This is a genomic window from Tenacibaculum litopenaei (assembly GCF_964514025.1).
In the GTDB taxonomy this organism is placed as follows: domain Bacteria; phylum Bacteroidota; class Bacteroidia; order Flavobacteriales; family Flavobacteriaceae; genus Polaribacter; species Polaribacter litopenaei.
In genome coordinates, this window is sequence record NZ_CAZEQT010000008.1 from 39377 (window position 1) to 86709 (window position 47333).

Below are 47333 nucleotides of genomic sequence, written 5' to 3' on the forward strand. Positions count from 1 at the left end.
CATTTATCAGCTTATCAACAAAAATCAGTGATCAAATCACCTCGAAAAGCTCGAAAGGCTGTTGATAACTGTCCATTAGCAGTGAATTTCACCAAAATAACTACTATTCCCCTACTTTTCAACAATAATCAACCATCAAATCACTCTGAAAAGACTCGAATGACTGTTAATAACGGTATACCATCCAAAAAAATTTAAGAAAATACAGGCTTTTCAGCTGCTCATTAACAATGAGAAGCCGTCCGATGTCCTCAAAAAGCCAATGCTGCTGTTCATAAGCACGCAGATTATGGGAATTCCACACTAAATCCCCCATTTATCAGCTTATCAACAAAGTCAGTGATCAAATCACCTCGAAAAGTCCGAAAGTCTGTTGATAACTGTCCATTAGCAGTGAATTTTACCAAAACAACTACTATTCCTCTACTTTTCAACAATAATCAACTATCAAATCGCTTTAAAAAGGCTCGAATGACTGTTGATAACGGTATACCATCCAGAAAATTTAAGAAAATGCAGGCTTTTGGACAGCTTATTAACAATGGTCAGCAATCCATTACCCTCAAAAAGCCAATGCTCCTGTTCATAAACACGCAGATTATGGGAATTTCACACTAAATACCCCATTTATCAGCTTATCAACAAGAATAACCATCAAATCATTCTAAAAAGACTCCAATGACTGTTGATAACGGTATACCATCCGGAAAAATTTTAAAAAATGTGGGCTTTTCAGCTGCTTATTAACAACGGTAAGCAATCTAATACCCTCAAAAAGCCAATGCTCCTGTTCATAAGTTCCCAAATCATGGAAATTTCAAGGAGAACTCCCTCTTTTATCAGCTTATCAACAAGAATAAACCATCAAATCACTCTGAAAAAACTCGAATGACTGTTGATAACTGTATACCATCCGGAAAAATACTAAAAAATGTGGGCTTTTCAGCTGCTTATTAACAATCGTAAGCCGTCCGATGCCTTCAAAAAGCCAATGCTCCTGCTCATAAGTTCGCAAAACATGGAAATTTCAAGGAGAACTCCCTCTTTTATCAGCTTATCAACAAGGCTAAACGATCAAATAACCCTGAAAAGGCTCGAATGACTGTTGATAACGGTGTGGAATCCAGAAAAATTTAAGAAAATGTAGGCTGTTCAGCTGCTTATTAACAAATATTAGTAATCCAATACCCTCAAAAAGCCAATGCTCCTGTTCATAAGTACGCAGATTATGGAATTTTCACGTTGAAGTCCCCTTTTTATCAGCTTATCAACAAGAGTGGGCTATCAAATTCCCAAAAATAGAATCTAGGCCTGTACATAACTCTATATACTGGGAAATTTTACCAAATGTAGACTTTCCGCCTTCTCATTCATTGGAGCAATGCATCTAGTTAAAAGCATTTAGCCCCATTCTTATTTGAAATAAAGGAATTCATGAATCTGAGCAATTAGTTGCTTCCTAACGAAAATAATCGACAGCTATAGAGGAAATAGTGACTAGGAAAAGGATTATCAAATAGATGTAACGTATTTTTGACAAGACTACTGCCAGATGCAATAACGTAAGAAAGGAGCGCAGGCATAACGAACAATCAGCGCTGTTCACGAATAAATTAATAAATGTCCAGCCAATTCAGTTCGACCGATAAAAAGTATGCAAACACAAAAAAGACGCTTCTGATGAAACGTCTTTTTTAACTATTAACTAACCTTAAAACTTTTTATAAAGCTGCTACGTGCTTAGCCAACTTTGACTTTAAATTAGCCGCTTTATTTTTATGAATAATGTTGTTTTTTGCTAATTTATCTAGCATAGAAACAACTGACGAAAACATTCCTTCTGCTTCCTTCTTATCTGTCGCAGCTCTTAATTTTCTAACAGCATTACGTGTAGTTTTATGCTGATACTTGTTTCTTAAGCGCTTAGTCTCGTTACTTCTTATTCTCTTTAATGCTGACTTATGATTTGCCATTTTCCTAAATTCTTATATGTTTATAAAAAACTTTGTAGTCCGTACGGGAATCGAACCCGTGTTACCAGGATGAAAACCTGGCGTCCTAACCCCTAGACGAACGGACCAAAACAATCTTTGTGATTGCGGGTGCAAATATACAACTTAATTTTATACTTGCAAGGTTTTTTTTATTTTTTTTACCAGTCCGTTGTTCTGATAAAAAAAGCTCCGATAAAGTTCGAAGCTAAAACTTTGTAGTCCGTACGGGAATCGAACCCGTGTTACCAGGATGAAAACCTGGCGTCCTAACCCCTAGACGAACGGACCAAAACAACCATTTGTGATTGCGGGTGCAAATATAGAAACTCTTTTTAATTACACCAAAACTTTTATCACATTTTTTTGTTTTTTTTTTAATATGCTTTTGCAAATAGCACTCTTCTACCTGAAGGCTTGCCAGTTAGCACACAATTACCATTTTCCTCTTTTACATCATTAGGAATACAACGAATCGTTGCTTTTGTCAATTCTTTGATTTTATCTTCTGTTTCGATACTACCATCCCAGTGTGCAGATACAAATCCACCTTTGTTTTCAATGGCGTCTTTAAACTCTTCAAAAGTATTTACCTCGGTAATGTGATCGTTTCTGTAGGTAAGTGCTTTATTATACAAACTTTCTTGAATCTCGTCTAACAAGGCTGCTACAGCTTCCACAACACCTGACTGATTCATCGTTTGTTTTTCAAATGTATCTCTTCGCGCTACCTCAACAGTACCGTTTTCAAGATCGCGTTTACCAAGTGCAATACGTACAGGAACTCCTTTCATCTCGTACTCTGCAAATTTTGCTCCAGGACGCAAAGTATCTCGATGATCAAATTTTACTGAGATTCCCTTCTCCTTAAATGCGGCAATCATAGGTTGTACTTTATCACTAATAGCATCTAATTGCTCTTCTCCTTTATATATAGGAACAATAACAACTTGAATTGGCGCCAATTTCGGTGGTAATACCAACCCTGCATCGTCTGAGTGCGTCATAATCAATCCTCCTATCAAACGCGTTGATACTCCCCATGACGTAGCCCAAACGTACTCTTGCTTTCCTTCTCTTGAAGTATACTTTACATCAAAGGCTTTCGCAAAATTCTGCCCTAAGAAATGTGAGGTTCCCGCTTGTAAGGCTTTACCATCTTGCATTAAAGCTTCAATAGTATAGGTTTCATCAGCTCCAGCAAAGCGTTCACTTTCCGATTTAGCCCCGCGAACTACTGGCATTGCCATAAAGTTCTCTGCAAACGTGGCGTATACTTCTTGCATTTGTTTTGCTTCTACTAACGCTTCCGCTTTGGTGGCATGGGCTGTATGCCCTTCTTGCCATAAAAATTCAGCCGTTCTCAAAAACAAACGCGTTCTCATTTCCCAACGCACTACATTGGCCCATTGGTTAATTAACAATGGTAAATCTCTGTGCGATTGTATCCATCCTTTATAGGTATTCCAAATAATCGCTTCCGAAGTAGGACGCACGACTAGCTCTTCCTCCAATTTTGCTTCAGGATCCACGCGTAACTTCCCTTCCCTGTCAGGATCTGTTTGTAAACGGTAGTGCGTAACAACGGCACATTCCTTAGCAAAACCTTCCGCATTCTTTTCTTCAGCCTCGAACAAACTCTTGGGCACAAAAAGAGGGAAATAAGCGTTTTGATGTCCTGTTTCTTTAAACATTCTATCTAATTCAGCCTGCATGTTTTCCCAGATCGCAAAACCATAAGGTTTGATCACCATGCACCCTCTAACTGCCGAGGTCTCAGCTAAATCCGCTTTAACGATTAACTCGTTATACCATTTAGAATAATCTTCTGCTCTTTTTGTTAAATGTTTGCTCATAATTAAAAGTTTGGCACAAAAATTGTTATCTTTTATGCGTAAATTATCTGTGCAAAGCTACATTAAAAAGCCTATAAGCCCAACAAAAAATAGCATTTTGCCAAAGCAGGTAAAAATAAACCGTTCTAACTTAAATTTGTCAGAGATGAAAATAGATTACACCAAAACCAAGCTCCCGTTTTTATTAGTACTAGGATTCATGATTAGCACCTTAGCTTCCTGCGGATCGGCGCAAACAATTGCGGGTAATGATGATGGCATCTACGACGACGAACCCGTAGTTTACGAGGAAGTAGAGCGCAATGCACCTCGCGAAGTTATTGAAGAAGAGGAAGAAGAAAATTACTTTACCAAAGAGGTAGAACGCTTAGGTACCTTAAACGGAACAGACGTATTTACCGACATCGAAAACTACCGCTCTGACGATACAGATTTCGATCCTGAAGAAGATATAGTTGACGAACAACAACCGAGAACGAGAATTACTTACAATGCCAATGAGCCTTGGGGTTACCAATCGAGTAGTGACGTAGTTGTCAATATCAATACAGCACCCTCTTGGGGATGGTATAATGATTGGGGATGGAACTCGTGGAGCTATCGTCCTTGGTGGCGCAGAGGTTATACCGTTTGGGGATTCAACTCGTGGGGCTACGATCCTTACTGGGACTTCTACCAACCGTATTACGGTTACAGTTACTGGGGATGGAATAATTTCAATTGCCCTCCTTACTACAGAAATGCACGTCCTTACTATTACAGAAATTACCGTCGCGGTGCCAATCCATACCGTGCCGTAACTTCTAGAAGAGCTTACAATACACACCGATACACCAACCGTTCAATTGCATCAAGACGCTCAAACGGTTATAGAACAAGTACCAGAACTCGTAGATCAAGAGGATATAGTAACAATGTGCGCAGCACGAGAAATGTTCGCAGTACACGCTCAGTACGTTCAACAAGAAACTATACCACCGGAGGTCACAAACCTACACGAGGAGGTACTAAAAAATCAAGAGTACGCAACAACAATACTCGTTATTCAACTGGAGGGTACAAACCCTCGAATACGAGACGATATACACCAAGCCGTTCGAATTCTACTAGAAGCTATACCCCTAGCAGAACGCGACGCTCTACCAGAAGCTATACACCGAGTAGAAGTTCATCTACTAGAAGCTATAGCCCTTCAAGATCGAGAAGCACGAGAAGCTACAGCCCTAGCCGTAGTTCTAGCTCAAGCAGCAGAAGTTACTCAAGAGGAAGCTCAAGAAGCTCGAGTTCAAGAAGTAGAAGGTAGAGAACCATAACCAATTAAGCTGAAACAACATGAAACGATTATTACTTATTGCAACTGCGGTTGCCTCATCTTTTAGTGCCTATTCGCAATCATTAGATTACAATGATTTAGGCCTTATATTCTCAAGAGACGATAACTTTGGTACAGCTCGTTACGAAGCTATGAGTGGAGCCTTTGGAGCTCTTGGAGGAGATATCTCGGCATTTAGTATCAACCCCGCAGGTAGTGCGGTAGCAAAAATTAGCAGTGTTGGCGCTACTTTAGGAAATCGCAATTTATCATATCAATCAAATTTTTACGGAAATGCTGCCACCGCTGAAAACGATTACTTTAACCTGAACCAGGCGGGAGCTACCCTTACGTTTGACAATACAGGTTCTTCTGAATGGAACCGTTTTGCGCTTACCGTAAACTATAAAATAAAATCGGACTACGACTCTTTTTACTTGACCAATGGAAAAAGTGGATTTTTAAAATTCACCGAACATTTTAACGATACTCGCAGTCCGAAAATTCAATTCGACCGTTCGCTTGACCAAAGTTACTCCGTGCAACAACGCGGTCAGTTGAGTGTTTTCAATATCGGAATTTCAGCTGTGCACCAAAATAAACTGTACTTAGGAGCTTCGGTAAACTTTCACGACTTGAGTTTTAACAGAGTAGCATTGCTTAAAGAAACCAATGATGATGTTAACGGAAATGTACTAAATGCCTCTAATATCGTAGATTCATATATTCAAGGAAACGGACTCTCATTTACCATCGGATTCATTTATAAGCCTCAAAAATTCATTCGCTTAGGATTGGCCTATGAAACTCCTACATGGTACGAAGAAATCACGGAAGATTACAGAAATGACCTGAGCCTTTCGTCGGTATCTGCACTAAATATTAATGGTGGTATTGACCGCATCCGCAATGGATTTGCATATCGATTTAAAACCCACAGTAGAGTAACAGCAAGTGGAGCTTTAGTTTTTGGGAAACACGGATTGTTAAGTGTTGACTATACCTATAAAGATTTTAGAAACATTAAATTTAGAGAAAACGACACCAATTTCATCGAAGCAAATCAAAACTTTACCACGCAATTTCGCGGTAGTCACGCCTTGAGTGTCGGTACCGAATGGCGCATGGATCGCATGAGTATTCGCGGTGGGTACCACTACGAAAAGAACCCCAACCTCAACGTTGCCCTCGGTGGTAATGACAATAAAGACAATATCAGAGGTTTTTCTGCTGGTGTAGGTTATAATTTTGGAAACATGAAGATTGATTTGTCCTACAGAAAATACGAAAACCAGGAATATCAAACCTTGTATAACCTCGGTGATATCAACCTAAACAACACCACCTCTCGAATTACAGGAACTGTAACCATTAACCTGTAAGCTTCGCTGTACAATATCAAAAGCCTCATTTAAAAATGAGGCTTTTTTTTATGACAAATAATCTCAGTTTTTTACCGTAATTTTGCAATTCATTAAATGATTATGGATTCAATTAAGATAAACATACAAGAAACTAATAATGAAACCATTATTAAATTTGTAAGCAATTCAATTTTAATTAATGGCGGAAGCTACGAGTACAACAATATAGATGAGGCCAAGAACTCACCACTGGCACAGCAATTATTTTACCTTCCTTTTGTTAAAAAAGTATTTGTTACCGCAAACTTTATCGCAATTCAACGTTTTGACATCGTTAGTTGGGATGATGTAGCAGACCAAGTAAAAGAACAGATAGAAACGTTTTTACAAGAAGGAAAATCAGTAGTTAAAGAAAGTACTGCTCCCAAAGAGGCTGTAGAAGTATATGCAGAGGTAACTCCTAATCCAGGAGTGATGAAATTCGGAACGAACAAGGCACTTACCCAAACGGATGTAGAATACAAAAACATCGAAGAAGCAAGTAAATCATCTCCACTAGCACAGGCCTTATTCAACTTTCCATTTGTAAAGGAAATTTTCATTTCTGAAAATTACATTTCTATTACCAAATACGACATGATTGAATGGAATGAGGTATACCAAGAAGTGCGCGTATTTATCAGGACCTATTTGCAAGAAGGAAAAACGATTATTGCTGAACTTCCAAAAGCAGAAGAAGCTCCTCAAAGCGTAGAAGTTCCTAAAGAAAACTTGACAGATATAGAATCAAAAATTGTGGACATCTTAGATGAATACATCAAACCGGCAGTAGCTTCAGATGGTGGAAACATCGCTTTCCGCGCCTACGATGAAAATACTAAAAAGGTAAGTGTACTACTCCAAGGTGCTTGTAGTGGTTGTCCTTCATCGACGGTAACCTTAAAGAACGGAATCGAAACCATGTTAAAAGAAATGTTACCTAACCAAGTAAACGAGGTGGTAGCCATAAACGGATAATCCTGAAAGAAACAGATCTATGTCGGAACAAATCAAACCTTATAAAGATTCAGAGCTCGGAAAAAAAGAGCAAGTAGCTCAAATGTTTAACAACATTTCAAAAGACTACGACGGACTTAACCGTGTCATTTCTTTGGGCATTGATATCAGCTGGAGAAAAAAGGTTGTTAAATTGGTAGGCGAAAACCAACCGAAACAAATATTAGACATTGCCACAGGTACAGGAGATCTGGCCTTGATGATGTCAAATTTACAACCAGAACGTATCGTAGGACTCGATATCTCTGAGGGGATGTTGGAAGTAGGAAAGCAAAAGGTACGCCACGCAAAACTCGATAAGACCATTGAAATGGTTGTTGGAGACAGCGAGAACATTCCTTTTGATGACAATACCTTTGATGCGATTACCGTATCTTTCGGTGTTCGAAATTTTGAAAATTTAGACAAAGGTCTAACAGAAATATTACGCGTATTAAAACCGGGAGGAAAATTTGTAGTATTAGAAACTTCAAACCCAACAAAGTTTCCTTTTAAACAAGGATATAAATTATATACGAATATTTTCCTCCCTTTAGTAGGTAAATTGTTTTCAAAAGACAAGGTTGCGTATTCGTATTTATCAGAAAGTGCAAATTCTTTCCCTTTTGGGACTGCGTTCAACAATATTTTAGAAAAAAATGGGTTTAAGAATGCAAAGAATTTACCCGTAACTTTCGGAGTTGCGTCAATTTATACCGCTACTAAGTAATATGTTGAAGAAATTTTTAGTTTTCGTTTTCCTTTTAGGAAGTATAGGTTCTAGTATAGGACAAGTAGAGAAAGTTTTGAACTTACCCAATTTTGATAAACCTACTTTTCACTACGGTTTTTACTTAGGGCTGAATTCAAACGGCTATAAAGTCGCTTACAAACCCAGTACTATCAGTACTCCTGAAATCGAAGTACAATCTTCTGTAGGTTTTAATGTAGGGCTTATTGGTGACCTGCGATTGCACAATAATTTAAATTTGCGCTTTGAACCAGGACTGATGTCTAACACCAAAACCCTAACCTTTAAACACATTGGTGGTACCAACGAAAATATTAGAACTCGTGAAGTCAGTGCAACCTTTTTACATTTGCCTGTAGTACTCAAAGTAAGTACCAATCGTATTAATAATTTCCGTCCTTATGTGTTGGGAGGAGTTTCTTACGATTACAATTTTTCTAGTAATGAAAATAATAGCGATGACAACTTTGCCGGTAAATTCCGTACTACGACGCACAATTTCATGTACGAAATTGGAATTGGAGTAGATTTTTACCTAAACTACTTTAAGTTTTCTCCTTCTATTCGCGGTGTATTTGCTATCAACAACGAAGTGCGTTACGACAATACGAGCCCTAGTCAATGGACAGACCCCATCGATTTTATGGGAACTCGAGGTGTATTTTTACACTTAGCATTTGAATAAGTTATTACAACTATCCTAATAAAAAAGGCTTCCTGCAGGAAGCCTTTTTCTTTTTAACCTTATTAGATAGAAGTCCCCCGAAATCTATCTCTCTATAGAATGGGACACCGTTATTAGTATCAAGTCACAAATAATTTAAAAAAAAATAAAGACTGCCAAAGATGACAGCCTTTACAATGTAAAGATAAACTTCACTATTAGATAGAAGTCCCCCGAAATCTATCATTAATCGTTATCTAAAACAATAGTTCATTCACAAATATATACATTTTTTTAAAAGTCCTTAATCTTTTTTACAAACTATTTTACTGTTAACCACATCTTTAATCGGTAAAATCACCTTCTCATTTGGGGTCTGAACAGTTAGACATATATTGTCAATGGCAATGACGATTCCTTCAACATCCCCAATAACTACGCGCTGTCCGATACCTATGTTCTTTCGTGAATAGTATCCGAATAGCAAACGTCCTACCGCATCTCTTGCTCCCAAACCAAAGGCTATGGTAAAGGCTAATAAAACTGATCCGATTAATAAGGTAAGGTTATTTTTTATAACTGAGGTATCGACATTGGCCTTATCTAAAGCTGTGATTGACAAAAACACCACAATGAGGTAAAAAGCGATGTTCCCTACAACATTTCCTCCAGAAATCTCCAAGGATTTGAACATGGATTGAATGGCTTTTTTTACTACGGTACCTAAATAGGCACCGGCAACAAAAATTCCAAGAGCGGTCAATAAATTCGGAAGGACTTTGAAAAAGCTTCTAATTAAATCAGAAACCATAGTCATCCCAAACATCTCTGCTCCTACCATCACAAATACAAAAATCAGAAACCATTTCAATACGGTCAAGATAACATTGGTCAATACTATATTGATTGTCATATCGCCAAAAATCTTGGTCTTGCTCAGCTTACTTGACCATTCGTCAATCTTGGTTTTAGCTAGTGCTTTTCTAACGATATAAAGAAACAGTTTTATAGAAATCCACGAAGCCAATACGAAGGCAATAAACCCCACAACTGTTGGCAATGAATCTATAATATCGTTAAACGTTCTTTGGAAGGGCTTTAAAATATTAATTTGGGCTCCCGTTTTTTCAACTTCTTGAGGGGCCTCTGCTAATTGCTCTTGTAAAATCATGATAGTACTAGTTTTGTTGTATGCTTATTATTCTATTTCGTCTTCCGTATCCTCTTCCTTAGCATCGCTCTTTTTAGAATCTGCAGGTGTCCCTCCTCCCGCTATCAAGTCGGCAACTGTATTCGGGTATTTCACCACGAATAAGTCAGCCATATCAATGGAAAGCTTAATCATTGCCACGTCATCGAGAACTTTGTTTCTCAATACCTCGGGCAATTCCTCGTTATGTAATATTTTCTTAAATGGATTATCCATACTCATTACAACTCATTATACGTTTTAACGACTTTTGCTTTCGCTCGCTTCAAACGCATTTTTACAGCGCTTTCTCCTACTTCAAGCACGGCCGAAATATCCTTGATGCTCATATCGTCTTGATATTTCATCAAAAGAATCATTTTTTCAGCAGCTGGGATCATTTCGAGGGCTTTGGCCAGTTTATCTGACTTTAACTCGAATAAGGTGGCATCATCTATCTCATCTACTCCACTATCTTCTTCTTTTATATTATCGGTAACAACAGTTACTTTTTCCTTTTTTTTATTGCTATTACGCTGCACGTAATTCACACAAAAATTATAAGTAAAAGAATAGAGCCAAGTAGAAAATTTCGATTTCCCCTTAAAAGTACGCAATTTTACAAACAATCGGATAAAGACATCGTGCGTCAAGTCTTGCGCTTCCTCTTTGTTTTTAGAGAAACCGTAACACTTATTATAAACAACGCCAGCATAGCGATCGTACAAAACAGCGAACAAATGAGTATCATTTTTCTCTACTATTTTGGCCACTAGCTCTTCGTCAGTCCAATTTGTAGTATCAATACTCTTCAAGGGCTAAGTTCGGTTATAGTTTGTTTAGACTTGTAATACTCTGTTAGACACTCGTATTAAACTCAAGTCACTTCCGTCATATTATTTAATCAAAATTAACAATTCTTTAACAACTTCAAAGAAATTGAAAAAAAATAATTTTTTTTGTAACATTTCAAAGCATTCCTGCGTATAAGTAAGTGTAGAGAGTGAGTAATAAACAAAAAAACAGAATTTTTCTTACATGAGACAACTTAAGATTACAAAGCAGGTTACCAACAGGGAAACCGCCTCATTAGATAAATATTTGCAAGAAATAGGAAAAGTAGATTTAATTACTGCAGATGAAGAAGTAGAATTGGCACAACGTATCAAGGCGGGAGATCAGAGAGCTTTAGAAAAATTGACTAAAGCCAACTTGCGTTTTGTGGTTTCGGTTGCTAAACAATATCAAAACCAAGGATTGACATTACCCGATTTGATTAACGAAGGAAACTTAGGATTGATCAAAGCGGCAAAGCGTTTCGATGAAACACGTGGATTTAAGTTTATCTCGTATGCTGTATGGTGGATTCGTCAATCGATATTACAAGCTTTGGCAGAACAGTCACGTATTGTGCGTTTGCCTTTGAATAAAATTGGTTCTATCAATAAAATCAATAAGATGTACGCTTTCTTGGAGCAAGAAAACGAACGTCCTCCAAGTGCAGAAGAAATTGCAAAGAAGTTAGACATGACCGTGAACGACGTTAAGGAATCGATGAAAAACTCTGGTCGTCACGTCTCAATGGATGCGCCTTTAATCGAGGGAGAAGACTCTAATTTATACGATGTCTTGAACTCAGGAGAGTCTCCAAACCCAGATAAAACACTATTGCACGAATCACTTCGCATCGAAATTAATCGCGCTTTAGAAACCTTAACTCCTCGTGAGGCAGATGTTGTTAAATTGTACTTCGGCCTAGGAGAGCACCAACCAATGACCTTAGAAGAAATTGGAGAAACCTTTGATTTAACTCGTGAGCGTGTTAGACAGATTAAAGAAAAAGCTATCCGTCGTTTAAAACACACTTCGAGAAGTAAAATATTAATGACCTATTTAGGTTAATAGCCGTGGCTAGTAGTTCTCTACTAGGGCCTACAACACATTGAGAAAACGCAGACTTAGGTCTGCGTTTTCTTTTTTCTACAAATCCACATCTTTTGCGCTTTTGTTTATATTTGCAGCAAATTAACAACACAACACCACAATGGAAAAACTTGTCGCTCCTTCAGTATTAGCAGCTGATTTTGGAAACTTACAACGCGATGTAGAAATGGTCAACAATTCAAAAGCAGACTGGTTTCACATCGATATTATGGATGGAGTCTTTGTTCCGAATATTTCTTTTGGAATGCCTGTACTCAAAGCTATTGGGCAACACGCCAACAAAACACTTGACGTGCATTTAATGATTGTTGAACCTGATAAATACATCCAAACCTTTGCAGACTTAGGAACTGATATATTAACAGTACACTACGAAGCCTGTACGCACTTGCACAGAACGGTACAAGCAATTAAGGCGGCAGGTATGAAGGCTGGAGTAGCCTTAAATCCGCACACTCCCATTGCCGTTTTAGAAGATATTATCGGTGATTTGGATCTCGTGTGTATCATGAGTGTCAACCCAGGATTTGGAGGACAATCCTTCATAGAAAACACGTATAAAAAAGTAAGCCAATTAAAACATCTTATCGAGTTTAGCAACGCGAACACTTTAATCGAAATCGACGGAGGTGTTACCGATAAAAATGCGAATAAACTCATTGAAGTTGGAGCCGATGTGCTCGTTGCGGGAAGCTTTGTTTTTAAAAGCGAGAACCCAACGGAAACCATCGAAAACCTAAAAGCACTTATTAATTAAGCATAAAAAAGGCGAGGAACTATCCTCGCCTTTCTTTTTAATTGAATTGTTCCAACAGATAGTATATTAAATCTGTGGTAGTCACAATCCCTACTAAGTTCCCTTCTTCTACTACAGGTAAGGCGTGAAATTCTCGTTTTGATAAAATTTCCGAAACCTCTTTGATCGTATTTGTTGGGCTTACAGTAACTAAGTTCTTAGCCATTACTTGCTCAATGGTAAACATGTTATACACCACAGTATCCACATCTTGTTCTTCCTCGTCAATGGCATCAGCAAAACTTATTCTCAACAAATCGGTATAGCTCAACATTCCTACGATACTACTACCACTTACTACTGGGATATGACGAATTCCGTGTTCCTTAAACAACTGCTCCGCGGTTGTTAAATCATCGGTCTTATTTAAGGTAATTACATTCTTGGTCATTATCACTGAAACTGGTGTTCTTTTTTTCATTATTTCTTTGTTTTGATTCTTATTTCTAGTTCAAATTTCATAAAAAACAAGCCCGAAATTCCTGATATTTATCAGGCTAATCCAAAAAATTAATCCGTATTTTAAGCAGTAGATTTTTACTCAAAAAAATAGTATTTTTACAAAACACCAATCACAAATTCACTTGTTAGAAGATTTAAAACTTAATTATGGGTATCTTTTTGAAGATGACCTACTCAAAGAAATTGCCGACATTGCGATTTACAAAGAATACAAGGCTGAAAGTGTAATCATCGACACAGATAGCTATATCGTTTCTATTCCGCTTCTTTTACAAGGAGCTATTAAAATACTCCGAGAAGACGAACGGGGAGACGAATTGGTTTTGTACTACCTTGAAAAAGGTGATACCTGTGCTGTTACGCTATCGTGCTGTATGGGACAAACGAAGAGCAAAATTCGCGCAGTATCAGAAACTGATGTGGAACTCCTCATGATTCCAAAAGAGAAAATGGCCGATTGGCTCGGAAAATACAAAAGTTGGCAAGAGTTTATTTTGCAAAGTTACCACAACAGACTCCAAGAATTCATCGAAGCTGTTGATTCAATTGCCTTCTTAAATATGGACCAACGCCTTTTTAAATACTTAAAAGACAAAGCGCTTGTCAATCACAACGATGTTATCAGTGTTACACATCAGCAAATTGCCAATGACTTACACACCTCACGCGTTGTTATTTCACGCCTACTCAAGTCATTAGAGAAACAAGGAAAAATCAATTTACAGCGAAATCAAATTAAAGTATTGGAACTCTAATTGTGTAACATTTGTTACATTATCTTCCATGGAAAGTTTGTAATTTTCGCACGTGTTTACAAAACACGTGAACACCTAAATACTATTGCAATTTGCATACGTATAAAATCCATTTTTATTTAGTTTAGTACAAACAACCTAAACTTCATCCAACTTGAATCCCCTTGAAAAACATCTATCATTAGGTGTTTTTTTTTATTGTAACAATGGTTACTGACATCCCTCTATTCGGCTCCTAACTTTGCAGCTCATAAATTTTAACACATGAAAACCACCCTGCTTAGTTTTTGCACCTTCCTGATAGGGAGTACCTTGAGTTTTTCACAGTCCACGAGGTATATAACGAAAGATGCCGCCATTAAACTGGCCTATGAAAAAAATGTCGGTCTTAAAATTGCCGATAAAGACGTTCGCATCTCTAAAGCTCAGTACCGAGAAAGCGCCAGCGTGTTCCTTCCTAGCATTAATGCCAAACATACCGGAATCAATACCACCAATCCGTTAATGGCCTTTGGAAGTAAGTTGAATCAAGAAATTTTAACTCCTAGTGATTTTAATCCCAGCTTACTCAACAATCCAAATAGAACCACAAATTTTGCTACAGAATTCACCGTACGACAACCTGTAATTCAAGTAGCTGGATGGCAACGTCGGAAAGCTGGACAACAGCAACTACTGGCCTCAAAATGGCAACAACAACGCTCCAAAGAACACCTTGCATTTCAAGTAGCACAGCGCTATATGCAGTTACAACTCGCTCAAAAAACACGAGTAGTCATTGAAAAAAGCTTAGCCTCTGCCAAGGCAAACAAAACGCTCGTTCAAGATTACCTAGCTCAAGGGATGTTACTCAAAACCGACCTGCTGGAAATTTCCGTACATGTATTAGAAGTGGAAAACCAACTGCAATACGCCAAAAACACCATTCGAAATCAATCAGAAGAACTCAGTCTTTTAATCAATGGTAGTACCGATATTACCTTCCAACCCACAGACAGTTTGGTTGCCAACCCCGTATCGCAATTCAACTATACACTTTCGGAGCAACGTGCCGATATTCGCGCAGTTTCCAGCGCTCAAAAAGCTACCGCGCTCTTGTACAAAGCACAAAAATTAAGCTTCCTACCTACCTTAAATGCCTTTGCCAGCTACGCTATGTTCGATCAACAGCTCTTTGGCGGCAGTGCCAATGGATATACTCTAGGCGCACAATTAAGCTGGGATCTATTTTCAGGTTATCAACGCATCGCTAAACTTCAAAAAAGCAAGGCCATGCTCGAAAAATCAAACTTGACACTTTCTCAATACACTTCTCAAAAACAAGTAGAACTCGATACTGCTGTGCGTCAGTTTCAATTGGCACAACAACAAATCATCACTAAAAACACAGCGCTAAAACAAGCTGAAGAATCAGTGAAAATTACGAGAAATAGATTTCGGGAAGGATTGGAAAAAACAGCAGATTTACTTCGTGCCGAAACCCTGTACGCTCGAAAACAGCTCGCCTATTTTCAGGCTATTTACCAATACAATACTAGTCAAGATTACCTAGCCTTTTTAACAAGAGAATAATCATTATGAATATCAAAACCATTACATACGTACTCAGTACAACCCTCCTACTCAGTTGTACTTCCCAAAACAAATCGAACAACAGTCCTGCAGTTTCAATTCCTGTAACTGTAACCAAAGCACAGACAGCAAGTTCTGGTTCTTTTAGTACCACTGGAAAGGTGCAAGCGAGTCAGCATACAAAATTGAGCACTCGTGTCATGGGGAACATCCAACGCATTTATGTCGCTGTAGGTGACGTGGTTAAAAAAGGACAAGTACTGCTCCAAATTGACGCTACGGATTTACAAGCCAAAGTAGGCCAAATAGATGCTCAAATTTCACGAGCACAAAGTCATTATACAAACGTGAAAAGAGATTACGAACGATTTCAAAAGCTCTATTCCCAAAAAAGTGCTAGTCAAAAAGAACTGGACAACATCAGTACTCAGTATCAAATTGCAATCGATCAATTAAATACCGCCAAACAACAAAAACGAGAAATTTTAGCTCAATTTAAATACACTACATTGCGTGCTCCATATGCCGGAACCGTCGTTAGTAAATTTGTAAATTCCGGGGACATAGCGCATCCAGGAACTCCTTTGCTGAGTATTGAAAACACAGATCGTTTTGAAGTCACCACCAACATTCCGGAGCAATACATTGCTTTTGTCAAAAAGGGAACTACCGTAAGCATTGCTATCAACGCTTTAAACCAACAACTCACGGGCACTGTCGAAAAGTTGAGCAGTTCGTCAAATCACAACGGTGGTCAATACGCTGCAACCATTGCACTCCCAAAAACCAATACCTCATTATACTCTGGTATGAATGCAACTGTTTCTTTTGAAGCGCTCGATCGTCAAGAAAATCAAAAGAGCATCTGGATCCAGACAGCGGCCCTGGTGCGTCAAGGGCAACTAACAGGCATCTATACTCTCAGTCAAAGCAATACTGCTATACTCCGTTGGATACGTATTGGAAAATCATCGCATACGAAAACCGAAGTTCTAAGCGGACTTAATACCGAGGAGCAATACATTACTAACAGCCAAGGAAAATTATACAACGGAGTACCTGTTCGTATACAAAACTAGCACTTTACACCTAATAATATGAAAGAAGGATTAGCAGGAAAAATAGCCAAGAATTTTATCGATTCAAAACTGACCATACTCCTCATGATTTTGTTTATGGCCATCGGAATCTACGGCTCTTTTTTAATTCCTAGAGAAGAAGAACCTCAGATAGAGGTTCCTATGGCGGATCTCTTTTTGAGTTATCCCGGAGCCAGCCCCAAAGAAGTAGAATCGAGAGTTGTTAAGCCCCTAGAAAAACTCATCAGTAACATTCCAGGGGTAGAATACGTGTACGCCACAGCTATGGAAGAACAAGCCATGGTTATCATACAGTTCTACGTAGGCCAAGACGTTGAGCGCTCTCTGGTTAAATTGTATACAGCCCTCAACAAAAATATGGGACAAATGCCTCCAGGAGTGAGCATGCCACTGATCAAAGCCAGAGCTATTGACGATGTTCCCATGCTAGGGATCACTCTTTGGAGTTCGAATTACAACGATTTTGAACTCAAACAACAAGCAGAAGAACTCGGAGGAGAACTCAAGAAAATAAAAGATGTAGCGCAAATCGATATCATAGGAGGACGCAGTAGAGAGTTGAGCGTCGTACTCAATAAGAACAACATTGCCAACTACAGGTTAAAACTATTGGATGTTGCTAACATGATACGCGCAAACAACAGCCAACAAACCAACGGTCGATTTATCCAAAGCGATACCGAATTCTACATCAGCACAGGTAATTTTTTGAGATCAAAAGAGGAGGTTGCTAACCTAGTCGTAGGGTCCTTTGAGCAGCGCCCTGTGTATTTACACCAAATTGCCACGGTGCATGACGGCCCAGAAATTCCGAATAATTATGTGAGTTTTGGCTACGGAAAAGCCAGTGAACAAAAGACTAAAGCACCTGCCGAATATCCAGCAATTACCCTAGCTATCGCCAAGCGTAAGGGCGCCGATGCTATGCAAATTGCAGCGCGCATTGAGCAGCGAATTACAGCACTTCGCAAACACCTCATTCCTGACGACGTTAACGTAAGCATTACGCGAAATTACGGAGAAACAGCTTCTCAAAAAGTATCTGAATTATTACTACACCTCATCGGGGCAATCATTGCGGTTACCTTAGTGGTCATGTTGGCTATGGGATGGCGAGGAGGCTTGGTCGTTTTTCTATCGGTACCCGTAACCTTTGCACTTACGCTATTGAGCTATTATATGCTCGATTATACTTTAAATAGAATTACGCTCTTCGCTTTGGTATTTGTTACCGGAATAGTTGTGGACGATTCTATTATCATCGCTGAAAATATGCATCGTCATTTTAAAATGAAGCTGTTGCCTTTTAAAGAAGCCGCGTTGTATGCCATTAACGAAGTTGGAAACCCAACTATCTTAGCTACCTTTACCGTCATTGCATCGGTACTCCCTATGGCTTTTGTATCTGGTTTAATGGGCCCCTACATGAGCCCTATGCCTATTGGAGCTTCCATAGCTATGTTACTTTCTTTGTTTGTAGCACTGACCATTACCCCGTATTTAGGTTATCTGTTTTTACGAGAAAAAGACAAACGTCAGGAACCTCCTGTTTCAGAGACCGAAGCCTTGCAAGGAACGCGCATCTACAAACTGTACGAAAGACTGGAAAAACCGCTGATCGAGAGCCCGAAAAAACGTTGGTTATTTCTCGGAGGGACCCTCGTATTACTCTTAGGATCGATGTTCTTATTTTTCACCAATGCTGTGGTTGTAAAAATGCTTCCTTTCGACAACAAAAACGAGTTCCAAGTAATTATCGACATGCCCGAGGGAACTACGTTAGAACGCACTGCTGTTGTAGCCAAGGAAATCTCACAATACATCGCCGCACAACCCGAAGTAATTAACTACCAAAGTTATGTAGGAACCGCTGCTCCAATTACATTTAACGGACTGGTACGACATTACGATTTGCGACAAGATCACTTTATGGCAGATATCCAGGTAAACTTGACCGACAAACACGAACGAAGCATACAAAGTCATGCTATCGTAAAAAAATATCGACCAGGCATTCAGAAAATTGCTCGCAAGTTCAACGCAAACGTAAAGCTTGTAGAAGTTCCTCCTGGACCTCCCGTGCTAGCCACGATCGTAGGAGAAGTTTACGGTCCGAATTACGAGGTACAACAACGACTTGCTGATAGTATTCAACAACTCTTGACACGTACGCCCGATGTAGTTGACATCGATGTAATGACCGCTGCCAATCAAATAAAATACGTAGCCAACATCGACAAAACTAAAGCCATGCAATACGGCATTAGTCCAATGGAAATTACACAGACCTTAAACACTGCCTTAAATAATCGTCCTATCAGTCATTTATACAATGAGCATTCCGTGCAACCCATCGGCATAGTTTTCAGAATGGCAGCGCAGGAAAAATCACAACTATATGATATTTTGCAGTTGGGAATCCCAAGTGCAACAGGTACGGTAATTCCAATTGGAGACCTCGTAACCATCCAAAAAACTACACGAGCAAAAAGTATCTACAGAAAAAATCAAAAGCGCGTAGTTTACGTGACAGCTGACATGGCAGGGGCTCTTGAAAGTCCTGTTTATGCGATCTTAGGAATGACAGATCGATTAAAAACACTGAAACTTCCTCATGAAAAACCCATTGCTGAATTGTATACCAGCCAACCTGATGATGAGCAAGTATACACTGTAAAATGGGATGGAGAATGGCAAATAACACTCGAAGTTTTTCGTGATTTAGGACTTGCCTTTGGCGGTGTCATCATCATAATCTATATGCTTATTGTAGGGTGGTTTCAAAACTTTAAAGCTCCTATTGTAATGATGGTGGCCATTCCACTTTCAATGGTCGGTATTATAGTAGGACATTGGCTACTCGGCGCATTTTTCACTGCTACTTCATTTATAGGAATGATTGCTTTAGCCGGAATTATGGTACGAAACTCGGTATTACTAATCGATTTTGTCAATCTCAGACTCGATGAGGGCATCCCTTTAAAACAAGCTGTTATTGAAGCCGGAGCAGTGCGTACTACTCCAATTGTTTTGACTGCCGGGACCGTAGTTATCGGGGCTTTCGTCATCTTATTTGATCCTATTTTCCAAGGGCTCGCCATTTCATTAATGGGAGGTACTATTACCGCCACTGTCTTAACCCTTCTTGTGGTGCCCTTGGTTTATTATTTAATTGAACGCAAAAACCATCCAACTCATGAAAACTAGAATTATCAAAGCCGTCGCCGGTAGTTTTGTACTGAGCAGCTTAACACTTGCCTATTACGTCAACCCTATGTGGTTGTGGTTTACCGCCTTTGTCGGAGCCAATCTACTGCAGTCGGCCATTACCAAATGGTGCTTGTTAGACACGATACTTGAACGTGTTTTTGGCATCACCGACTAACCTTATATCACTTCCGTTGTTAAGTAAGCTAGCAACGGAAGTTTCGTATATTCTAAAATCACGAGAGTCCCTACAATTATTCATTCCTAATTCCCTCCTTAAAAGCTACGAAACCTATAGCAAACAATGCTACAAATTATAGCAATATGAATACCTCCATGATTAGAAGTTCCTTCATTTATAAAGTACGCAATCGAATACCAAACAAACATTCATTTCATTTGTTAGTAGGCTGGGAATTAAAAACCCTAGTCCACTAACAATCAAAATATTAAAACACCCCGGTAAAATACTATAATTTACAGTAATAAATGCTACAATTAGTAGCATAGAATACTACCGCTATTTTTAGAGCTGTAACTCATGTAACCGCGCTTTATCATCCTATCAACACTGGTAATCCGTAGGAAACAAACTAGACATATATCATGTCTAAAATCACTTTGCATTAACAAAACTCAAAAGCGCCACCATCCTAAATTGCTATTATTTGTAGTAAAAACAACTATTAACAACGGCATTGAAAATAATAGAAGCTACTAGCAGGCAATTAGTATTGTCGTCGTACGGAAGCGACTAGCTACGCATCCGTGTAGCGAAAGACGTCCATGTGCCATTAAAACCAATAAAAAAGCCCTCGTAAACTAAGTGTTTACAAGGGCTTTCAGTGACCCAGGAAGGACTCGAACCCTCATCGTCAGAGCCGAAATCTGATGTTCTATCCAATTGAACTACAAGGTCAGCATATTTAACTAAGAAAGCTGAGCTTTCACCTCAGATGAAATGGTTTTTCCATCGGCTTGACCAGCTACCTTTTTGGTAACTAAGCCCATGACTTTCCCCATATCTTTCATCCCTTCGGCACCCACCTCAGCAATGGTTTCTTTGACTATTGCCGTCAGTGCATCTGCACTTAGGGCTTCTGGTAAAAATTGTTCAAGCACGGCTGCTTCTGCCAATTCAGGAGCTGCTAAATCGTCTCTTCCTTGTTCGGCAAATAGTGTCGCACTGTCTTTACGTTGCTTTACTTGTTTCTGAACAACCTTTAACTCTTCTGCTTCTGACAATTCTCCTGCTCCACTTTCAGTCTTCATCAACATAAATGCTGACTTCAACGCTCGTAAAGCGGTTAATGCTACGGTGTCTTTTGACTTCATAGCTTCTTTCATTTTTGTCATTAGCTCTGCTTGTATACTCATTTTACTCGTATTTAACTATAGCACCTTAGCGCAATAGGGTGCTAAAATTATAATTTTTTTTTTCAATTAGTCAACATTATCGTGTAAAAACGAATTATTTGATTTCAATAAATCATTATTGTCGGTGTTTAACGCCGTATCTGATTTGCTGATATCACGGTTGGCATCGATATCCACTCCCAGGCGCTTGTACGCTGGTTGACGTTCAATTTCATCGATATTCTTGCTCACCTGATCGGCGAACTTATAATTAAAACCCTTCATTTTCTCACGTCTTTCTTGAGCTCTTTTCTGCAATTCAGAAATCGTTAAGCTCAACGGAGAAGCTTCATCATTTGAACCTTCCGCAGTAGACTTGTCTTCTACTTGCGTTTTCACCTTAAACTCCAAAGCCTCATCTACCTCTTGTTGAATGGTAGGTCTTGAGCTTTTTCCAATGGTAGGTTCGGCAGAAAAGTCGTCCAACACATAGCGTTTTTTCACTGGTTCTGCACTCACTTTTTCCGCTTGTACATCGATTCCTTTGATATCTTCAGTAGTCTCTATCAAATTAGATTTTGGAGCTACCTCTTCATAGGAATTCAACGGTAAGTCAAACAACAAATCTTGCTGAATGTACTGAGGCTTATCATCCAAAGTATCCTGAGGAAGTTCAGGAGTAACATTGGTAATGATAAAATCTTCTTCTGAAATGGTATCAATAGTAACTTCCTCAAAAGTTACTGGAATGTTTTCGATAAACTCTGAGGTATACACCAAGTCCGTCGTCGGTTTTTGTTTTGGAGTTTCCTCTTCTAAAACGTGTACCACCTTATCAGTAGGACGTTTTGTCAACGGTTCTTGCAAACCCGGCGCTTTTTCAACTCTAGCATCGTCAAAACTATAGGTTGCTTTTTGTTCATCCTCTAAGGTATGTACGATTTTCTTAACTTCAGTATTGGTAATATTACCCTGTTGGTCGGCTGCAAAACCCGTAGCTACTACGGTAACTGCCAATCCATCTTCCAAGCTTTCATCTTCACCGATACCCATAATAATATTGGCATCGTACCCAGCCTCTTCTTGGATGTAATCATTGATTTCACCAATCTCGTCTAAGGTAACTTCGTTGGCACCTGATACGATTAATAACAATACATTTTTAGCACCGGTAATTTTGTTATCGTTTAATAGCGGTGAGTCCAATGCTTTTACAATGGCTGCTTGTGCACGATTGGCTCCTGACTCTTTGGCCGATCCCATAATCGCAGTTCCACTATCAGACAACACGGTTTTAGCATCGTGTAAATCGATATTTTGTTTATAGTGATGAGTAATTACTTCTGCAATACCCTTTGCAGCGGTTGCTAACACCTCATCGGCCTTAGAGAACCCTGCTTTGAATCCTAAATTACCGTAAACTTCACGTAATTTATTGTTATTGATAACAATAAGTGAATCTACGTTATTACGCAACTCATCAATACCATTTTGAGCTTGCTTTGCGCGTCTTCTTCCTTCAAATTGGAACGGCATGGTAACAATACCTACCGTTAAGATGTCCATATCTTTTGCGATTTTCGCAATGATAGGAGCGGCACCAGTACCAGTACCTCCCCCCATACCGGCGGTGATAAACACCATTTTGGTATGTGTACTTAACATCTGTTGAATTTCTTGAATACTTTCAGCGGCTGCTTGCGCTCCAATTTCAGGATTTGCACCAGCACCTAACCCTGAGGTTAAGTGAGCTCCCAACTGAATTTTATTCGGAATTGGACTGTTTTCCAATGCTTGTGCATCTGTATTACAGATTACGAAATCTACTCCGTGAATCTGTTTACTATACATGTGATTTACTGCATTGCTACCTCCCCCTCCAACACCGATCACTTTGATCGCGTTAGACTGTGTTTTTGGCATGTCGAATGAAATGTTATCAAATTCTGCGCTCATAATAACTTTTCTTTTAATTTAAATTTTTGTTCAGCAACTCCGAGTAGGGGATGTTGGAGTTATTATACGTACTATATCTTATAATATTATTCTGCATTATCTAAAAATTCTTTAAATCGTTCTGTAAATTTTTCAAAGAATGATTTAGATTTTGGTTTCCTAGGTTCTTCCTTTTCTAAAGGCTCTTCTTTTAGTTCTTCTTCTTCCGAAGGCACTTTCATTTCGGGTTCCTGCTCTAAAGGAGCTGGTTCTTCTTCCACTCGAGTTTCTTCTTTTGCTTGTTTCTCTAACCCTTCCATTAGTAAACCTACAGCAGTGGCATAGGCCGGACTTGAGAGTACCTCGTCAGAATCACCTGCTAAATGTTCATTCGGATACCCTATACGAACGTCCATCCCTGTAATGTATTCTACAAGTTGGCGCAAGTGCTTTAACTGCGAGCCTCCACCTGTGAGTACTATCCCTGCGATGAGTTTACCTTTTTGGGTTTCGTGTCCATAATTTTTTATTTCCAGATACACGTGCTCGATAATCTCTTGGACACGAGCATGTATTATCTTTGATAAGTTTTTCAACGTAATTTCCTTTGGCTCTCTACCTCTTAAACCAGGAATAGAAACGATTTCTGTTTCTTTATTTTCTCCCGGCCAAGCTGATCCAAACTTGATTTTGAGTAGTTCTGCCTGTTTTTCAATAATGGAACATCCTTCCTTTATATCTTCGGTAATTACATTACCACCAAATGGAATTACTGCGGTATGTCGTATAATTCCATCTTTAAAAATTGCCAAATCGGTGGTACCTCCACCTATATCTATTAAAGCCACTCCGGCTTCTTTTTCTTCCTGACTTAACACTGCTGAAGCAGATGCTAAGGGCTCTAGGGTAATATCTGCCAATGCTAAGCCTGCGCTTTTTACACAGCGTCCGATATTACGTATCGACGATACCTGCCCTACTACCACGTGAAAGTTAGCCTCAAGACGCCCTCCGTACATACCAATAGGCTCCTTTATATCGGGTTGGCTATCTACTTTGTACTCCTGTGGTAACACGTGAATTATTTCTTCACCGGGAAGCATCACTAATTTGTGTACTTGTCCGACGAGGTTTTCGATATCTGTATCGTCAATAACCACGTCCGATTTTTCACGAGTGATATAATCACTGTGGTGCAAACTGCGTATGTGTTGACCGGCAATACCTACTACGACATCATCAATCATTTTACCTGAAACACTCTGCGCTTCATCCACTGCCTGTTGTATGGACTGAATCGTTTGAGTAATGTTGTTCACAACTCCTCGTTTAACCCCTAAACTTTTAGCTTTACCAATACCTAAAACTTCAAGTTTTCCATATTCGTTTTTTCGACCGATCATGGCAACAATCTTTGTTGTACCAATATCTAATCCAACTGCTAATTTATTGTTCTCCATCTTGAGACTGTTTTGTGCACACAACCTGGTTGTGATACTTTAGGTTAATACTTTTGTACTTTCTTATCGATCCATCAACAAGTGTTTTGTTATAAAATGCTTTCAGTTTTTTCAATTTCAACTGCGCATTCGCTAGCCCACCAAAAACTATTTTATAACTCCCGGTACGCACTCCAAAAACATAATCGTTTTGGGCGTTCTTGTCAATTGCAACAACTTCTTTAGCAAAAAAGTCGTCACTCGATATAATAGTAATTAGTTGTATTAGTTCTTTGATTTCCTCAACATTCCCCACTCCCGAAACCAATGGTACTCGAGCCGAATGGTTTATTGATAAAGGAATTTCTACTCCGTGTTTATCAATGTAATAAGGCTCTTCCTTATCGACAATACGAGCGATGGGCGTTCGTTGTTTGATAAAGGTTTTCAACACCCCATTGATGGTTAGAAACACAGTAGCATTTTCTACGTATGGGCTTGCTGAAACATTCGTTTCAAGAAGGTGTAAATCTACTACACTTTTCGGTTGGTTTTCAACAAATTTTGAATTTTGTATTAACATTTTATCCACCGAACTGTGCGTCAGGAAGTTATTACTCCCTCCTGCAAATTCTATCACCGGTCTCTTTATCTTTTTTGCCCCATTACGCTTTCCTGTAAATCCGTACAAAAAGAACAAGAATCCAACCAATACTACAAACGCTATGTATACTAATAGTCTTTTCACTGTGTGCTACTACATTTGTGTTTTAATGCTTCTTTTACTTCATTTACTAATAAACCAATATCTCCTGCTCCAATCATAACAATAACTGAAGCGGTCGTTTCTTTTACTGTTGTAAGCACTTCGCTCTTTTGAAGCAATTGCTTGTTTTCCAACGCTATTTTCTCTAACAACCATTCCGAGGTAATCCCTGGAATTGGCAATTCTCTCGCTGGATATATATCTAATAAATACAATTCATCAAACCCAGCCAATGCTCGTGCGAAATCATCGGCAAAATCACGTGTTCTACTGAACAGATGCGGCTGAAAAATTGCCATAACTTTCTTTTCAGGATACAATTCTCTGACTGCTTGAACCACCGCTTGAATTTCTGTTGGGTGGTGAGCATAATCATCGATTAACGTCATTGCCTCCGATTGGATTTTATACGAAAATCGTCGGTGCACCCCTTTAAAACTCTCTAACTGTGCTTTGATTACTTCACTGTCAACTCCGTAAACATCGGCCATAGCCAGTGCTGCTAAAGCATTCATCAAGTTGTGCTTTCCGGGTAACCCAAACTGCAATCCTTTTAACTGCTTTGTAGGCGTTGTCACATCAAATACGTACTTCGCTCCTTCTATACGAACATCATGAGCTCGATAATCAGCAGGTTCGTCTACGGCATAGGTCAACCCTTTTAAGGGCAGTCCTTTTGCTACCAACAAGGTATCACTAACCGAATTGGCAAAATCTGTAAAAGAACTCTCCAATGCAGCAGCCTCTCCGTAGATATCCAAATGGTCAGCATCCATCGAAGTCACACAAGCGATGTTAGGTGCTAGATGCAAAAACGAACGATCAAACTCATCGGCCTCCACCACACTAATATCTTCTTTACCTAAAATTAAATTAGACTGGTAATTTTCGGTAATTCCACCTAAAAAGGCAGTCGCTCCTACAGGTTGCATCAAATGTCCTAAAATTGCAGAAGTCGTGGTTTTCCCATGAGTTCCTGCTACTCCAAAACAAAATGTTTCCTTGGTAATGAGCCCTAAAACCTCAGCGCGTTTCAAAACGGTAAAATGATTGTCACGAAAATAATTAAGTTCTGTATGTGTTTTCGGAACGGCAGGTGTGTATACCACCAAAGTGCTATCGCTAGATAAAAACTCAATTGGAATTTCTGATACGGCATCTTTGTAATGCACCTCTACTCCGAGGTCACTCAAGGATTCCGTTATCGGGGAAGCTGTCTTATCATATCCCGCTACGCGTTTTCCATTGGCCACAAAATACCTAGCTAAGGCACTCATTCCAATACCTCCAACTCCTATAAAAAATACATTATGTATCGCTTGTAACTTCATTAACTACCTTTCTACGGCTTTTAACTAATTATTTTTATCACTTGATTGACAATATCATTTGTCGCGTTGGGCAATGCCAACATCTTTATATTTTCGCTCAAACTTTCCTGCTTCCCCTTGTCTTTTAACAAGGTTTCCACCACAATTGGAAATGTTTGCAATTCACGCTCTTTCAACAAAATGGCACCGTGCTTATCTACAATAGCTTTGGCGTTCTTTGTTTGGTGATCCTCCGCCACATTAGGTGAAGGAATAAATATCGTCGGTTTCCCTACAATACACAGTTCAGAAACCGAGCTTGCACCTGCACGAGAAACAATAAAATCGGCTGCGGCATATGCCAAATCCATTCGATTTAAAAAGGCGTGTACTTGTACCCCTTCTCGCTCGTTGTATTTTTTGTATTGCTCGTAATACAATTTACCACACTGCCATATAACTTGAACATCCTGGGCAGCAAAAAAATCCAGCTGCTCTTCTATCAATTCATTGATTCTTCGAGCTCCTAAACTTCCTCCTAGAACCAACAGTGTTTTTCGTTCGGTATCCAATTCAAAAAAAGCCTTTCCTTCTTCTGTTTTGGTGTGTATAAACAAGAGATCCTGTCGAACGGGATTTCCTGTTTTCACTAGTTTTTCTTCCGGAAAAAAACGTTCTAAATGATCGTAGGCCACACATACTTTACTCGCCTTTTTCCCTACCAGCTTATTGGTAATTCCGGGATACGAGTTCTGTTCCTGCACTAAGGTTGGAATTCCCTTTCTATTCGCCATCATCAAGGTAGGTCCACTCGCAAAGCCACCAGTACCTATCACTACATTCGGTTTGAACTTTTTTACAATCCTCCCTGCCTTCCACAAACTACTCAACAACTTAAAAGGAAAACTCAAGTTCTTCGCTGTAAGCTTGCGTTGAATTCCAGATATCCACAATCCTTTAATTTCATAACCTGCTTGAGGAACCTTCTCCATTTCCATTTTATCTTTGGCCCCTACAAACAAAATAGCGGCCTCAGGGTAGCGCAGCTTTATCTCGTTCGCAATAGCAATTGCCGGATAAATATGCCCTCCTGTTCCTCCTCCACTAATAATGACTCTTAACGATTTCTGCATGTCCAAAAATTAATTTCCATTTCTTTTACTACACGATTCAATTTAAATGGTTTCGTGTAAAATATCCAGGGGATTATCATCCAAGATCGTCTCCTCTGTTTCATCTTTTGATCCGCTCACGCTCAGGATGATCCCGAGTGCAAAACAAGTCATCCAAATCGAGGTACCTCCACTACTTATCAAGGGTAGTGTTTGCCCTGTCACTGGTAATATATTCACTGCAACAGCCATGTTAATTATCGCCTGAAATACAATGGGGATTCCAACCCCAATAACCATGAGTGTTCCAAAAATAGTCGTCGCTTTTTTAGCGGTGACTAATATTCTAAACAAGAGTAGGAAGTACATAAAAACTACGATTCCTCCTCCTAATAATCCGTATTCTTCTATGATAATTGCATAGATAAAATCGGAAGACGACTGGGGTAAGAAATTTTTCTGTACACCTTTTCCTCCTCCTTTACCCAACGGACCTCCCGTTGCAATAGCTATCTTCGCCTTCTGTACTTGATAATTCTCCGTTCCTCCTTCTTTCGAAAAGTTTTCCAATCTACTCAACCAAGTATCAACACGGTTGTGCATCGCATCAGGAAAAGCTTTTGCTACCAGAATAAAAAACAGCAACGAGAACAATCCAATACTTAAAATATACCCAATGTATTTTAACGGGTAACCTCCTATAAAGGTCAACAACAAAATCATGGTAAATACAATCGCTGTTGTTGAAAAATTCGCCGGTAACACCAACATTAAAATAATACCTACTGGTAACCATAGCTGAATCAAACTATCTTTAAACTCTATCCGTTTCTCTTTGTTCTTTGCCAAGTACCTCGCTACGTATACCATAAGCACAACCCCTGCCAAAGTAGAAGTCTGAAACCCTATTCCTACAAATGGAATCCGTATCCATCTACTCGCATTGGCTCCACCAATGGTCGTTCCTTGCGCCAAAGTAACTACGAGCAACAATACCACAACAGGCAGCATGAGTACGGCTCCTCCACTAAAATATCGATAGGGGATTTTATGCACTCCGTAAATAATCGCAAAACCTGTAATCAAGAGCACTATGTGCTTTAACAGGTGCCCAATAGTCGACCCTTTCCCCACTACATATACCAAATTGGTACTTGCACTGTATACGGGCATAAATGAAAATATTGCCAATGCTGCCACAATAGCCCAAATAGCTCTATCTCCTTTGATATGTTGAAAAATCGACTTCATCTATTCCTATAATCGTCTTTTATAAATTTCGAACCGCGTTTTTAAACTTGGTTCCTCTGTCTTCGTAGCTCTTAAACAAATCGAAACTAGCACAAGCAGGTGACAACAATACGGTATCTCCTTTCTCCGCTAATTTATACGCTACTTTGACAGCTTCTTCAGCTCCAGCAGTTTCAATTAACTCATCAACTACGTTCTCAAACGTGTCAATAATTTTAGTATTGTCGATTCCTAAACAAACAATTGCCTTCACCTTTTCACGTACCAGTGGAAGCAAATCGGTATAATCATTTCCTTTATCAACTCCACCTACGATCCAGATAGTCGGAGCATCCATACATTCGAGTGCATAAAACGCAGCATTGACATTGGTTGCCTTACTATCATTAATGAACTGTACTCCATTGGTTCTCTGAACGCTTTCCAAACGGTGTTCTACTCCTTCAAACCCTGATAAGCTCTCAGCAATAGAGGCTTTTCTCGCTTTTAATAATCTCGCTGCCATCGCTGCTGCCATTGCGTTTTTAGTGTTGTGTTTTCCCTGTAATTTTAACTCTGAAACTTTCATTAGCTCTTCCTTGGCAAATAAATTTAACTGTATCGTATTGTCTTTAATAAAAGCACCATACTCCAGTTCTTCACCCAAAGAAAATGGAACCAATGTTGCCTCTGTTTCAATTGAATTAACAGCTCGCACTAATACCTCATCGTCCGCATCGTATAGTAGAAAATCAGCTGCTGTCTGATTCTCTGTAATTCTCAGTTTAGAGGCGATATAGTTCTCAAACTTATACTCATACCTATCGAGATGATCAGGAGTTATATTCGTAATTACAGCAATATGCGGACTGAACTCCTCTATGCCATCGAGTTGAAAACTACTCAACTCTAATACGTAATTATCTACCTGTTCGTTTGCCACTTGTTTAGCAAAACTATCTCCTATGTTCCCAGCTAAACCTACCTTAAATCCTGCGTTTTTCAACACGTGGTGGGTTAGCATGCTCGTCGTTGTTTTTCCATTGGACCCCGTTATTCCTACAATGGTCGCATCGGTATATTTCGAAGCGAATTCAATTTCAGAAACTACGGGAATACCCTGTTCTTTTATCTTTTGTACCAGTGGCACGCGGTCTGGAATTCCAGGACTCTTCATCACCACATCGGCTTTTAAAATTTCCTCTTCTGTATGTCTTCCTTCTTCGAAGGTTACCGAGAGATCTTGTAACACTCGTTTGTATTTATCGACAATCTCTCCTCGATCTGACACAAACACCTCAAAGCCTTTTTGCTTTCCTAAAATCGCTGTTCCTACACCGCTTTCTCCACCACCTAACACAACCAATCTCTTCATTATCTCAATTTTAGCGTTACTACAGTAAACACTGCTAATAATATTCCTACTATCCAAAATCTGGTAACGATTTTACTTTCGTGATACCCTAATTTTTGATAGTGATGGTGCAGCGGCGACATCTTAAAAATTCGCCTTCCTTCACCGTATTTTTTCTTTGTGTACTTGAAATACGAAACCTGTAACATCACTGATAAGTTCTCCGCCACAAAAATTCCTGCAAGTACTGGTAATAATAATTCTTTTCGTATCGCAATTGCTATAACGGCAATTACTCCTCCTATGGTTAAACTCCCCGTATCTCCCATAAACACTTGAGCCGGGTAGGTATTGTACCACAAAAATCCGATGAGTGCCCCGGCAAAGGCAAAAATAAACACCGTCATTTCTCCCGAATTAGGGATGTACATCACGTCTAAATAATCAGCAAAAATGATATTTCCTGAAACCCAAGCAAAAATGGCTAAGGCAACTACCATGATCGCCGATGATCCTGCAGCTAAACCGTCAATACCATCGGTCAAATTAGCTCCGTTAGATACCGCCGTTACGAGGAATACAGAAATAAAGATGAACACTATCCATCCGTAATCTCTAAAGTTCTCCCCTAAAAAGCTCAACGCTTTTGCGTAATCTAGTTCGTTGTCTTTTAGAAAAGGAACCGTCGTTTTAATCGACTTATGTGCTTCTCCGAAAACTTGTTTTTTCCCATTTGCTTGCACTACTTGCTGTGCTACCGGTAGCTGCTCTTTAATGGTGACATCTTGATGGAAGTACAGCATGGCTCCTACAATGATTCCTAAACCAACCTGTCCTAAAACTTTAAACTTCCCTTTTAATCCCTGTTTGTCCTTTTTAAAGACTTTAATATAATCGTCTGTAAAACCGATAACTCCCATCCACAGGGTAGTTATCAATAATAATATGATGTATATATTTTCTAGCTTTGCCAATAACAGTACAGGCACTAAGGTTCCTAAAATTATAATGAGTCCTCCCATGGTAGGAGTTCCCGCTTTTTCATTCTGACCTTCCAACCCCAAATCACGGATGGTTTCACCTACTTGCTGTCTTCTTAGAAAGTCAATGATTCGCTTTCCAAAAATCATGGTGATTAACAAAGACAAAATAAATGCCGCCGCCGCTCTAAAAGTGATGAACTGGAACACACTTGCTCCTGTCAAATTAAATTCCTTCTCTAAATATTGAAACAAATAATACAGCATCTATCCTTATCCTTTTAATTGTTTAAAACACATTACTACTTCCTCCATATCGTCAAAATGCTGGCGTTCTCCTTGAATTTCTTGATATGTTTCATGCCCCTTTCCTGCAATTAGTATGATGTCGCCGGGTTTTGCAAGCTTACAAGCCGTTTTAATGGCTTGTCTTCTATCGAGTATGGTAAGCGTTTTTGCATAGTACTCTTCAGGTACTCCCGCCTCCATTTCGTCTAGAATTGTTTGCGGATTCTCCGTTCGAGGATTGTCAGCCGTAAAAATAGCCTGCGAACTTAACTGAGCCGCTATTTGAGCCATTTTGGGTCGCTTGGTTTTATCTCGATCTCCTCCGCATCCTACAACAGTCATCACCTGTTCTTTTCCAGTTCGGATATCATTAATGGTCTGCAATACATTTTTGAGCGCATCAGGTGTATGTGCATAATCGACAATTGCAGTCACCCCTTCAGGAGAAACTGTATATTGAAATCTACCGCTCACACTTTCCAATTCACTTAGCAAACGCAATACTTCAAACGAATCCATACCAAGCTCCACAGCAACTGCGTATATGGCTAGTACATTGTAAGCGTTAAAGCTTCCGATTAACTTAATCCACAGTTCCACATTATTAACGGTCAACAAACTTCCAGAAAAACTCTTCTCGAGCACTTTCCCTTTGTAGTCCGCCAATGATTTTAATGCATAACTCAGCTTTTTGGCTTTGGTATTTTGCAACATGATGTTTCCGTTCTTATCATCGCTGTTGACCAAGGCAAATGCCTTTTTAGACAAACCGTCAAAGAAGGCCTTTTTAACATCTCTGTAGGCTGCGAACGTGTTGTGATAATCCAAATGATCGTGTGACAAATTGGTAAAAACACCACCATCAAACTCCAAAGCCTCTGTTCTACACTGATGAATTCCATGCGAACTCACCTCCATAAAACAATGAGTAACACCGGCATCTACCATGGTTCGCATATAGTGATTGATACTCACAGAATCCGGTGTTGTATGGGTTGCCGGAAACTCTTCAGTTCCGACCATTACTCTTACTGTTGACAACAATCCAACTTTATAACCCGCATTGACAAACAACTGATACAACAGCGATGCCACGGTTGTTTTTCCATTGGTCCCAGTAACCCCTACCAAGGTAAGTTCTGCTGACGGATGGTTATAAAAATTTGCTGCAATGACCGCTAAAGCACGACTTGCATTGCCCACCTTTACATAAGTAACTCCTTGAACTTGTTCTTCTGGTAACTGCTCACAAACCACTGCACGAGCACCTGACGCTATAGCTTTTGCTATAAAATCGTGCCCATCCACTGCCACACCTCGCTGTGCGACAAATAAAGTCCCTGCTTTTACCAAACGACTGTCAAAGCAGATAGCCTCTACCGGTACATTACTGTCACCAACAACAGAATGTACATCAACTTTCTCTAATATATCTTTTACCTGCTTCAATCTGCTAGCTTTAAATAAATCGTCGTTCCTTTCTTCAATTTTATACCGTTCTCCACGGATTGTTCTTTCACTCTGCCCATGCCAGAAAACTTCACTTTCATTCCCATATTCTCGAGAAGAGCAATGGCATCCATACCGCTCATTCCAATGACATTAGGCATTATTGTTTTGTACTTACTCAGTTTCTTATAATACTTCTGATAGTCTTTTTCTAAGCCTGCATAAGAAATAGTATCATTCACCAACTGATTATCAATTGGAGTGGATGTATAAATCTTGTGAGCTATCTCTTTAAAAACAGGAGCCGCTACTTTTGATCCGTAGTACCCTAAGGCCTTTTTAGGCTCATGAATAACAACGATGCACGAATATTTTGGGTTCTTTGCTGGAAAGAATCCGGCAAATGACGCCACGTATTTCGCACTTGAATAGTGCCCTGCTTGAATCAATTTCCCTTGTTCATCTCGCTTGGCTGGAATCCACTTTTTAGCTGTTCCCGTTTTACCTGCCATCGAGAAGTTCGGAGAATATATATTTTTAGCCGTTCCTTTTTTAACGGTATTTTCCATGATCTTCCTCACCTTATTCAAGGTTGTTTGCGAGGCAATCTTATCGCTGAGTACAACAGTACCAAAACTCTTATCCACTTTGTTACCCGTACGCAATTCTTTTACGAAATACGGCTTAACTAGTTTGCCATCATTGGCAACAGCATTGTAAAAAGCTAGGGTTTGCAAAGGAGTCAATGAAACTCCATACCCCCAAGCCATCCACTCTAACGAAATCGGGTGCCAACTCTTTTCAGAAGGGTTCGGGATATACGGTTTACCTTCTCCCTTAATTTTAACCCCAGTTAACTGATCGAGTCCAAACTTTTTAATTCTGTTTGTAAACTTTTTAGGCTTGCGATCGTAATACTTTCGAATCGTTTTTACAATTCCGACATTGGAAGACACCTCAAAAACTCGTGCTAATGAAATTTTCCCATGCCCACCTGGCTTACTATCTTCAACCTTTCGGTTATTGATAAATATCTTCCCTTTCTCGCAGTCTACAATGGCAGAAGTATCGATCACTCGATCTTCTAAAGCCACCATTAAACTTGCCAGCTTAAACGTAGATCCAGGCTCATGACTTTCCCAAACCGCATAATTTCTCTTTTCGTAATAGGTTCCTTTAGAGGTACGTCCTAGGTTAGAAATGGCTCTAATTTTACCCGTTTTCACCTCCATCACTACAGCACAACCGTGTTCTGCATTAAATTTCTCCAATTGCTTTAACAACGCATGATGGGTAATATCCTGGACATTAACATCTATCGTGGTAATCACATCATGACCATCAACAGGTTCTTTTTCGTTCCCATCGTTAATAGGTTTCCACTGCCCCTTGGCAATCTTCTCCTTTAACCTCCAACCATTTTCACCTTGCATAAAACTAGCAAAGGCCCCTTCTATACCGGCACCTCCTCTATAATCATCATATCCAATAGTACGCTCTGCAATCTTACCAATAGGATGCACTCGCACTGTTTGCTGTTCAGCTATGAATCCTCCCTTAAACATTCCTAAATTAAAAATCGGAAAGGTCTTCATTTTAGCGTAATCATTATACCCTACGTTTCGAGCGATGAGTAAATAACGATTTTTACGTTGCTGCGCCTGACGAAGCTTATCCTGATAATAACTAGAAGGCTTCCCTAACATATTCGAAAGCGAATCTGATAGCGCTCGGATATTTTTCTCGAATATCGATTGCTTTACGGTAACCACATCCATTCGGATGGTGAATTTAGACATTGACGTCGCCAATAAATTCCCATCCGCCGCATAGACATTCCCTCTATTTGCAAATATTGTATCGTTTTTAACGGTATTCTGTTTAGCTAATCGTCTATACTTATCTCCTTCTATATATTGGAGGTTGATGATCCTAAATACAATAACTACCAAAAAAAGCGTCATTAAAACAACTACTACATAGAGCTTATTTAATATGCTTTTTTTTATTACCATTAATATTATTAGTCTTTATTTATTGTTACTTTAATTTTCTTCGGTGGCTTTTCCAAAGGATTCAATCCTTTCCCTTTTACTTTTTTACGAATACTACTCTCCAACTTCATTCTCATTAATATGGTACTCGTATCTACGTACTCTGCACGCAAACGCCTCTTTTCTTTATTCAGCTCTCCGAGCTTCATCACCTTGGCATCTACACTGTGTGCACTAGAAATCATTACCAGCAACAACGCTACGACAAAGATTAACATACGCCAATTTTTAAAAGCGCTGTCATCCGTTAAGAAACCTCCTCTTAAAACATCGTATATCCCACCTTTCAACTTCGTCATGGTCGTTACTTTAATGTTGCAATACGCAACTTTGCACTCCTAGCTCTATTATTTTCTTTAATCTCTTCTTTAGTAGGAATAATCATTTTCCCCACTTTCTTTAGAGGCTCATTGGTATTCCCGTAAAAATCTTTTTCTGGCTCTCCACTAAACAGGCCCGTACGGATAAAACGCTTCACCAACCTATCTTCCAAGGAATGATAAGAGATCACACTAAGGCGTCCATCTTCATTCAACAAGTCAGGGATCTGCATTAAAAACTCTTTTAACACTTCCAACTCTTGGTTGACCTCGATGCGCACTGCTTGATAAATTTGCGCCAGGATTTTATGTTCCTTCGCTTTCGGCAAAAAGCGCTGTAATACTTCTTTCAACTGAAAACTCGTTTCAATACGACGTTCCGATCGAGCTTCTACAATTGCCTTCGCCAACGCTCTAGCATTCCTCAACTCACCGTACAAAAACAAGACATCTGCCAATTGCTTTTCTTCGTAATCGTTTACGACCACTTTTGCAGACAATTGCGACTTTTGATCCATTCTCATATCCAAGTCTGCATCAAAACGCGTTGAAAACCCACGCTCAGCAGCATCAAACTGATGTGATGAAACTCCGAGATCTCCCAAAACGCCATCTACTTTCTTCACTCCATAAAACCTCAAAAACCTCGAAATAAAACGAAAATTTTCTCCGATCAACACAAACCGTGGATCCTCTATTTTATTTTGTTGCGCATCCGGATCTTGATCAAACGCAAATAGGCGCCCATTAGGCCCCAATCTACTCAAGATTTCTCTTGAATGCCCACCTCCTCCAAAGGTCACATCAACATACACTCCATCTTCCTTAATTGCTAAGGCATCCACACTTTCCTTTAATAAAACCGGGCTATGATAATTCATCCAAATCTATATTTCCCATTACTTCTTCTGCCAAATCAGCAAAATCAACAACAGCATCATCAATTACTTGTTCGTAAGCGTCTTTATCCCAAATTTCTATAATGTTTACTGCCGACGACAATACGAGTTCCTTCGTCAACCCTGCAAACTGACAGAGATCCTTAGCAACCAACATCCTTCCGTTAGCATCCACTTCAACCACTTTTACACCAGCGGTGAATCGTCGGATAAAATCGTTATTCTTTTTAACAAATCGATTTAATTTATTCAACTTGGCCATCACCAAATCCCACTCTTGTTTTGGATAGACCTCTAAACAACGCTGAAAAACAGAACGTTTCACTACAAAACCTTCTTGTAATACTGGGGCCAACTGCTTTTTGAACGCTGCTGGCATCATTAATCTGCCTTTCGCATCCATCTTACACTCATATGTCCCAATAAGACTTATCACGTTCCAAATCGATAGTTTGCATCAAAAATATAAAAAAAATACCACAATTTCCCACTTTAAACCACATTGTTAATAATTTTTACACCACCCCATAATTAACTATAAATCAAGAGCTTCTCAACAAAATTCAGAAGGCAGATAATTAAAATGAAAAAGTCCTAAAAAAAAACTACATTTGTCGTTAAGTCAAATCAAACTTTTTATGACTGAATATTTAAAGAAAGAAGGCAAATTTACATACGCAGAAGCAGGAGAAGGAAAACCGATCATCGTACTACACGGACTCATGGGTGCATTGAGTAATTTTGACGCAACTTTTCAATATTTTTCAGAAAAAGGATACAAAGTATTCATACCTGAACTCCCCTTATATACCCTACCATTACTAAAGACTAATGTAAAAAATCTCGCAAATTTCTTACATGAGTTCATCGCCTATAAAAACCTGAAAGACGTTATTTTATTGGGGAACTCACTCGGTGGGCACATCGCTTTGTACTACATCAAGCAATATCCTGAAGAGGCTGCTGCTTTAGTACTTACTGGAAGTTCAGGACTGTATGAAAACTCAATGGGAAATAATTATCCGCGTAGAGGAGATAAAGATTTTGTACGCAATAAAACGAGGGATGTATTTTACGACCCGAATATAGCTACTGACGAATTAGTGGATCAAGTATACGAAGTCATCAATGATCGTAACTCGTTGGTACGCACCTTGGCCATAGCCAAAAGTGCCGTTCGTCATAATATGGCTAATGACTTACCTAACCTCAAACAGCCTACCTGCCTCATTTGGGGGAAACAGGATACCGTAACCCCACCAGAGGTTGCTGAGGATTTCCACAAGCTACTTCCAGACTCAGATTTGTTTTGGATTGACAAATGTGGTCATGCGGCAATGATGGAAACTCCTGAGGAGTTTAATGAAATTCTTGAAAACTGGTTTAAGTCTCGAAATATTTAAGTATGAAAATCAAAACGGCAGAATTTGTAATAAGTAATACAAATGTAACCAAGTGCCCAAAAGAGCGTCTTCCTGAATACGCTTTTATCGGTCGTTCTAATGTTGGTAAATCATCATTAATCAACATGTTGATGGAACGAAAAGACTTGGCTAAAATATCAGGGAAACCAGGAAAAACGCAGCTGATTAATCATTTTAAAATTAATAATGAATGGTTTTTGGTTGACTTACCAGGGTACGGATACGCAAAGGTTTCCAAAAAGAAAAGAGCCAAATTCCAATCGTTTATTGAAAATTATTTTCGTGAACGCGAGCAATTGGTTTGTACTTTTGTTTTGGTTGATTCAAGGCATGATCCTCAAAAAATAGATTTAGAATTTATGCAGTTTCTCGGTGAAAATCGCATTCCTTTTGGAATCGTATTTACCAAAGCTGATAAGCTAGGAAGTTCTAAACTGAACAAACAAATCACCTCTTACAAGAAGAAACTATTGAATTATTGGGAGTCACTTCCGATGACTTTCATAACGTCTTCTTCAAGTGGTTTTGGAAGAACTGAGTTTTTAAAATTCATCGAAGAAGTAAACGAAGACGTCGCTTCTGATTTTAAATAAAATGCATACTACTCCGCAAAATTTACAGGTACTTTTTGAAGACAACCACTTGCTTATCGTCAATAAGCGCGCTGGAGATATCACCCAAGGAGATAAAACGGGAGACCTTCCGCTAAGCGATATTATCAAGAGTTACATCAAGGAGAAATACCAAAAACCAGGGAATGTGTTTTTAGGTACCGTACACCGCTTAGACCGACCTACCTCTGGAGTGGTAATTTACGCTCGTACGTCAAAGGCTTTGGAGCGACTCAATAAAATGCTTCGCGAGAAGGAAATCAAAAAGACCTATTGGGCAGTCGTTAAAAAGGGGAAAATTCCAGCAAAGGCTACCCTCGAACACTACCTGAAAAAAAATCCTAAAAACAATAAATCTTACGCTCATAAAAAAGAAGTTCCTGGGAGTAAAAAAGCCGTATTACATTACGAAACGCTAAAAAACCTATCGAACTATACCCTTTTGGAGGTAGATTTAGAAACAGGTCGTCACCATCAGATACGCGTTCAATTATCGTCGTTAGGAACCCCAATTAAAGGAGATTTAAAATACGGTGCTGCACGCAGTAATAAAAACGGAAGTATTCATTTACACGCTCGAAAGATCGCATTTACGCACCCAGTAAGTAAAGAACTCATTTCCATTACCGCTCCATTACCTGAAGATCCAGTTTGGGAAGCCTGCTTATAATTTCGTATATTGAGGGAAATTTAATCCCATGAAGGCTTTAAAATTCCTTGCTTTTCTCATATTACCACTCACGGTATCCATTTCTTTTACGCAACGAGGACTGTGGGTTTACCTGCCGTTAGTCGTCTTTTTTGTACTCGTTCCGCTCATGGAATTCCTGTTCAAACCTGACAAATCTAACTTTGATACAACGCAAGAAGCCAAGGAAAAGGAAAACCCTATTTACACATGGATACTCTACCTCACCGTTCCTGTTCAACTGCTCTATCTCTATTGGTTTGTCCTGAGCATTCAGGAGCCTGGCTTGAGCAGTTCCGAGTTTGTCGGACGCATTTTCGCTATGGGTTTGATGTGTGGAGTCATCGGTATTAATGTCGGACACGAACTAGGGCATCGCAACAATCGCTTTGACGAATTTCTAGGAGAAATCCTCCTTTTAAGTTCACTAAACACACATTTTCTTCCCTACCACAATGCCGGACATCATTTGAATGTGGCAACCCCGAAGGATGCTGCAACCGCTCGACGAGGAGAAGTCGTGTATTTATTTTGGTTTCGCTCTCACTTTCAAAGCTATTGGCAAGCGTGGCAGGCTGAAAACAAACGGCTCGTAGCTTCAGGGCGACCTGCCTTTCATTGGCAAAACAGAATGCTGATCTATACGCTTTGTAATGTTGTACTGTTAGGACTGATTTTTTATTTCTTGGGAACTACGGTGCTCTTCGCATTTGTAGCTGCTTCCATTGTGGGAATATTACTGCTCGAAACAGTAAATTACATAGAACATTACGGACTGTTGAGAAAGCAAAACAGTCGCGGTCGTTACGAACGTGTCAAAAGAACACATTCTTGGAATTCTGACCACGTTATAGGCAAGCTTATGCTGTTCAACCTATCTCGTCATTCCGACCATCATTACAACGGTAGTAAGCATTATCAACTATTAAAAACCCTACCAGAGAGCCCACAAATGCCAACTGGATACCCAGGTATGATGCTCTTGGCTTTATTTCCCCCACTCTGGTTTAACTTAATGAATAAAAAACTTCGCGAATTAAACTAATTTATGAATATCCCTGAACTACTGCTAGCACAAAAGGCCTTTTTTGCCAGTCAAACAACGAAGGATTTATCTTTCAGAAAATCCTCTTTACAACGCCTACAGGCAGAACTTGTAAAAAGAGAAAATGACATTGTCGCTGCACTACATCAAGACTTTAAAAAATCGGCGTATGAAGCTGTGATGACAGAAACCAGTATTGTACTCTCTGAATTAAAGCTAGCCATCAAAAATTTGGGTAGCTGGAGTAAACCCAAACGCGTACGTCCTTCTATTTTAAATTTTCCATCATCGGCAAAAATATACAAGGAACCTTATGGCAATACGCTTATCATTGCTCCTTGGAACTACCCTTACCAATTAGCCATAGCTCCTGTAATTGGAGCTGTCGCAGCAGGAAATACAGTGGTGCTTAAACCGAGTGAACTCACTCCTAATACCAGTGCGCTCATCAAGAGCATTATTGAAAACGTTTTTGATTCACGCCATGTTGCCGTGGTAGAAGGTGGCATTCCTGAAACACAAGAATTATTGGCACAACGCTGGGACTATTTATTCTTTACAGGAAGTGTTCCTGTTGGAAAAATTGTTGCCAAAGCTGCAGCCGAACACCTCACTCCGGTTACGCTTGAGTTGGGTGGTAAAAGCCCTTGTATTGTCGACGATAGCGCCTCTATTGACCTAGCCGCAAAACGCATTGTTTGGGGGAAGTTCATCAACGGAGGCCAAACCTGTATTGCTCCCGATTACTTGCTTATTCACCCGAGTGTGAAAGACGCTTTCGTGGAAGCTTTCAAAAAAGAAGTTGCCAAAGCTTACGGAGAGAATCCTGAAAATTCAGAGGACTTTCCGAGAATTGTCAACACCAAAAATTTCGATCGATTGACAAAAATGCTCGAAAATGAAACTTGCTTGATCGGTGGCACTAGCAACCGAGAAGATTGCTATATTGCTCCAACCCTCATCGATGAACCTTCACTAGATAGTGAAGTGATGAAAGGAGAAATTTTTGGCCCTATATTGCCCTTAGTAACCTTTCATTCAGAACAAGACCTCGAACGAATTATAGGTACTTACGACAAGCCTTTAGCACTCTACGTATTTACAGGAAAAAAAGCCTTTGCGAAACGTATCATACAACGATACTCTTTTGGAGGTGGAACTATCAATGACACTACTGTTCACTTTGCCAACCATAGACTTCCCTTTGGAGGCGTTGGTGAAAGCGGTATCGGAGGATACCACGGAAAGCAAAGTTTTGATACTTTCAGTCATCACAAAGGTGTTGTTAGTCGCGGTACTTGGTTGGATATTCCCACTCGATACGCTCCTTATAAAGGCAAACTAAAACAACTCAAAACCTTAATGAAATTTGGCTAATCGCCCTGAATCTCTCCCTATGAATACAAAAACAGTAAGTGAAGCGATCGATTACCGACGATCGGTTCGCGTATATGACCCTGAAAAAAAACTGGATACAGCTGTAGTGAAACGCTGTATTGCACAAGCGAGTTTAGCTCCAAATAGCAGTAATATGCAATTATGGGAATTTTACCACGTAAGCTCGCCAGAACTCATAGCTCAATTGGCTCCATTGTGTTTTAATCAGAACGCAGCAAGAACCGCTCAACAACTTGTCGTTTTTGTCGTAAGAAAAGATCTCTGGAGGAAAAGAGCTAAGGCGAACCTTTCATATATGGATCGCGTATTCGGAACAAATACTCCAAAAAAACAGCAGAGCTCAAGAGAAAAAGTTGCGCGAAACTACTACGGCAAACTCATTCCGTTTACCTACAGTGACTTTTTTGGAATTTGGGGTTGGATAAAATATCTCATCGTTTCTATTGTGGGCTTGTTTAAACCCATGTATCGTGAAGTTCGCTCCAGCGATATGCGTGTCGTAGCCCATAAAACCTGTGGTTTAGCAGCACAAACCTTTATGCTGTCTATGGCTGCTGAAGGATATGATACCTGCCCAATGGAAGGTTCAGATACCAAAAGAGTAAAAAAATTACTTAAGATACCATCAAAAGCAGAAATTAATATGATCGTTTCTTGTGGTGTTCGCAAACCCGAAGGTGTTTATGGAGAACGCTTTCGAATTCCATTTGAAGAAGTATATCATCACATAAGCTAAAAAAAGGAGGTTTTAAAACCTCCTTTTTTTATTCTATCTTCCTGGATTGCATCGCAACTTTTTTGAAACCTCTTTAATTTTTGCTTCATTTATTAACATGGGTACGAACTTTCCATTGACGTATTTCTCCGCCTGATTTCCGTAATACGGACTAAATAAATTTCCAGATTGCCCTGTTGGAATAATGGCTTTTGCTCCCTCGATATCCGAAAAATCAATAATCCTCCTAGTAGAAGGTCCAGCATGTACCTTGTAATATCCTGTACTATCAATTTTATAAATATGATTATTGATCACCTGATCACCACCACGAGACACAAAAGGTCCTACGTTAAATAAGCTTCTCAAAAGGCCTCCCGCCTTGCCAATAGCATGCTCGTGTTCAACACTCATTACGCGTTTCCACTTCCAATCTTCGACATTTTCTCCTAGTTGTGTCTTTAAAAAACTCACAGTTCTGTTAAAGGCCGCCGTTACTATTGCTCGTTTCGTTTCTTTTTCTGGGGTTTTGATATCGTCCCACCAAACCGAATTTACTCTACGTACTTGTTGCGCCATTACCTTTTCTTCTAGGGGCGTATTTACAAAAACCTTGAATGCCGGTCCTAGTTCGTCTTTAAAGGTCCCACTGACAAACTCATACCACCATCGGTTGTAAATTACAGGCCCTACGGCTTCCAATTCAAATTTACCGTCCCAAGACCGCAACAATTCCAATGCCTTTAAAGCACTTGGACTCAAATGATCTCGCTCCGTACTCGTTATTAAATAGTTACTGATTTCTGGCGCCGTGGTCGACCTAATATCCGTGATCATGGTTTCCATATCCTCTTGGGTAATATCAGATTTCGACTCCAACAAGTGAACGATACGCTTTGCTCGGTCTTCAGGTAGGTAATACCCTGGATAAAGCATCCCAGCAATAGAATCTGGTTGATTATTTGCTGAATAGACATAATTCCATGGTGGATTTACCGCCTGAGGATTGCTATCAAAGTTCAGGTAAGAAACGATTTCATCCTTTCCTGTCTTCCCCTCTAAAAACACTTTTGTTTCTATACTGTCTCTGTATTTATAAAGTTTTCCAGCAGCAAACCAAGCGATGTTATCACTTGCATCTCCGTACATCATATTCAATCCTGGCGCGTGCAACTTAGCAGCTCCCCGTTTAAATCCTTCCAATGACTTTGCATGCGAAAGTTCATAAGCAACATCGAGTAATTGATTCTCCTCTTTGGTATAAATCCACTGCATCGCTACAGGACGAGTTGTATTTAGACCTTCTAAAACTTCGTTCATTAACGGTCCATGTCTGCTTATTCGCTGCTCAAAAACAACGTCTTCTGCTCCTTTTACTTTTATCTTCCTCGTTGCTATTTGGTATTTTTGATAACCGTTTTCCGTAGCGTATTTTGTGGAATCTGAAGGATGGTCTTCTTCGTAAAAAAAGTCGACATCATCGTTTTCAAACATCGTCAAACCATACGCGTAATTCCTATTATGTCCCAATAACGGAAAGGGTGTTAACGCTAAATTAAAGCCGTACATTTCATAATCAGGAGTTACGATATGCGATTGATACCACACTGCTGGCTGTGCATACCCAATATGAGGATCATTGGCAAAAATTACTTTCTTATTTGCCGTTTTATTGGGCCCTACTACCCATGAATTACTCCCTATAAAAGTAGGAATTGGCAGCGTTTCTAAAACTTGCTGGACTTCCGTAATCATGGAACCTTTTACAGCCTGAACAGGTGCATTTTTTATCGCGGTCACATTACTTTCGGTTGCCTCCAGTAATTCTTCCAAATACGCAGCTCCCAGCTTTTCCTTGACTTCATTTAGTAATGGGTCTGTTTTGTGCGCTACGGCAAAGCTAAACGCCATATAACCGAAAACGTGATAAACATCTCGAATCGTATAGGGTTCTTTTTCTACCCCTAACATATGATACTCCAAGGGTGTTTTTCCGTTCTCAATAAACTCATTTACGCCTTTTAAGTAAGATTGCGTAAGCTTGTAGGCCTTTGATGTCGTATCTAGTTTTTGCAGTGCTTTTTCTGTAGCATCTTCAATACCCAAACCTTTAAAAAACCTATCTACTTTAAGTAACTTTTCACCAAACAGCTCCGATAACCTACCCGGTGCAATTCTTCTAATCAATTCCATTTGCCACAAGCGATCTTGCGCATGTACATATCCTAGTGTTTGGTAGGCATCGTACTGTGATTCGGCATAAATATGAGGTATTCCGTTATCATCAAAATATACATCCACTGGATTCTCCAATTCTTTAAGCTCCAATTGACCTTCATAAGAAGGGCTCGCATAGAACGAATAGATCCAAACTCCGATAATCAATAACAAAATTAGACCCAATACAAATAATAACAATCTTTTTAGTACGCGCATGATAGTAAATATTTCTATCAAAGATAACAGAATTAAGTCGTATTTTTGGACTGATAAAATTCATCAGAATGAAAAAAATTCACATGGTTGACTTACAAAGTCAATATCAACAAATAAAAGACGTAGTCGATACTTCTATTCAAGAAGTATTGAATTCATCTGCCTATATAAATGGACCTTATGTAAAAGAATTTCAGAAAGATCTAGAAGAATACTTAGGCGTTAAACACGTAATTCCATGTGCAAATGGTACAGATGCTCTTCAAATAGCAATGATGGGGTTGGGTTTGAAACCTGGAGACGAAGTCATCACTGTTGATTTCACCTTTGCTGCAACTGTTGAAGTAATTGGGTTGTTAAATTTAACACCTGTACTAGTAGATGTTGAAGAAGATACTTTTAACATGTCTATTGATGCACTTAAAAACGCCATCACCCCTAAAACAAAAGCCATTGTACCTGTTCATTTGTTTGGACAATGTGCAAACATGGAGGCCATATTAGAAGTTGCTAAAGCACACAACTTATTTGTCATAGAAGACAACGCTCAAGCGATTGGTGCTGACTATACCTTTAGCAATGGACACACACAAAAATCAGGAAGTATAGGACACGTTGGAACCACTTCGTTCTTCCCTTCAAAAAACCTCGGTTGCTACGGTGATGGTGGTGCCATTTTTACAAATGATGACGAGTTAGCGCATACCTTAAGAGGTATGGTGAACCACGGAATGTACAAGCGTTATTACCACGATGTTGTTGGCGTTAATTCACGATTAGACAGCATACAAGCTGCAGTATTAAAAGCTAAATTACCACATTTAGATACGTATTGCGAAGCGAGAAGAAAAGCTGCAATGTATTACAGTGATGCATTTTTAGAGAACCCAAATATTCTTACACCAGTAATCAGTTCATTTAGCACGCACGTATTTCACCAATATACTTTGAGAATTACCAATGGTAAACGCGATGCCTTACATCAACATTTGTTAGATCAAGGGATTCCTAATGCCATTTACTACCCTGTACCGCTTCACGCTCAAAAAGCTTATATGGATGAGCGTTACAAGGAAGAAGACTTCGTAACTACCAATAAATTGGTTCAAGAAGTGATTTCCTTACCAATGCATACAGAACTCGACGAAGAGCAACTTGAGTTTATTTCTAGTACTATCAACTCATTCATCAACTAGTTATGAAAAACATACTTGTTACTGGAGGATTAGGATTTATTGGATCACATACTGTTGTAGAATTACAAGCATCTGGATACCGTGTAATCGTTGTTGACGACTTATCAAATTCAACGGTTGACGTCCTTGAAAACATTGAAAAAATCAGTGGGATCAAACCTGATTTCCATCAACTTGATTTGAGAAATAAAAGCGATGTTCAACAACTATTTGCTACTACTTCTATTGATGGTATCATTCATTTTGCCGCTTTTAAGGCAGTCGGTGAAAGTGTCCACAAGCCCTTAGAATACTATGAAAACAATATAGGAAGCTTAGTTTACATTTTGCAAGAAATGGTGAAACACAATATTAAAAATTTCATTTTTAGTTCTTCCTGTACTGTTTATGGACAAGCAGAAACCCTACCAATAACAGAGTTAGAAAAAACAAAACCCGCTCTATCTCCATACGGCAATACAAAACAAGTTGGCGAAGAGATCATTATCGATGCGTGTAATGCCCATCAATTGAATGCTATTTCATTGCGCTATTTTAACCCAATCGGAGCTCATGATTCTATTCATATAGGTGAACTTCCCTTAGGTGTTCCTCAGAATTTAATTCCGTATATCACCCAAACTGCGATAGGCCTGCGCGACGAGCTGTCTATTTTTGGTAATGATTACGACACAAAAGACGGAACTGCTGTTCGAGACTACATTCATGTGGTTGATTTAGCAAAGGCACATATTGCGGCTCTTACTCGATTAGTAAATAAGGAAAATACAGAAAATTACGAATACTATAACGTAGGAACAGGTACTGGATTATCCGTGCTAGAAATCGTAGAGTCATTTGAGCGTGTAACTGAACAAAAATTAAATTACACCATTGTAGAACGACGAAAAGGTGATGTTACCGCCGCATTTGCCGATAATACTTTGGTTACCTCTAAACTTAAATGGCAACCAGAAAAGTCATTAGACGATGCCCTGCGTTCCGCTTGGGAATGGCAGAAAAAAAATACCTAAATAAAAAACCTCGAGTATCTCACTCGAGGTTTTTTTTGCAAAATTAAATATATAACTACTTCTATTACTTGAATACTTCATACAGCTTTGGCTAAAGCTAATTTTAAGCATTGTTTAAGGTATTATTTTGATCGAATACCACAGAAGTTCATTATACTATAATAAGCCTTTTAAATCGATTATTCTTACCAATAAATCAATTGCTAAGATTACAATTTAAGGCATAAAAAAACCTCACTACGGATGTAATGAGGTTTTAAAAGAAAGGCGACGACCTACTCTCCCACCAGTGGCAGTACCATCGGCGCTAATGGGCT

The 47333-nt window shown here is 39.3% G+C and carries 42 protein-coding genes and 3 tRNA genes; 21 read left to right on the forward strand and 24 right to left on the reverse strand.

Annotation, left to right across the window (positions count from 1 at the left end):
• Window positions 1–339: 339 nt before the first annotated feature.
• Window positions 340–618, forward strand: a complete 279-nt coding sequence (locus tag ACKTS5_RS18000) for a hypothetical protein (RefSeq protein ID WP_408045279.1) — start codon at window positions 340–342, stop codon at window positions 616–618.
• Window positions 619–1721: 1103 nt separating this feature from the next.
• Here the strand turns inward: ACKTS5_RS18000 and rpsT are convergent.
• The 4 genes from rpsT to proS form a co-directional block, all read right to left on the reverse strand.
• Window positions 1722–1973: a 30S ribosomal protein S20 gene (gene rpsT, locus ACKTS5_RS18005; protein WP_408045280.1), complete on the reverse strand. Its 252-nt coding sequence runs from the start codon at window positions 1971–1973 to the stop codon at window positions 1722–1724.
• Window positions 1974–2008: 35 nt separating this feature from the next.
• Window positions 2009–2080, reverse strand: a tRNA-Glu gene (locus tag ACKTS5_RS18010).
• 130 nt (window positions 2081–2210) lie between these two features.
• Window positions 2211–2282: transfer RNA gene (locus tag ACKTS5_RS18015), tRNA-Glu, on the reverse strand.
• An 86-nt stretch (window positions 2283–2368) separates the two neighbouring features.
• Window positions 2369–3847: a proline--tRNA ligase gene (gene proS, locus ACKTS5_RS18020; RefSeq protein ID WP_408045281.1), complete on the reverse strand. Its 1479-nt coding sequence runs from the start codon at window positions 3845–3847 to the stop codon at window positions 2369–2371.
• A 145-nt stretch (window positions 3848–3992) separates the two neighbouring features.
• Between proS and ACKTS5_RS18025 the strand changes: the two genes are divergently transcribed.
• The 5 genes from ACKTS5_RS18025 to porT all read left to right on the forward strand — a co-directional run bounded on the left by ACKTS5_RS18025 (window position 3993) and on the right by porT (window position 8994).
• Window positions 3993–5150: a hypothetical protein gene (locus ACKTS5_RS18025; RefSeq protein WP_408045282.1), complete on the forward strand. Its 1158-nt coding sequence runs from the start codon at window positions 3993–3995 to the stop codon at window positions 5148–5150.
• A gap of 29 nt (window positions 5151–5179) precedes the next feature.
• Window positions 5180–6541 carry an OmpP1/FadL family transporter gene (locus ACKTS5_RS18030; RefSeq protein WP_408045283.1) on the forward strand — a complete coding sequence of 454 codons (1362 nt, stop codon included), beginning with the start codon at window positions 5180–5182 and terminating at the stop codon, window positions 6539–6541.
• 102 nt (window positions 6542–6643) lie between these two features.
• Window positions 6644–7540 (forward strand): NifU family protein, encoded by an 897-nt coding sequence (locus tag ACKTS5_RS18035; RefSeq protein ID WP_408045284.1) that lies wholly within the window; start codon window positions 6644–6646, stop codon window positions 7538–7540.
• A 19-nt stretch (window positions 7541–7559) separates the two neighbouring features.
• Window positions 7560–8288 (forward strand): bifunctional demethylmenaquinone methyltransferase/2-methoxy-6-polyprenyl-1,4-benzoquinol methylase UbiE, encoded by a 729-nt coding sequence (gene ubiE, locus ACKTS5_RS18040; protein WP_408045285.1) that lies wholly within the window; start codon window positions 7560–7562, stop codon window positions 8286–8288.
• 1 nt (window position 8289) lies between these two features.
• Window positions 8290–8994, forward strand: a complete 705-nt coding sequence (porT, locus tag ACKTS5_RS18045) for a type IX secretion/gliding motility protein PorT/SprT (protein ID WP_408045286.1) — start codon at window positions 8290–8292, stop codon at window positions 8992–8994.
• A 283-nt stretch (window positions 8995–9277) separates the two neighbouring features.
• Here porT and ACKTS5_RS18050 read toward each other — a convergent pair whose 3' ends face one another.
• Genes ACKTS5_RS18050 through ACKTS5_RS18060 form a run of 3 tightly spaced genes read right to left on the reverse strand, consistent with a single transcriptional unit; the run spans window position 9278 to window position 10977 of the window.
• The gene (locus ACKTS5_RS18050; RefSeq protein WP_408045287.1) at window positions 9278–10144 is read right to left on the reverse strand and encodes a mechanosensitive ion channel family protein; all 867 of its coding nucleotides are present in this window, start codon (window positions 10142–10144) and stop codon (window positions 9278–9280) included.
• A 27-nt stretch (window positions 10145–10171) separates the two neighbouring features.
• A complete protein-coding gene (locus tag ACKTS5_RS18055; protein WP_408045288.1) occupies window positions 10172–10399 on the reverse strand; it encodes a hypothetical protein in 228 nt (75 codons plus the stop codon).
• Window positions 10400–10404: 5 nt separating this feature from the next.
• Window positions 10405–10977 carry an RNA polymerase sigma factor gene (locus ACKTS5_RS18060; RefSeq protein WP_408045289.1) on the reverse strand — a complete coding sequence of 191 codons (573 nt, stop codon included), beginning with the start codon at window positions 10975–10977 and terminating at the stop codon, window positions 10405–10407.
• Window positions 10978–11200: 223 nt separating this feature from the next.
• On the opposite strand from ACKTS5_RS18060, the gene ACKTS5_RS18065 reads away from it, so the two are divergent.
• Both ACKTS5_RS18065 and rpe read left to right on the forward strand, forming a co-directional pair.
• A complete protein-coding gene (locus tag ACKTS5_RS18065; RefSeq protein WP_028891227.1) occupies window positions 11201–12064 on the forward strand; it encodes a sigma-70 family RNA polymerase sigma factor in 864 nt (287 codons plus the stop codon).
• 142 nt (window positions 12065–12206) lie between these two features.
• Window positions 12207–12863, forward strand: coding sequence for a ribulose-phosphate 3-epimerase (gene rpe, locus ACKTS5_RS18070; protein WP_408045290.1), 657 nt, complete (start codon window positions 12207–12209; stop codon window positions 12861–12863).
• 37 nt (window positions 12864–12900) lie between these two features.
• Here the strand turns inward: rpe and ACKTS5_RS18075 are convergent, their stop codons facing one another.
• Complete coding sequence (locus ACKTS5_RS18075) at window positions 12901–13323, reverse strand: CBS domain-containing protein (protein WP_408045291.1); 423 nt, start codon at window positions 13321–13323, stop codon at window positions 12901–12903.
• 163 nt (window positions 13324–13486) lie between these two features.
• Here ACKTS5_RS18075 and ACKTS5_RS18080 point away from each other — a divergent pair, with 163 nt between their 5' ends.
• From ACKTS5_RS18080 to ACKTS5_RS18100, 5 genes are all read left to right on the forward strand, one after another.
• A complete protein-coding gene (locus ACKTS5_RS18080) occupies window positions 13487–14119 on the forward strand; it encodes a Crp/Fnr family transcriptional regulator (RefSeq protein ID WP_408045292.1) in 633 nt (210 codons plus the stop codon).
• A gap of 264 nt (window positions 14120–14383) precedes the next feature.
• Window positions 14384–15691: a TolC family protein gene (locus ACKTS5_RS18085; protein ID WP_408045293.1), complete on the forward strand. Its 1308-nt coding sequence runs from the start codon at window positions 14384–14386 to the stop codon at window positions 15689–15691.
• Window positions 15692–15696: 5 nt separating this feature from the next.
• Entirely contained in the window at window positions 15697–16770 is a 1074-nt protein-coding gene (locus ACKTS5_RS18090) for an efflux RND transporter periplasmic adaptor subunit (protein WP_408045294.1), read from the forward strand.
• Window positions 16771–16788: 18 nt separating this feature from the next.
• Entirely contained in the window at window positions 16789–19998 is a 3210-nt protein-coding gene (locus ACKTS5_RS18095; RefSeq protein ID WP_408045295.1) for an efflux RND transporter permease subunit, read from the forward strand.
• Window positions 19988–20176, forward strand: a complete 189-nt coding sequence (locus tag ACKTS5_RS18100; RefSeq protein WP_408045296.1) for a YgaP family membrane protein — start codon at window positions 19988–19990, stop codon at window positions 20174–20176. Before ACKTS5_RS18095 ends, ACKTS5_RS18100 begins: the two co-directional genes overlap by 11 nt.
• A 668-nt stretch (window positions 20177–20844) precedes the next feature.
• On the opposite strand, the gene ACKTS5_RS18105 is transcribed toward ACKTS5_RS18100, so the two are convergent.
• The 15 genes from ACKTS5_RS18105 to mraZ all read right to left on the reverse strand — a co-directional run bounded on the left by ACKTS5_RS18105 (window position 20845) and on the right by mraZ (window position 36926).
• Window positions 20845–20917: transfer RNA gene (locus ACKTS5_RS18105), tRNA-Arg, on the reverse strand.
• Window positions 20918–20928: 11 nt separating this feature from the next.
• The gene (locus ACKTS5_RS18110; RefSeq protein WP_408045297.1) at window positions 20929–21375 is read right to left on the reverse strand and encodes a GatB/YqeY domain-containing protein; all 447 of its coding nucleotides are present in this window, start codon (window positions 21373–21375) and stop codon (window positions 20929–20931) included.
• 66 nt (window positions 21376–21441) lie between these two features.
• Window positions 21442–23310 carry a cell division protein FtsZ gene (ftsZ, locus tag ACKTS5_RS18115; protein ID WP_408045298.1) on the reverse strand — a complete coding sequence of 623 codons (1869 nt, stop codon included), beginning with the start codon at window positions 23308–23310 and terminating at the stop codon, window positions 21442–21444.
• Between the two features lie 86 nt (window positions 23311–23396).
• A complete protein-coding gene (ftsA, locus tag ACKTS5_RS18120) occupies window positions 23397–24749 on the reverse strand; it encodes a cell division protein FtsA (RefSeq protein ID WP_408045299.1) in 1353 nt (450 codons plus the stop codon).
• Window positions 24736–25476 (reverse strand): cell division protein FtsQ/DivIB, encoded by a 741-nt coding sequence (locus ACKTS5_RS18125; protein WP_408045300.1) that lies wholly within the window; start codon window positions 25474–25476, stop codon window positions 24736–24738. Before ACKTS5_RS18125 ends, ftsA begins: the two co-directional genes overlap by 14 nt.
• Window positions 25473–26825 carry a UDP-N-acetylmuramate--L-alanine ligase gene (gene murC, locus ACKTS5_RS18130; protein ID WP_408045301.1) on the reverse strand — a complete coding sequence of 451 codons (1353 nt, stop codon included), beginning with the start codon at window positions 26823–26825 and terminating at the stop codon, window positions 25473–25475. The genes ACKTS5_RS18125 and murC overlap by 4 nt, the downstream gene beginning before the upstream one ends.
• Window positions 26826–26845: 20 nt before the next feature.
• A complete protein-coding gene (gene murG, locus ACKTS5_RS18135; protein WP_408045302.1) occupies window positions 26846–27937 on the reverse strand; it encodes an undecaprenyldiphospho-muramoylpentapeptide beta-N-acetylglucosaminyltransferase in 1092 nt (363 codons plus the stop codon).
• 42 nt (window positions 27938–27979) lie between these two features.
• A complete protein-coding gene (locus ACKTS5_RS18140) occupies window positions 27980–29167 on the reverse strand; it encodes an FtsW/RodA/SpoVE family cell cycle protein (protein ID WP_408045303.1) in 1188 nt (395 codons plus the stop codon).
• A gap of 19 nt (window positions 29168–29186) precedes the next feature.
• Complete coding sequence (murD, locus tag ACKTS5_RS18145) at window positions 29187–30521, reverse strand: UDP-N-acetylmuramoyl-L-alanine--D-glutamate ligase (RefSeq protein WP_408045304.1); 1335 nt, start codon at window positions 30519–30521, stop codon at window positions 29187–29189.
• Complete coding sequence (gene mraY / locus ACKTS5_RS18150) at window positions 30521–31747, reverse strand: phospho-N-acetylmuramoyl-pentapeptide-transferase (RefSeq protein WP_408045305.1); 1227 nt, start codon at window positions 31745–31747, stop codon at window positions 30521–30523. The genes murD and mraY overlap by 1 nt, the downstream gene beginning before the upstream one ends.
• A gap of 6 nt (window positions 31748–31753) precedes the next feature.
• Window positions 31754–33217 carry a UDP-N-acetylmuramoyl-L-alanyl-D-glutamate--2,6-diaminopimelate ligase gene (locus tag ACKTS5_RS18155; protein ID WP_408045306.1) on the reverse strand — a complete coding sequence of 488 codons (1464 nt, stop codon included), beginning with the start codon at window positions 33215–33217 and terminating at the stop codon, window positions 31754–31756.
• Window positions 33214–35232 (reverse strand): penicillin-binding protein, encoded by a 2019-nt coding sequence (locus tag ACKTS5_RS18160; RefSeq protein WP_408045307.1) that lies wholly within the window; start codon window positions 35230–35232, stop codon window positions 33214–33216. Before ACKTS5_RS18160 ends, ACKTS5_RS18155 begins: the two co-directional genes overlap by 4 nt.
• Before the next feature lie 8 nt (window positions 35233–35240).
• Entirely contained in the window at window positions 35241–35570 is a 330-nt protein-coding gene (locus ACKTS5_RS18165; RefSeq protein WP_408045308.1) for an FtsL-like putative cell division protein, read from the reverse strand.
• A 5-nt stretch (window positions 35571–35575) separates the two neighbouring features.
• Window positions 35576–36472, reverse strand: coding sequence for a 16S rRNA (cytosine(1402)-N(4))-methyltransferase RsmH (rsmH, locus tag ACKTS5_RS18170; RefSeq protein WP_408045309.1), 897 nt, complete (start codon window positions 36470–36472; stop codon window positions 35576–35578).
• A complete protein-coding gene (gene mraZ, locus ACKTS5_RS18175) occupies window positions 36459–36926 on the reverse strand; it encodes a division/cell wall cluster transcriptional repressor MraZ (protein WP_408045310.1) in 468 nt (155 codons plus the stop codon). The genes rsmH and mraZ overlap by 14 nt, the downstream gene beginning before the upstream one ends.
• A gap of 202 nt (window positions 36927–37128) precedes the next feature.
• Between mraZ and ACKTS5_RS18180 the strand changes: the two genes are divergently transcribed.
• From ACKTS5_RS18180 to ACKTS5_RS18205, 6 genes are read left to right on the forward strand one after another with little or no spacing between them, the layout of a single operon-like run.
• Window positions 37129–37893 carry an alpha/beta fold hydrolase gene (locus tag ACKTS5_RS18180; RefSeq protein ID WP_408045311.1) on the forward strand — a complete coding sequence of 255 codons (765 nt, stop codon included), beginning with the start codon at window positions 37129–37131 and terminating at the stop codon, window positions 37891–37893.
• A gap of 2 nt (window positions 37894–37895) precedes the next feature.
• Window positions 37896–38507 (forward strand): ribosome biogenesis GTP-binding protein YihA/YsxC, encoded by a 612-nt coding sequence (gene yihA / locus ACKTS5_RS18185; RefSeq protein WP_408045312.1) that lies wholly within the window; start codon window positions 37896–37898, stop codon window positions 38505–38507.
• Between the two features lies 1 nt (window position 38508).
• Entirely contained in the window at window positions 38509–39195 is a 687-nt protein-coding gene (locus tag ACKTS5_RS18190; protein WP_408045313.1) for an RluA family pseudouridine synthase, read from the forward strand.
• Between the two features lie 28 nt (window positions 39196–39223).
• Entirely contained in the window at window positions 39224–40258 is a 1035-nt protein-coding gene (locus ACKTS5_RS18195; protein WP_408045314.1) for an alkane 1-monooxygenase, read from the forward strand.
• 3 nt (window positions 40259–40261) lie between these two features.
• Window positions 40262–41635, forward strand: a complete 1374-nt coding sequence (locus tag ACKTS5_RS18200; protein ID WP_408045315.1) for an aldehyde dehydrogenase — start codon at window positions 40262–40264, stop codon at window positions 41633–41635.
• Between the two features lie 19 nt (window positions 41636–41654).
• Window positions 41655–42392, forward strand: a complete 738-nt coding sequence (locus tag ACKTS5_RS18205) for a nitroreductase family protein (RefSeq protein ID WP_408045316.1) — start codon at window positions 41655–41657, stop codon at window positions 42390–42392.
• 33 nt (window positions 42393–42425) lie between these two features.
• On the opposite strand, the gene ACKTS5_RS18210 is transcribed toward ACKTS5_RS18205, so the two are convergent.
• On the reverse strand, window positions 42426–44807 hold the full coding sequence (locus tag ACKTS5_RS18210; RefSeq protein WP_408045317.1) for a penicillin acylase family protein: 2382 nt from the start codon (window positions 44805–44807) through the stop codon (window positions 42426–42428).
• A gap of 68 nt (window positions 44808–44875) precedes the next feature.
• On the opposite strand from ACKTS5_RS18210, the gene ACKTS5_RS18215 reads away from it, so the two are divergent.
• Complete coding sequence (locus tag ACKTS5_RS18215; RefSeq protein ID WP_408045318.1) at window positions 44876–46003, forward strand: DegT/DnrJ/EryC1/StrS family aminotransferase; 1128 nt, start codon at window positions 44876–44878, stop codon at window positions 46001–46003.
• Window positions 46004–46005: 2 nt separating this feature from the next.
• Window positions 46006–47016: a UDP-glucose 4-epimerase GalE gene (gene galE, locus ACKTS5_RS18220; protein WP_408045319.1), complete on the forward strand. Its 1011-nt coding sequence runs from the start codon at window positions 46006–46008 to the stop codon at window positions 47014–47016.
• Window positions 47017–47333 lie beyond the last annotated feature (317 nt).

Coding starts and splice junctions, on each gene's coding strand:
- ACKTS5_RS18215 (WP_408045318.1), top strand. CDS start 44,876: ATGAAAAAAATTCACATGGTTGACTTACAAAGTCAATATCAACAAATA.
- ACKTS5_RS18035 (WP_408045284.1), top strand. CDS start 6,644: ATGGATTCAATTAAGATAAACATACAAGAAACTAATAATGAAACCATT.
- ACKTS5_RS18100 (WP_408045296.1), top strand. CDS start 19,988: ATGAAAACTAGAATTATCAAAGCCGTCGCCGGTAGTTTTGTACTGAGC.
- ACKTS5_RS18050 (WP_408045287.1), bottom strand. CDS start 10,144: ATGATTTTACAAGAGCAATTAGCAGAGGCCCCTCAAGAAGTTGAAAAA.
- rpe (WP_408045290.1), top strand. CDS start 12,207: ATGGAAAAACTTGTCGCTCCTTCAGTATTAGCAGCTGATTTTGGAAAC.
- ACKTS5_RS18030 (WP_408045283.1), top strand. CDS start 5,180: ATGAAACGATTATTACTTATTGCAACTGCGGTTGCCTCATCTTTTAGT.
- ACKTS5_RS18065 (WP_028891227.1), top strand. CDS start 11,201: ATGAGACAACTTAAGATTACAAAGCAGGTTACCAACAGGGAAACCGCC.
- ACKTS5_RS18075 (WP_408045291.1), bottom strand. CDS start 13,323: ATGAAAAAAAGAACACCAGTTTCAGTGATAATGACCAAGAATGTAATT.
- ACKTS5_RS18085 (WP_408045293.1), top strand. CDS start 14,384: ATGAAAACCACCCTGCTTAGTTTTTGCACCTTCCTGATAGGGAGTACC.
- galE (WP_408045319.1), top strand. CDS start 46,006: ATGAAAAACATACTTGTTACTGGAGGATTAGGATTTATTGGATCACAT.
- ACKTS5_RS18025 (WP_408045282.1), top strand. CDS start 3,993: ATGAAAATAGATTACACCAAAACCAAGCTCCCGTTTTTATTAGTACTA.
- ftsZ (WP_408045298.1), bottom strand. CDS start 23,310: ATGAGCGCAGAATTTGATAACATTTCATTCGACATGCCAAAAACACAG.
- ACKTS5_RS18210 (WP_408045317.1), bottom strand. CDS start 44,807: ATGCGCGTACTAAAAAGATTGTTATTATTTGTATTGGGTCTAATTTTG.
- ftsA (WP_408045299.1), bottom strand. CDS start 24,749: ATGGAGAACAATAAATTAGCAGTTGGATTAGATATTGGTACAACAAAG.
- ACKTS5_RS18180 (WP_408045311.1), top strand. CDS start 37,129: ATGACTGAATATTTAAAGAAAGAAGGCAAATTTACATACGCAGAAGCA.
- ACKTS5_RS18090 (WP_408045294.1), top strand. CDS start 15,697: ATGAATATCAAAACCATTACATACGTACTCAGTACAACCCTCCTACTC.
- ACKTS5_RS18055 (WP_408045288.1), bottom strand. CDS start 10,399: ATGGATAATCCATTTAAGAAAATATTACATAACGAGGAATTGCCCGAG.
- ACKTS5_RS18095 (WP_408045295.1), top strand. CDS start 16,789: ATGAAAGAAGGATTAGCAGGAAAAATAGCCAAGAATTTTATCGATTCA.
- murC (WP_408045301.1), bottom strand. CDS start 26,825: ATGAAGTTACAAGCGATACATAATGTATTTTTTATAGGAGTTGGAGGT.
- rsmH (WP_408045309.1), bottom strand. CDS start 36,472: ATGAATTATCATAGCCCGGTTTTATTAAAGGAAAGTGTGGATGCCTTA.
- ACKTS5_RS18110 (WP_408045297.1), bottom strand. CDS start 21,375: ATGAGTATACAAGCAGAGCTAATGACAAAAATGAAAGAAGCTATGAAG.
- murD (WP_408045304.1), bottom strand. CDS start 30,521: ATGAAGAGATTGGTTGTGTTAGGTGGTGGAGAAAGCGGTGTAGGAACA.
- ACKTS5_RS18140 (WP_408045303.1), bottom strand. CDS start 29,167: ATGAAGTCGATTTTTCAACATATCAAAGGAGATAGAGCTATTTGGGCT.
- ACKTS5_RS18200 (WP_408045315.1), top strand. CDS start 40,262: ATGAATATCCCTGAACTACTGCTAGCACAAAAGGCCTTTTTTGCCAGT.
- ACKTS5_RS18195 (WP_408045314.1), top strand. CDS start 39,224: ATGAAGGCTTTAAAATTCCTTGCTTTTCTCATATTACCACTCACGGTA.
- mraY (WP_408045305.1), bottom strand. CDS start 31,747: ATGCTGTATTATTTGTTTCAATATTTAGAGAAGGAATTTAATTTGACA.
- ACKTS5_RS18160 (WP_408045307.1), bottom strand. CDS start 35,232: ATGGTAATAAAAAAAAGCATATTAAATAAGCTCTATGTAGTAGTTGTT.
- porT (WP_408045286.1), top strand. CDS start 8,290: ATGTTGAAGAAATTTTTAGTTTTCGTTTTCCTTTTAGGAAGTATAGGT.
- ACKTS5_RS18190 (WP_408045313.1), top strand. CDS start 38,509: ATGCATACTACTCCGCAAAATTTACAGGTACTTTTTGAAGACAACCAC.
- rpsT (WP_408045280.1), bottom strand. CDS start 1,973: ATGGCAAATCATAAGTCAGCATTAAAGAGAATAAGAAGTAACGAGACT.
- murG (WP_408045302.1), bottom strand. CDS start 27,937: ATGCAGAAATCGTTAAGAGTCATTATTAGTGGAGGAGGAACAGGAGGG.
- ACKTS5_RS18205 (WP_408045316.1), top strand. CDS start 41,655: ATGAATACAAAAACAGTAAGTGAAGCGATCGATTACCGACGATCGGTT.
- ubiE (WP_408045285.1), top strand. CDS start 7,560: ATGTCGGAACAAATCAAACCTTATAAAGATTCAGAGCTCGGAAAAAAA.
- proS (WP_408045281.1), bottom strand. CDS start 3,847: ATGAGCAAACATTTAACAAAAAGAGCAGAAGATTATTCTAAATGGTAT.
- yihA (WP_408045312.1), top strand. CDS start 37,896: ATGAAAATCAAAACGGCAGAATTTGTAATAAGTAATACAAATGTAACC.
- ACKTS5_RS18165 (WP_408045308.1), bottom strand. CDS start 35,570: ATGACGAAGTTGAAAGGTGGGATATACGATGTTTTAAGAGGAGGTTTC.